Raw genomic sequence first — 57671 nt, 5'->3', positions numbered from 1 at the left:
TTTATCTTGTGAAAACCAGTTTTGTATCAGTAGACTTTTCTTCGTTAATTCTGTATCTTTCGTAATTGAAAGCTTTTACGTCATCCAGTGTTTTTGCATTCGTTTCAGCACAGAATCTTACAACAAGTCCTCTTGCATGTTTCGTATAAACTACAATAGTTTTTAACTTGCCGTCCTTTAATTCATAAAAATCAAAGTCAATTACCTTATGGTTTAATTTTTTTCTGTCGATTACTTTTCCATACTCATTGCTGGCGAGATGAAGAAGAACTTCGCCCTTTTTCATTTCAGAATTCAGCTGTTCTGTAATCTTTTCTCTCCAGAATTCATACAGGTTTTTGTATTGCTCAAATTCAAAATGACGACCCATTTCCAGTCGGTACAGCATTACTTTATCAGATGGTTTTAATAATCCGTATAGTCCGGAAAGCATTCTGTAGTTCTTCTGTAAATAGTCAACAGCATTTTTGTCAAGTGTTTTTGCGTCTAATCCTCTATAGACTTCGCCAGTGAATGCAAACATAGCCGGTGCTGATTCCTTTGCGGTAGGTTTAGATTTCCACTTTTGATTTCTTTCCCAGTTTTCATCAGCCAGTTTAGGCGATATTTCCATTAATTCGGAAAGATATTTTGGAGATTTTTCTTTTAAATAAGAATGTATAAATGCTGCATCTTCAATGAATTTAGGGGTAGTGGACTTCAACAGATCCGTTGAATTTTCTACGTTCATTAATTTTGCAGGAGATGTTATAATTTTCATAATGTTAAAATACAGATAAGTGTTTAAAATCCATAGAATTCATGATCATCAGGGATACCAGATCAAACATAAAGTGGCAAATGATCAGAATTTTAATATTTGAATATTTTTTATAAAACATAGCAAAAACGGCTCCAATAAAGAAAGGCACGATAACCTGACCTATTGTACCGTAGGTACTGTGAAGAATTCCAAAAAGTAATGCAGACACAATAACTCCCAAAAGAGGACTGCTATATATTTTCTCGACTCTGGGCTGTATGTATCCACGCATCAGAAATTCTTCTACAACGCCTGCTGTAAGGCATGTAAAAATAATTAAAAAATAATTATTCTTAAAAATTGAGGTAAGCTGAAGAAGCTTATTACTGATTTTTTCCTGTAACAAGAATTGAAGCAATACATTGATAAATGCACCTCCAATTGTACAAACCAAGTATAAGCCAATAACAGCCTTTATATAGAATCCAATGGAATATTTCTTTTCTTCCTTTAGTAGAAAAGGTCCTTTTTCAATAAAGAAAGAATATAAAAATACGATGAGCAGAACACTCAATATGCCAAGTCGGCTTAGAGAAAAACTACTTGCCGTAATATGTTGTATACCTGTAGCCATTCTGATAACAGGAAAAGCATACAGCATTACAGCAGCTAAAAGTACAAAAGTGAGTAAAATTCCTATAGAATATTTCCCGTTAATCCTCATAATCCTAATTCCGTCTATCGTAAACCTTGAATTCTATACCCTTACACTTTAAACTAAATAATTCCTTTTCCCTGACGGATGATCTCCGGTTCTCCTGAAGTAAGATCCACAATAGTAGAAGCTACATTATCACCATAACCAGAATCAATGACAATATCTACCAAATGGTCATATTTCTCTGCGATAAGCTCAGGATCTGTAGAGTATTCAATAATTTCATCATCATCGTGAATAGAGGTTGATGCAATAGGATGGCCTAATTTTTCAACGATAAGTTGTGGAATGGGGTGGTCCGGAACACGAATACCAATTGTTTTGTGTCCTTTATAAGCCAATGGCAAACTTTTGTTGGCCTCAAGAATAAAAGTAAACGGACCAGGAAGATGACTTTTCAGAAATCTGAAAACAGATGTATCAATAGGTCTTGTAAAGTCGGAAAGATGGCTCAAATCATTACAGATTATAGAGAATTTAGACTTCTCCAGCTTTAATTTTTTCATTTGGGCCAGTTTTTCCATGGCTTTTATATCAAAAATATTACAGCCTAGGGCATAAATTGTATCTGAAGGATAGATAATCAGTCCGCCGTTATTTAATGTTTTAATAACCTCATTCACAAGATTTTCCTGAGGGTTGTCTGGGTAAATTTTCAGTATCTTTGCCATAGAACAAAGATACAAATAATAAAATAGTTTCTGTAAAAGTCCTTTATTTAAAAGAAAAATTAGGATTTGTGAAAAATATTCGTACCTTTGCAATCCAATATCGCGGGATGGAGCAGTAGGTAGCTCGTCGGGCTCATAACCCGAAAGTCATCGGTTCGAGTCCGGTTCCCGCTACTAAGTTAAGTGTCTTCGGTAGACACTCTAAAAAATATACCGCGGGATGGAGCAGTAGGTAGCTCGTCGGGCTCATAACCCGAAGGTCATCGGTTCGAGTCCGGTTCCCGCTACTAAGTTAAGTGTCTTCGGTAGACACTCTAAAAAATATACCGCGGGATGGAGCAGTAGGTAGCTCGTCGGGCTCATAACCCGAAGGTCATCGGTTCGAGTCCGGTTCCCGCTACTAAGTAAGTGCCTTCGGTAGGCACTCTAAAAATACACCGCGGGATGGAGCAGTAGGTAGCTCGTCGGGCTCATAACCCGAAGGTCATCGGTTCGAGTCCGGTTCCCGCTACTAAGTAAGTGCCTTCGGTAGGTACTCTAAAAATACACCGCGGGATGGAGCAGTAGGTAGCTCGTCGGGCTCATAACCCGAAGGTCATCGGTTCGAGTCCGGTTCCCGCTACTAAATGAGAGAAGCAATATCGTATTGCTTCTCTTTTTTTATGGTCTTTTTTTTGTAATGTGCGTTTTCTCACAAAAAATAAAGCCTCCAGTAGATTTTGAGAATAACACAAGTATTTTCAACTGTGAAATTTTGAAAATCTACGGAAGGCTAAGTTTTTCATTGCTTAAAATTGAGTGGAAATTATTTTTTCTTTGTCGCTGTTACTGAATAAACCATAGGGATTTTATTATCCAAATGTTCTATCCTATATTTTTTAGGCTCGAACTCAATGGTTTTATTGAAGCAGTTGTAAGGAGAGTAGTCAAACTCATCTAGACTGTTGATTTCAAGTCCGTTTTTAATCAGGCTATTCATTACTTCACTTAGACCATGATTCCATGTGACATATGATTGGGTAATTTCTGCATTTCTATCAGCATACGTTCCATTTTCTGTTTCAATAATGGCTCCCGAGTTAAAGTATCTATAACCTACTGTTTCAAAATTGTCATCAAACATCCATACAACAGGATGGAACTCCACAAATATAAATTGTCCGTCCGGTTTTAAGAATTGTGAAACAACTTTTGCCCATTTATCCAGATCCGGTAACCACCCAATGGTTCCATAGCTGGTATAAACAATGTCAAATTGTTTGTCCAAATGATTGGGTAGATCATAAATATCACAACAGATAAAATTGGCATTGGACTGGGTTTCATGAGCAAGTTGTCTGGCACTTTCAATGGCCTTGTCTGATAAATCGACGCCTGTAACTTCTGCGCCCAATCTGCCTAGTGAAATTGTATCTTGACCGAAATGACATTGTAAATGCAAAACAGATTTCCCTTGGAGGTCTCCTAAAAGATTCAATTCGATGTCATTTAATGAGGTATTTCCGTTTAAGAATCCTTTAAGGTCATAAAATTCTGACTTTAGGTGGCTTTCTGTTCTGTTATTCCAGGAATTTCGATTGATTTCCAGGTAATTATTCTCTGAATTCATTGTATTAAGTTTTTAAAGGCTTCAATTTACATAAATTATTATTGGGGACCACCTTTTTTGCTGGCTTTCCAGCTTTGATATTGCTCTCTTCTGCAATGTCCACAGGGGCGATAGCCGTTTTGTAGGGCTTCTTTTTCACTAATGAATAGAATCCTGTTTTCCCGCTTCATCCTTTTGCCTGAAGTACAATGGAGTAGGCCATAAATTTTCAGCCTCTTATTTCCTCCGAAACAAATTTCCAGCTTTCGAATTTTACTTCTTAGCTCAGTGTCCGATAATTGAGTGGGCTGTATCATATTTTTGAATTGGAGAGTTGTTTTTAATCTATCAACTGATCGCGTCATGGAAAATAATTCCCAATGCATAGCGTTTTCCTGTTTTTACTTCACTTACGCCGTGCTTCATATTGACTCTATAATATCCTTTGGTTCCTTTTTCAGGTTTAAAATTGGTTGTGAAAATAAGAACATCTCCTTTTTTAGGTTTTAAAACAATAGCTTTAGACTGCGCTCTGGGAACATGCTGAGTAAGTACAAATTCTCCTCCTGTAAAATCTTCATCCGGCTCACTGAGCATTAATACGATTTGAATAGGAAAATAATAATCTCCATATAGATCCTGATGCAAAGTATTGAAACCTCCCTCTTCATATTTTAAGATTAAAACAGTGGCCTTTTGTTGGACTTGAGAATGACATTCTTGCAGAAACGTCTTGTGTTCCAAAGGGAAATGAGTATCTATATTTAAAGCTTTAAACCATGAGTTGGCAATAGGAGCCAGATGGGGGTAGATCTGGGTACGTATTGCTTGAATTAACTCTGGTAAAGGGTAATTGAAGTATTTGTATTCGCCCAGGCCAAAACGATGTCGTGCCATCACAACAGTTTTACGGTAGAGATCTGCCTTGCTGTAAGTGGAAATTAATTCGTCGCATTGGTTATTTGATAGCAATTGGGGAATGATGGCGTACCCACTTTGATGCATTGCCTCTGTGATGTGCTGCCAGTCTGTGTTTTCAATTTTCTGGATTATATCTGTCATTGATTCTATGTTTAGGTAGCAAAGTTCCCAACTTATAAAGATGTATAAAATCCAAAACGTGCGGTCTTTTATCTATTCGTGGTATATCATTGAATGTAAAGCATCATCTTCTGGACTATTTATATAACTTTAATCTGGATGATAATGATGGTCCTATTTAAAGATAATTTTGCACTGTTAAACAAATAAATATAACGATGAATTACACAATTAAAAAAGCAAGCCTTGAGGATCTTAATGAAACGGCAGAACTATTCAACCTCTACAGAATATTTTATAGACAGGAATCAGATTTGGAAAGAGGAAAGGCTTTTCTTAAAGAAAGGTTTTTAAACAGCGAGTCTGATATTTTTCTGGCTTGGGTGGAAGGGAAAGCTGTAGGATTTGTACAACTTTACAAATTGTTCCATTATACTAAGCTGCAAAAACAATGGCTGTTGAGTGACTTATTTGTACATCCAGACTATAGAGGAAAAGGACTTTCTGTGGCCTTAATTGATCGTAGCAAACTGTGGTGTGAAGAAACAGGCGCATGCGGACTGATGCTGGAAACAGAAAAAACAAATGATATTGGAAATGCACTATACCCTCGCTGTGGATTTGAATATGATGGATTGCACAATTACTACCATTGGTGGAAATAGATCAATAGAGGCAAGGAGAAAGGGGATAAAATGAGTGCCGGATAGTCATTTTGTAGAAGCCATTTTTATACAAAACCGATCTTATTTTAAAGTTATTATTTCTTCAACAGCAAATTCCTCTTATTTCCTGCCTCTATATTTACCTGTCGGAAAAGGAAAATAAGTAGTATTACTTCTACAACTGCTATCATTTAATTCTACAATGATTCTTTTACAGGCAGGCTGCATAGCCCTATTTTTGTACAGCTTTACAGGTCATGGGTAGGACAGTTGATCCTGTAAAGCTTTTGCAAAATTATCTCCGCCCTATTTTCTACTTTTTCCCCAGGTTTTATGATTAGTACCACAAAACTGCTTTTGGGCGGAGGTTCTTTTGCTCCAAATAAAAAAGAGAACTGCATTTGCGGTTCTCTTTTTTTTGTGTTTTTGAAAGTATAATGACTTCAATATTATTGAGCTATTTGAGCGTAAGGAGCAAGTTTATTTTCCTCAGACATGGTTTGCTCTAAAAATTCTCTCTTCTGGTCTGTCTTCATTCTTCCTGTAGCATCATTGGCATTAGAATAGGCTTCACTAAGTTTTGTAGCGATATCAGCAGGTTTGAATTCGAATTTTGTATCTCCTTCTACTCCCAAATAGCCATTCTTTCTTGTAAGGTTAGAAATATAGTTACTATAATTTATGAATGTATTTCTAAGGTATTGAGTATGATATTCCATACATTTTTTAGCTTTCTTCGAAGAATTGTTCAAAATACAGTTCTTCATGTTGTTTCTGTAAAGAAACCATTCAGATTCCAAAATGCCATATTCCTTTCCCAGTGCAATTTTTCCGTTGTTAACGATGTTATTGTCACTTTCTTTTGTAGCAATGGTCTGAAGATGTTGAATTACTAATGGAACTGTAGCTTCGATTTTTGATTTTGTATCCTTTAATATACTAAGGTCCGCAGCTGGTGATTTTTTCTTTTGTGCTGTCGTAACGTTAAAAATAAGCAGTAGTAGTACAATCAATAAATTATATCTTTTCATGAGAAATTTTTAAAGCACTAAAATAAATATAATTTCCCGGTTAAAACAAATTCATTTTAATTTTCTTTAATAAAATTTAACAAATCTATAATATAAATTGTTCATTGTTGTATAAATGATGTTTTTAAGCTCTTTTTTGAGGTAATTTTTTTATAAAATTTCTTAATAAGAAATAAAATTCATGATGAAAAACGTTGTAATGAAGACTTTAAAATTGGAAATACCAGATTGTTTGGGGTATAATTTTTACAAAATAGAAGATAATCAGTGAATAATTTTTTTTGTGTATTTCACTGTAGAATATTCTAAAAATAGACTTAGAATGCGGTGATGAATTATTTTTGCCAGTATTTTTTGTCATAATCTTATAGAAATAGGGAGAATGTATAAAATTAGGTTTTGTTCGGTGGATGAATTTTTTCATGCTAACGAAACATAGTAATCTTATGTTTTTAATATTTGTATCTGAATCTAAGTTATTTAAGGATATTTTTTAGTTATATATTAATTATATTTAGAATAATTAAAAATAAAAGAGTCTTTTCCTTTGATGATTCATTGCTAACCTTTAATTTTGCTATTTATAATAATTATAAATAATGAAATTATATCAGCGTATTTTTATCTTTCTCATTTTTGCTCTTTCAATTTCCCTCATCAAAGGACAGGAGGACGATTTTTCGGTTCAGGGAGTTGTACAGAATCACGCAAAAAAGGGCTTAAACGGAGTGAACATTTTTGTTGAAAACACAAAAATTAAAGCAGAAACCGATCAAAACGGAAATTTCAAAATAAGTTACAAGAAAGGAGAGGCTACATTGGTCTTCAGTCTGGATGGCTACAAAAAGCTCCGAAAGAAAATGAACTTCGGTAGCGAAGGATCTCCGGTAAGTATCCAGCTAGTTGAAGATCAGGCGGCTGTAGAAGAAGTTATTGTACACGGAAAAGGTAAGGTGAAAGCACTGCAAGACGGTGCTTTTACTGTTAATGCTATAGATGTTGCGAAACTAGCCAATACAACGGCCGATCTTAATCAGGTTTTAAACAGAACTACAGGGATTAAAGTTCGCCAACAGGGTGGTGTAGGTTCCGATTATAACTTTTCTATCAACGGAATGTCTGGTAAGGCCGTGAAATTCTTCATCGATGGCGTTCCTTTGGAAATGCTGGGGAAAGGGGTAGACATGAGTACCTTGCCTGTAAATATGGCTGATCGTGTAGAGATTTATAAGGGTGTTGTTCCTATTCATCTAAGTACTGATGCTATGGGTGGAGCAGTCAATATTATTACTCCCGGGAGCAGCAAAAATTACCTGGATGCCAGTATAAGTGTGGGATCTTTCAATACACAGCGTATTAATCTGAATGGACAGTTTAAAGATGATAAAACTGGGCTTATCCTACGCATCAACAGTTTTTATAACCATTCGGATAACAACTATCTGATGAAGGATATGAAAATTTGGAACGGTGCCAAAAACGAATATGAGCTAAGAAATGTAAAACGTTTTAACGACAGATATCAATCTGTTTTCGGGATGGCTGAAATTGGATTAGAAAACAAAAGCTGGGCAGATTCTTTTTTTGTAGGAATGTCACAATCAGTTTTCGACAAACAGATACAAACAGGCTCCAACCAGGAAGTAGTATATGGTGGGGTAAAACAAAGTGGAGAAGCACATAATTATTTTATGAAGTATAAAAAAACGAACCTCTTCAATGATCGTTTGGATGTAAATGTTTACGCCGGTTTCTCTAAAAGTGTTCAGAAAGCAACCGATACGCTTATGCGTAAATATAGCTGGGATGGTACTTTCGAGCTTTCTGCTACAAGTGAAAAAGGAGGTAGGAGTATAATAATGCAACATGAAGATCGTCTTTACTCACAGGTAGGAGCTACTTACAGAATCGTTGACCACCACAAGCTTATCTTCAACTATGTACTTGATTATATTAAGAACACGACATTCAATCAGCTTGAAGAGCAGAAAGATGATGTATTTCCGGCGAAGATGACGAAGCAGATCTTATCTATGGCTTATCAACAGGATTTTTTCAATAAGCACTGGACTAACGTTTTCTTTGGTAAATATTATCGTGTAGGACTTCAAAAAATAGTGTTCGATCCGGTGACCAGAACTGATAATCCGGCAAAGGATGAGTTTAGTAACTGGGGGTATGGTTTTGCTACTACGGTAAAAATTATGAGAGGACTGGGGATAAAAGGATCATTTGAACGTTCCTATCGTTTGGTGGAGCCGCAGGAAATCTTCGGGGATGGTGTTGCTGTAACCAGTAATATGAACTTGAAGCCTGAAACCAGTAATAATGTAAACGTAGGCTTTTACTATGATCATCATTGGGGGCAGCATGCTTTCCGTATCGAGGGTGCGGGATACATTCGTGATACAAAGGATTTTATCTATACCGTTCCTAATTTGTACAACAGTACTTTCAAATATGAAAATCTTTCCAATATTTTTACCCGCGGACTGGAGGGAGAGGTGAGTTACCAGTACAAAAGACTCCTTAATGTGCTAATGAATGTGAGCTACAACAAAGCGTATGACAATACGAAATTTGCTAACAACAGTGAAGATGTAGTTTCAGCAACTTACAAGAAAGATGTTCCCAACCAACCCTGGTTATTTGGGAATTTGAATGTAAACATTGGTAAAGATGACTGGTTACAAAAAGACAGCCGTGTAGAACTTTACTACGGACTACAAACGACTGAATGGTTCTACAAAAACTGGAAATCCTATGGAAATCCAGGAAATATTCCATTTATTCCAAGACAAACTCTGCACAATGTTGGTATGAGTTATTCCATGAAGAATGGGAGATATAATCTGGCGTTCGATGTAACCAACCTTAGTGATGCACTGGCATATGACAACTTCAGGCTTCAGAAGCAGGGACGTGCCTTCTATGTAAAATTCAGATACCTATTTAAGTAAAAGATCATGACACAATATTTCAGAAACAGTATATTTTTAATACTTGCATGTTTAACCATCATTGGTTGTGAACGCGAACCAGACTCCGGAAGTTCCGAAAGCGGTGAAAAAGACTATAAATATTTTCTACTTTCCGCATTAGGAAGTTGGCCTAATACCGTACATTATATGACGGCTACCAACGATCTTACAAAAGGAGAAATGGATATTACCAAAGAAGGAGACGAGATTAACTCCAAAGGAACCTACTCCTACATTGTAAAAAATGGTTTAATCTATAACTATAAAACCGATCAGGGTGTCTTTAAAAAGTTTAAATATATACAGGATAGGCTTACCACTGTAAAGGAAGTCCCATTTACCTATATCAGTGATATTTCCAGTTTTGTATGGATAGATGATAATACCTTGGTTATTGTAGGAGAGACAGGCGATGGCCAGCATATACGCTATACTATTTTCAATACTTCAGACCTTAGTATTATCCGTCAGGGTGAGATTGAAGGATTTCAGCCTTTCCCAAATGCTTATAATTTCTATTCGTTGGGAGCCATGACCTATATGGATGGGCAAATCTACTTGCAGTATAGCTTCCGTGATGGCAAATGGCTTACTCCGGAATATTACAACTTCGCTGTAATAGACTATCAAACTTTCAAAGTAAAAAATTCGATAACCGATACTCGAAGTTCGGGAGTAGCAAATGGTTCCCCTTATTTCAAGACCACCTTTACAAAAGATAAAGAAGCCTTTTATTACACCTGTTTCCCACGTGTAGGAGCAGGAACAAGTAGCATTTATCTTTTCAGAGCGCTTAAAGGGGCAACCTCGCCTGATACAGGATATCAAATCAATCTTACCGATCTGGTAGGAGGCAAATCTCTGGAAACAGTAATCGATTATATTGGTAACAATAAAATGGTGGTTCTATACCGCGATCCGGCACTAGGTAATACCTATAATGGTCGCTATGCGATTGTAGATATCGAAACCAAACAATTGGTTCGTGTATTGGACGAGCTACCGGGAGATGAACCCTATGAACAAGGAATGTTTGTTAAGGATAAAAAGTTATACATTGCTATAAACACCAATAAAGGTGGAAATTATGTATGGATCTATGATCTGCAAACTGATAAAATAACTAAAGGAATGAAGCTTCCTGATAAGATTTCGGGCTTTGCCCGCTTCGATAAGTTATATGACTAATCATGGCTTATCCATATCGTAGAAATACGGAATATTTACCTGATTAAAAAAGCTGTTCTCAAAATTATTGAGAACAGCTTTTTTTGTTTCTATTAAACTATTGTAATTCAATTAGTTTTAAAATTTTCCTTTACGATATGACCTAAAAATGGCCAGAAGAAATATCCAGCCACTCTAAACTATCAGATAGCTTTTATTTCTAGGATTTGGTATTCTAAAGCTTGTAATTGAATGACAACGTTACTACACGGCTGTCCAGATTGTATTTTTGTCGGATTGTAGAGCTGAAATTATCTCCCGTTACACGGTAGTTATTTGTTTTTAATAAGTCTGTTACCGCTAGTTTTACTGTTGCTTTATCCTTCCATAATGTTTTAGAAACTCCTAATGTCAGGTCAAAGTAAGCATCACGGATAAATAAGCCAATGTTCGATTTCGAGAAATATTGTGCATTAGCCTCAGCTTTCACCCCTTTTGCAATATTAAAGCTATTTTGAGCATTCAGTGTAAATGCCAGCTGTGAACTGTTTACCGAGTAATTCTGGTAATTTCCCTTATACTCATTGTTGAATATATTAAGCATGGAAGTAAGTGACCAGAAACTGAAAAGCTTTGTAGTTGCCGTTATGTTGGCACCATATACATAAGACTTATTCAGGTTATCCTGAGTCTTTACCAGAATTCCTGTATCCGGCTGGTAGTTGTATACTTCTGTCATTACATCGTTTGTTACACTAAAATAAGCTGAAGCTATAATGTATTTTCCCCATGTATAACCCAATTCTGTTGCGTGGGTGAACTCCGGATTCAGATTCGGGTTTCCTTGCCAATAGTTGAATGGATCATCATAAAAACGGAACGGATTCAGATCGAAGTGACTCGGTCTGTTGATCCTTTTACTGTACGAAGCGTAGAATCCATGCTCATCATCCATTTGATATTTGATGGATGCACTCGGGAATAGGTTGGTATAATCTCTTTTTCGCTGCTCCTGGGAAGTCTTCTGGTTAATGTCCGTGTGCGTCATTTCCGTTCTCAATCCCAGTTGGAATGTCCACTTCGTTAAATTCAGCTTGTAGTTGGCATACAGTGCATGGATTTGCTCTTTGTACACATATTCATTGCTTGCTTTATCATCATTTATCCAGTCTTCAACCTGTTGTATAAAATACTCCGAGGGATTGTTGTTAGACTTTATCGTAGACTTCAGACCTGTTTCAAGGCTGTGCATCTCACTAAAAGGAAGAGTGAAATCGACTTTAGCATTAAAGACTTTCAGGCGGGAAGCAATGCTGCCTCTTCTGTTGTTAAATTTCTCTGTTCCCTGATTCACCAATGCATTTGAAAGCTGATTCTGATGGGAATTAAAGCGTGAAGTTTCATATTCCAGATCCACATCTACCTTATAATCCTTATCATTGAAGATGTGTGTACCCTTTAGATTATAAGTATAGTCATACCAGTTTTCTTTGCTTTTGTTATCCGAAAGTACATGAGCAAACAAATTATCCACAGGTTGAAATATTCTGTTTTCACCACTAGAAAAGTCTTCATATCGTCCTATTTTAGCATCAAATAAAGCACCAATAGTTGTTTTATCACTAAGAGTGTAGTCTGCCCCGAATTTAAAGTTGTTGGAGGTTAAAGGCTCATTGGTTATTGAATTCTGATCTGTTCTCCTCGTCATTTGTTGAGGTTGTTTTTCATCAAAGAAAATCTGGTTAAAGTCTCGCCTTTCTTCCTCGCCACGGAAAGTATAGCTGTAGTCTCCATGAAGAGATAGTTTATTGTGGGCGTAGTTCAGACTCAGTCCTGTATTAATTCTATTTTTACGACCCCTTCCGCCGTTCAGATAATAATTACCACTAAGTCCCTCCGAAGAACTTTTTTTAAGTACAATGTTAATGATACCTGCATTTCCTGCAGCATCGTATTTGGAAGATGGATTAGCAATAATTTCAATATTCTTTACCAGTGTAGAGTTGGTAGAGCGCAATAAGTTGGCCAGTTCCTTAGTAGAAAGAGAACTCAGTTTACCATTAATCATTACACTTACTCCTTTTTTACCACGTAAGGATAGCTCGCCTTCCTGCGAAACCACTACACCCGGTGTTTTGCCCAGTAATTCCAGTACAGTAGTGCCATCAGACAATACACTATTTTCTACATTAAAAATCATTTTATCGGCTTTCTGCTGAAAGACCGCTTTGCTACCTTTTACTACAATACCGCTAATCTCTGATATTTTTTCTGTCTGCAAAGAATCGGTCAGACTTTCCGTCTGTCCATAGGCGTTCAGACTTGCCATTAAAGGTAACCATATATAGTGTTTCTTCATGATAATAGATTTAGGTTGTTGTTTTCTTTTTATTTCTTCGTCCCCACCAGATCATAAATCCGGTTACTGGCAACGAGGCACAGAATAGACTCATTATAAATGCCAGTATTTTTCCCGGCATTCCGAAGAAGGCTCCCACGTGCAAATCATAGGTAGCATCTGTAGCTCTTTCAGCCATAGGTTTGTCTTTATGCGGACGGCTAAATAGAAGCTTTCCTGAATGTTCATCGAAAATCATCATGGAAGACTCAGCATAAGTGAATTCTTTTTCCTTGATCCAGATGCTTAAATTATCGTGTTGGTGATCTGCCTCAGCATGATCTTCCAGATCAATTCCAAAAGAATATGCTTTCGGGTAATGAGTTTTTACCTCTTCTATGATGCGGTCTATAGTTGTTGCTGTTTCAACAGATTCCGGAGCGGTTGTTTTATACTGGCTGTAATCCGGAGTAGCTGAAGAAAAACCATTAAGTAATGCATATAGCCACACTTGGGTGATACGGAACGAATACATGATACCGGTAATCGCTACAATAATGGCAAGAAAGGAGGTATAAAAACCAAGGATGTTGTGTACATCGTAGTTCTTGCGTCGCCAACCTTTTACTTTCTCCCAGCGGAACCATAGGCGCTGGTCACGCATTTTTTTATTCTTTGGCCACCACAGGATAATACCGGTAATGAGCATTATTACAAAGATAATAGTAGATATTCCTACAATAGTGCCTCCGACCTTATTGCTAAGCAGCAATGAGCGATGCAAGGTCATACAGATAAAAAAGGGATTGTTTCTTACATCATATATCGCAAGTACCTTTCCGGTATATTGATTTACATAAACGTTTTTATAGACAATGAAAGTATTGAAGTGGTTCCAGCCATCCCTGTTACTTTTGAGCAACGAGAATTGGTAGGAACGGGCAGGATCTATAGGAATTGTAACTTCCTCTGTTTTTACGATTTCATCTTTTAGTTGGGCATTCACCAAGTCTTTTAACTCACGTATAGGAATAGGCTTCTTATGCTGAATATCCTTTTCTCCATGAAATGTGTGCTCCTTACGCAATGCAGCAGTAATGTCTTCATTGAAAACAAAAAAAGCACCAGATAAAGAAACTATTAATACAATGATCCCGGAAAGCAGTCCGAGCCACAAATGAGCTTTCAGAATATATTTTTTAAGGGTACCCTTGGACTTCTTTTGGCCAATCTTTTGCATTTTATTATTATTTAGTCTTATTAAAAATAAATAAGTTGCAAATATAGTTTTATTTGTAATAATTCTAAACAGTGTGAGGGCTTTATTTTACCTGATAAACCTGATTTTTATTAGGATTTATAAGAGTTGGTGCCATGCCGGAATAAAGAAGAGACTATTAGAAAAAATTGCAACTGTTTATTTTATAGGTAATTGTGGGATACAATTTTTAAAGTTTTTTTTAGAGCAAATAGGACTTTTTCTATTCATTAAACCAGTGATAATTTTACTATTATTAACAAGTTTATATATTAAAATTAATTTTATTATATTGTTAGTCAGTTGATTATACTCAATTCTTTCCTTATCACTAAAAAAATAGTTGTTTGATTCAATTTTATTTCTACATTTGTATAACTAATTTATTAGTGATATGAATTTCATGGATGATATATCACTATAATGATAAATGAATAAGATATGAAACATCAAACTTTAACAAAGGCAGAGGAACAGGTAATGCAGTATTTATGGAAATTGGAGAAAGGATTTCTTAAAGATGTTCTTGATCTTTTTCCGGAACCCAAACCGCATACAAATACCGTTTCTACCATTTTAAAAGTATTGAAAGACAAGGAATTCGTAGATTATGACGTACATGGGAGACAACATGAATATTTTCCGTTGGTTACAAAAGAACAGTACTCTGGAAAAACAATGAAAAGCCTTGTAAAAAACTATTTTAAAGGTTCTTATAAAAGTGCCGTTTCATTCCTGGTAGAAAAAAATGAAATGACAGTAGAGGATCTTGAAATGCTTTTAGACGAACTTAAAAAGAAAAACTAATAATCATGGAAGCAATACTTTTATACTTTGGAAAATTAATTTTATGCTCGGGTGTAATGTTTTTGTACTATCGGTTGTCTTTAAAAGACAAGACATTCCATCACTATAACAGATTTTATCTGCTGGCGGCAATTTTAATATCATTATTACTGCCCCTTATCAAAGTAGAAGATTTTACAATAGAAGTAAATAGTGATATGTATATGCTTCTTGATAAAATTCAGAATTTTAAAACAGAAAAAAAACTTGACAATGGTAACCTTTATTTTAGCATTATTTTTTCAGCTCTGGGACTGGTTTCTCTCTATCTTTTAGGGAAGCTGCTCTATGGAATCCTTAAGATTCAGCAGTTTAAAGCACAGTTTCAGAAAGAAAGTTTTGACGGGATCAATTTTTACCGTACAAACCTCACCGAAGCCCCATTTTCTTACTTTAAAAACCTTTTCTGGAAGAATACCATCACACTGGATTCTGAAATAGGAGAGCAAATTTTAAAGCACGAAATGGTACATATTGAACAGAAGCATTCATTTGATAAGATTCTTATTGAAGTTACTACAGCTATTTTCTGGTTCAATCCGTTCTTTCATATCATTAAAAGAGAAATTAGTTTAATTCATGAATATCTGGCTGATAAAAAAGCCGTAAAGAATTCGGACACCAAAGCATTTGCGCAGATGCTTTTAGCAAGCCACTTTTCCGGAACACAGCTGGCTGTTGCAAGTCCGTTTCTAAGTTCAAACCTTAAAAAAAGACTTAAAATGTTACAAAAACCAAAAACCAAATTTGGGTATGCGCATAGAATCCTAGCGTTACCAGTTTTATTTACAATAGCTTTTGCTTATTTGGTAAATGCTAAAAACAGAGAAATTGAAGAAACAAACCTTTCTATTAAAAAAGCAGTTTCAGAGATTAAGATAGACACGGTAAAAGAAAAAACAGAACAAAAGGAGATTACGGAACCTACAACAAAATCACCTGGTGACAATGAAAGGTTGGCTGAGCTTGAAAGAAAATTAAGTGAAAAGGAAAACGAACTAAGTAATTTGAGTCCAGACAGCGAAGCATTTGATAAAAAAGTTGAGGAAATAGGTACCCTGGCATCAGAGATAGGAGGTATTGCAGCATCTATAGAAGTTGATGAATATTTCAACTCTGCTGAATGGAAGAATCAAATGAAAGAGCTTGAAAACCTGAATCCTCTTGATAAAAAGGAACTTCGTAAAATTAAACGAGAAGCAGCGAAAGCAGGTAGAGAAGCTGCAAAAGCCGCAAAAGAAGCCAGCAAAATTGGAATAGAAGCAGGAAGAATAGGTAGGGAAGCTGCTGAGCAGGCAAGAATTGAAGGAGAAAAAGCCAGAAAAGAAGGAGAGCTTGCAAGAATAGCTGGAGAACAGGCGAGAATAAATGGAGAAGCTGCAAGAAAAGCCGGAGAAGAAGCCCGAAAAATAGGAGCAAAGGCAAGAATTGAAGCTCAGAAAATAGCAGCTGAAGCTGTTGGCAGGGATTTTAAGGAAATTAATTTCACAAAAGCAGGTACTTCACCTAACGTAATGGTTTTGCAGGCTGATTTCATTAAAAAAGACGGAAATGGAAACATTGCCATGAATGGAGTCAAAAGATATAATTTGAATGGTTTTGATGAGGCTAAGTTTTTCGTAGACGGAAGATCGGTTTCCAAAGAGGAGTTTCATTCAATAAAACCTGAAAATATCGCAAGTATGAATGTCATTAAGGAAAATAAAATGAAAGGTACTGAGAGCGAAATAAGAATTCAGACAAAGAAATAAAGTTTAATCAAGCTTTGTCAATACCACTTGGCAAAGCTTTTTTTATTATTATTGATTATGAAAAGTAAAATTCTATTTTTGATGTTCCTGGGTGTATTGGCTAATGCACAAGTCAACAGGTTCTTTTATGAATACAAGTTTATTCCCGATTCTAATAATAAAGAAGAGGTAAAAAAGGAAATGATGCTGTTGGACATTGACAAAGACGGATCAAGCTATTACAGCCATGATAAATTTGTTGCAGATTCTATAAGCAGAGCAGAACTTGAAAATCAACTGAAAGCAGGCGGTGGAAATATAAGCGTGAACAGGAGAGAAAAACCAGGTCAGGTTGCCTATAAAGTAACCAAGCAATATCCTGATTTTAAAACCTATCTTTTCAGAAGTATCTCCATGGATAAATATAAAATAAAGGAAGATAAAAAACCGGAATGGAAAATACTGCCGGAAAAACAAAAAATAGGAGAATACAATGCCCAAAAAGCAATAACCACCTTAGGAGGAAGAGACTGGACAGCCTGGTTTACAACAGATATTCCTTTTCAGGACGGACCTTATATTTTTTATGGACTTCCTGGGCTAATTGTAAAGCTTGAAGATGCTACGGGATCTCATATTATGGTACTGGCAGGAAATAAGACGGTAAAAGCTCAAAGCGCAGAAAAGGAAATTCAGCTTCCTGAGAATGTGAAAGTGCTGGGATTGGGAGGAAAGGAAATTGAAGTAACAAAAGACCAGTTTAAAAAAGCGTGGAAAGCCTATGTAAATGATCCAACAAAGAATATGAGAGAACTGATGATGAAAAGCGGAGGAGAAACAGGAACTAAGTTTGCCTTTAAAGTAAAAACCTCAGACGGAAAAGAAATTTCAGACCCAAGCCAGGTCTTCAGAGAAATGGAGAAAAGAACAAAAGAAGTTCTTCAAAAAGATAACAATCCGATAGAACCGGATCTTGTGAATTAAAATTATTTTATTTTCTACTTAAACAGGATAACTTTAGAAAGGTCCTGTTTTTTTGTTTCTAAATGAGAGATTACGAACTAAATGCAAATGAAAGCTTACCTTAATGATGATAAAAATTTATATTTTTAAGCTATCTTAAACCTTGAATCTAATAATATGACAGAAAAAGAAAAATGTGCAGCCGGGCTTTTATATAACGCCAATTATGATGAACAACTGATTCAGGAGCGTGTTGCTTGCAAGGATTTATGTCTGGAGTATAACGGATTGAAAAATTCTGATGCCGAAAGTAGACAGAATCTGATTAAACAGATTCTTGGCAGTACAAAAGAAAATATATGCATAGAACCATCTTTCTGGTGTGATTACGGATATAATATTGAGGTGGGAGAGAACTTTTATGCTAATCATAATCTTGTCATTTTAGACTGTGCTCCGGTAAAATTCGGGGATAATGTTTTTATTGGTCCTAATTGTAGTTTTTATACGGCAGGGCATCCTCTTGATGCAAAACAGAGAAATGAAGGCCTGGAGTACGCACATCCCATTACAGTGGGAGATAACGTATGGTTAGGAGGAAATGTAGTCATTTTACCAGGAGTTTCCATTGGGAATAATACCGTTATAGGTGCGGGAAGTGTTGTTACTAAAAGCATTCCGGAGAATGTAGTGGCAGTAGGAAATCCTTGCAGGGTAGTTAAAAGTATTCCTGAGGAAAATTAAGAGTAGTAAAAAGAATGTTTAATCAATCCTACGAACTATAAAAATAAAATCCCGAAACAAAGTTTCGGGATTTTTATATCTGAAAGACTTGAAGTCTTATGCTAATTTCTGAGAATCTGCAATAAACTGAGCCAATCCGCTATCCGTTAATGGGTGCTTCAATAAGCTCAAGATTGGAGGCAGTGGAGATGTAATTACATCAGCTCCAATTTTAGCACAGTCAATGATGTGCATAGAGTGACGGATAGAAGCAGCAAGAATTTCAGTTTCAAACATATAGTTGTCGAAAATTAATCTGATCTCCTGAATAAGGTTTAGTCCGTCAGTAGAAATATCATCTAATCTTCCTAGGAATGGAGAAACATAAGTTGCTCCTGCTTTAGCTGCCAAAAGAGCCTGTCCTGCAGAAAAAATTAGAGTACAGTTAGTTCTGATTCCTTTATCAGAAAAATATTTTAAAGCCTTGATACCGTCTTTAATCATTGGGATTTTTACAACGATATTTGGGTGGATTGCAGCCAATTCGTCTCCTTCCTTGATCATTTCTTCATACGTTGTAGAAAGTACTTCAGCAGAAATATCTCCATCTACAAGCTCGCAGATCGCCTTATAATGGTTTTTGATTGCTTCAGCTCCCTGAATACCTTCCTTAGCCATTAATGAAGGGTTGGTAGTTACACCATCTAAGATTCCAAGATCTTTCGCTTCCTTGATTTGCTCTAAATTAGCTGTGTCAATAAAAAATTTCATTTTGTTAAATAGATTTATTGGTGCAAAGATAAGCGATTTAATTGAGTTCTTACATATGAATTTTGTGGGTAAGAGGTTCGGATTTGGATATAAGAATGTTTTAGAGTGATTACTTTTTACATTGTACACTTTCCAAAATCATTTAAATTTGTTACTCATGAAAAGCAACAGTTTTACAACTACCTTGGAAATTATCGGGATCAATCCCTTTGTTTTTATTCCTGAAGAAGTTCTGGAAAGAATTTTTGAGGATTCAGGGCGGAGTAAAAGCCCGATTCCGGTAAAAGGAACAATAAATGGAAAGGAATTTAAGCAAAACCTGATGAAATATTTAGGAGAATGGAGGCTGTATATTAATCTTACCATGCTGAAAAACTCCCCTAAGAGAATTGGAGAAACCATTGAAGTGGTTTTAGAGCATGATGATTCTGACAGAAGTATTTCTATTCATCCTCAACTGGAAGAGGCAATAAAAAGTAGTGTTTTGGCAACTTCTAATTTTGAAAAGCTCATTCCATCAAGGCGTCATGAGCTGATTCGTTATATCAACAATCTGAAAACAGAAGCAAGCATTCAACGGAATATTGAGAAGATCATCCGGCATCTGCATGGTGAAACAGACTTTTTTGGAAAGAAAATTGAATAAGATAAGCTCTCTCAAACCATAAAAAAAATCCGGAAAATTTTTCCGGATTTTATATTTATGAATTTAATGCTTTACTAAGTTTTACAGCATCCTGATTGGTTGGGTCATATTGTATAGACTTAGCAATATGCTCTTTTGCCTTATTAGGATCTGTTTGTTGTTCTGCAAAGGCAACATAGAAGTATGCGTAGGCTAGATTTTTCTTATTTTGTTCCACTTCCTCAGGTTTTACGGTTGCAATATACTTTTCATAAGCAAGCTTTGCATTGGCATCATCCTTGGCAGATTGATACGCATAGGCTTGGCTATAATATGATGGTGCCCAATCCGGTAATAAAGCGGATATTTTCTTCCATGTTTCTACTGCATTGGTCCAGTCTGAAGCATCCTGATAGGCCGCTGCCAGTTTTGCCAATGATTCTGTATCCTTTGGATTGGCTTCAATTTGTTTTTTAAGACCATCAATGGTCGGATTACCTGTTTGAGTGGTTGCAGCTGCATTAGCTGTAGTGTTGGCACTATCTGTTTGGGTAGTTTGTGCATTTACAAAAGTTGCACTTCCTACAAGTATTAAACCTAAAAATAGATTTTTAATATTTACTCTCGTCATTTTCATAATCTAATATTTTAAAATTCTAAATTCTAAAATTCAATAATAATTCCACAAAATGTAAAATTTTAGAAGCTTTAGGATTTTTTAGAAAATATTAACGAATAAAATGTTTTTTTTAGTTTAATTTTTGATTCGTTGATGTTTGCTATCTTTGTTGTTCAACATTATTTCTATAATCAATATAATTCTTGTATGAATATCATATTAGCTTCCACATCCACACTTTTTGGTGGAGAATACTTAGAATACTTAAGAGAAGAACTTATTACACTATATGCCGGAATTGACGAAATTGTCTTTATCCCTTTTGCAAGACCGGGCGGTATTTCTCATGATGACTACACAGCAAAGGCACGTTCTTTCTTTGAATCCATCAATATTAAAGTAAAAGGACTTCACGAATTTGAAGACAAAGCAGAAGCCATACATCAGGCAAAAGGTTATTTTACCGGTGGTGGAAATACTTTTTTATTGGTTAAAACCTTACACGAAGAAGGCTTAATGTCTGTTTTAAAAGAAAATGTAAGCAACGGAAAGGCATATCTTGGATGCAGCGCGGGAAGTAATATCGGAGGACAGAACATGAAAACAACGAATGATATGCCGATTGTTTATCCGCCAAGCTTTGACTGCATGGGATTGGTTCCTTTCAACCTCAATCCACATTATCTTGATCCTAATCCGGATTTGAAGCATAACGGAGAAACAAGAGAAACACGTATCATGGAATTCCTTACTCAGAATGATATCAAGGTAGTAGGGCTTAGAGAAGGAAACTGGATCCGAAGAACTGGAGATACCATTACCGTTGAAGGTAGCGAACTGACAAGAATCTTTGAAAAGAACAAGGAACCTTATGAAATAGAAGCTGGAAGCTCATTGTAATGGGGCAAGAAGAAATAGACAGCTTTATAGAACGTAATCTGAAGAATTTTTCGGTCAACAGTACAGGGTGGAGGGATTTGATCAGACAAATGTTGTTTGAATTTGCCATTGGAGGCTGGAATATTGAAAATGATGTTTTCGGAAAGGAAAAATTCGGAGAACTGCGTTGCAATATTTATTCTGAGAACGAAGAACTCAATGCAACGCTTAAAAATATTACTGACAAATACTCAAAATTATCTGCAAAAACCTGTGAGATCTGTGGAAGCGAGGGTAAAATGAGAACAATAGATTCCTGGCAAACTACTTTATGCCTGAGTCATTTTCTGGAACAACAACCTGTGATTGAAATTGACGCAGAACTTAATATCAAATTAAAAGGTAAAAAAATATTGAACCTTAAAGACGTTACCAACGTGGAGGTTGAATATGATCTTCAGGGTCTATGGTTTACAGGAAATGGATTGGATGAGGAAGAGCAGACCTATTTTTCCTGGCAGCAACCGAATTATTATCTGCTCCTGAAGACTGTTCCATTGCATCTGTTTTCTGAAGAGATACAATATGATGTTTCTGAATTTTTTAATAATCTGCAGGATTGTGAAATCTGTGGTTATAAAGCAATTCATCAAAGAGAATGTCTACGGTGTCATCATGAACCCTGGAGTGATTCAGAATCTTTTATTGAAGATTATGGTGAAAAATCAAGTTATATCAAAGATTGTCAGATAGAGTTTTTTATAGATGAAGATGATTATGAAAAATACTTCAAGTATGACCGTTCATTTGAGAAAGTTCCAGATCACCAGATTCTTTTCAGTCACAACGATCTCAATGAATATGAGAAGCTTTTATTTTAACTATATTTGATTAGAATTTAAATTAAATAAAAATACTCCGGGCACTGCATTTATATATATTGTAAAGGCTTGGAGGCATTAGTAAAGTTTACAACCAAACTACAATGTAATGAAAAAAACACTTGCAGTTCTTACCCTTTCTGTACAGATTTTTTCGGCTCAAAATATAGCCCAGAAATTAGATAAGGTAACCAAGGATCTTATGGATTCTTCAGGAACGGTTTCCTCTAGTTTATCGTTTTATGTATCAGATGAAAACGGGAATTTTATATACGAATATCAAGGAAATAAAGGACTTTCAACAGCTTCTACCCAGAAAATCTTTACAGCAGGCGCTGCATTGGAAACATTAGGGAAGAGCTATACCTATACCACAACGTCAAGCTATTCCGGAAATATCTCTGGAGGCACTTTGAACGGAAATCTTTTCATCAGTTCTAATGGTGATCCTACACTGGGAAGCTGGAGGTATGATGCTTATAAACCTGAAAATTTTAAAAAGAAACTCATTGAAGCTATTAAAAAATCAGGAATTACAAAAATATCAGGTGACCTGATCATTGATGATTCTTATTTTGATCATCAGACAATTCCCGGTGGATGGCCTTGGGATGACCTTGGAAATTACTATGGAGCAGGAGTTTGGGGAATCAACTGGAGAGAAAACCAATTTGATATCAATATCAACGGAACGGATTTTAAAAGTTTTTCCTATCCATTGGAGGGAGTGAAGTGGCTCAATGATTTAAAGGCTAGTGGTAGTTCCGATCAAAGCCTCATCTTTACGGCACCTCATTCCAACGTTGCTTTAATCAACGGAATGCTTCCGGGAGGAAAAACGGTAACAGTTTCCGGATCTACACCCAATCCTCCTTTGCAACTGGCTTCAGAAGTAAAGCTGTGGTTAAAAGAATCGGGAATAGAACTCTCAGGAAAAGCTGTGACCAACTCACAATTGGAAATAGAAGGTAAACAGATTTTGGAGGCTCCTAAAACTAATGTTATTTTGACGTACCAATCTCCAACCCTCGATAAAATTGTTTACTGGTTTTTGAGAAAAAGCGTTAATCTTTACGGAGAAACCCTTATTAAAACGCTGGGAAAAGAGAAAAAAGGAAATCCAAGTTTCAAAAGCGGGGTAGCTTATCTGAGAGAATTCTGGAAATCAAAGGGAATCAATCCAAATATGATCAATTTTGCTGATGGAAGTGGACTTTCTCCCCAGAATTATGTTGCTGCCAAAGCAGAAGTTCAGGCTCTTTTATATGCTAAAAAACAATCGTGGTTTGAATCCTATTATGATGGATTTCCTGTTCAGGATAATGGAATGAAAATGAAAAGCGGAACCATGAGAGATACTAAATCTTTTGCAGGCTACCATACTGCCAAGGATGGGAAAAAGTATGTTTTTTCAATTATTATCAATAATTATCAGGGAAGTGGAAGTGCGGAGCTGCAGAAAATTCTTAATGTTTTAAAATAAAATAGCCTTGAGGAAATCCATTTTAACCAGAATGAATAACTGGATTATTTTTGTTGTGATGACTACCCTGGTGATTGCCATTGTGGTGGCTTCTACATCGCTTATTAATTTTCTCAGGAAGGAGGAAATCAAAAGGATTAGTCTTCTTTCCAAGGCGATAAGAATCCAACAGGAAGTAAAGACTCCCGATACCGATGTTCTTGACCTTCTTCCCGACATACTGAACATTAATAATACCATTCCGTTCATTGTGACGGATAAATATAAAAAACCGATTCTCGATCTGGGGTATTACAGAAACATTCCGGAAAGCACCATAAAGAATCCTGAGAAGCTGCATGATTTAATGGAAAGTATGGAGAAAAATTATGCTCCAATCGAAATCAAGGTTCCGGATGGGAATAACCAGTTTGTGTACTATGATAACTCGCGTCTACTGAATAATCTGCGCTACTCACCTTATATTCTCGGGTTATTTATTCTGTTGTATTTTGGATTTACTTTCTGGTTCTTCAGAACGATCAAAAAAACAGATGAAGGATATCTTTGGGCAGGTCTGGCCAAGGAAACTGCCCACCAAATAGGAACACCCTTGTCCTCAATGATTGGCTGGATGGAGATTATGAAGCTGGATACTCCGGATTCTGAAGGAGTTCATGAAATTGAAAAAGATATTGAGAGACTAAGAACCATCTCCGAACGTTTTTCAAAGATTGGTTCGGTTCCTGAATTGAATGACATGAATTTTAATGAAACCATTCAGGAAAATTATGATTATTTAAAGACCAGAATTTCCAGGAAAGTCAATTTTACCCTTCATCTTCCTACCTATAAAGTTCTGGTTCCTCACAATAAAATTCTGATGAGCTGGGTGATTGAAAACCTTGTGAAAAATGCGGTGGATGCCATGAAAGGCGAGGGGGCTATTACCATGTCAGTTTTTGAGAGAAATAAAAATATTCTGATTGAAGTAAAGGACAACGGAAGCGGTATGACAAAGCAGCAAGCGAGAAATGCTTTTAAACCGGGATATTCTACCAAGAAAAGAGGTTGGGGATTGGGCTTGTCATTAGCCCGAAGAGTGATCCACGAATATCATAACGGAGATATTAAGATTTCCCAAACGGAAGTAGGAAAGGGAACTACCTTTAGAATAACAATTCGAAAAGCGTAAACTTAAGCATAATAAAAGCGGGGATGTTTTCCCCGCTTTTTTGTTTTTATTTTTTACCAGTCAGCCATTGACTTTGTAATTTCAGTTCTGCCGGAGTAGCATTGGCTTTAAACCCAAGCATCTCCATAGACATTTTATCTAAAATAGCCTTTCCTTTAAGGTCCATTTTTTCTTTCTTCCCTCCATTATCTCTCAAAATGGTTACGGTAACATTCTGACCTTCCTTAATGGTTTTAGTATAACCAATAAAGTCCTGAATTTTTTGAATGTCTATTGTTTTCCCATCCAGAGCAAGAATCTGATCTGTAATTTTAAATCCTATGCTTTTAGCGAAAGGTGACAGAGCAGAATTCTCATCAAAGGCAAGAGCTTTGGTTTTATCATCATAACCTGTCTGATTCGGGTCTCTGATAAACCAGAAAATAGGAGGTGTTTCCTGCTTATGTACCTCTACACCTACCGAGCTTAAGTATTCGGCATAAGGTGTTGGCTGGCTTCCTGCAATATATTTATTATAAAAATCCTTTACCTGTGGATATCCGGTTACGGTTACCAGTTCATCAATCAGTTTATCATCCTTGAACGGCTTGTTTTCTCCGAATCTTTGAGATAATTTTCTGATCATATCACGGTAGCCCATTTCTCCATTAGATAATTTTCTCAGTTCAATATCCAGACACATGGCAAGCAATGCTCCCTTCTCATATACATTTCTATACTGATCCTTATAAGCATCCTGCAATACATTTTTACTCATTACCGTAAATGGCATCGTATCATCGTAATTCTTGGAGTTAGCGATTTTTTCTCCAATTCTTTTAAGAAACTCGTCCTTGGTAATTAAACCTTCCTGAATCTGAAATAAATTGGCAAAATATTCCGTTCCACCTTCGTACATCCATAAGTGCTGAGACATTTTAGGATCTGCATAATCGAAGTAGTGAATCTCTTCAGAATGAGTCTTTAAAGGATTAACAGTGTGGAAGAATTCGTGAGAAACTACATCAGTGATTGTTTGATCAATAGCATCTTTGGGCATCATTTCAGGAAGAACTACACTGGTTGATTCGTGATGTTCCAATGCTCCGAAGCCTTTAATTTTTGGTCCGTCACCCCCGGATAGATACAGCATGATTGCATACTTTTTATTGGTATTCATATCCCCAAGGAATTTCTTTTGAGCAACAACCATTTTTTCAAGATTAGCCTTGAAATCTGCAGCCTTATATTTTCCTGTTGGAGAATAAACACCCAATACAAGCTCCATTCCGCCTGCATTAAAAGTGATGAAATCCGGTTTGGTATACATCAGCGGAGAATCCGTTACCTTGGCGTAATTGGCCAGCGTATAGGTGTCTGTAGAGTCAGACTTATCCTGATCTACCAAAGCTGTTGTACCATAGAAGTCAGTGGGTTTTTGTATGATCAATTGATAAGGCACATCTTGCATATTATCAATATACCCCACGAAACCATGGGTGTTTACCATATAGATTTTCCCTTGTTCAATATCAGTTCCTGAAGGAGAAAATACGGCTTTATGCTTTGAAGTGTCCATTTCTTCATCAAAACTGTCATTCACAAGATAAGAGATCTTAGTCAGGTTCTGAGCATTTTTCAATGAATAGGTATTGTCATTTACCTTTGTATAAGTAAGTTCTTTGCCTTTGTTATCATAAAACTTGATTCCCTCTACAAATCTTCCGTAATCATCTACAGAATAAGTACCCGGAACCGTTTTAGGGAAATGAAACTTAACATCTCCGGATTTCATTTTCGGAAATTCCATGGTAACGGCTACTTTATCATCTTTTACATTAACGAGGTCAATAGTGGTTTTTATTGATTGTGCATTGGCTAAAAAAGCGGCAAAAAGGCCTAAGCTAAGTGCTGTTTTTCTCATTAGGTTTAAATTTTATAGTTAAATAGTTGCTTTTTTCTGCAATTTGTTACGAAACGGAGTATTAAACTTTTCTTAAAATTTCATGAGATAAAAAGCAAAACTGTAAAAAGAGTTAATGAACAGAAAAATATATACAATTAAAAAGGGCAAAATAAGCAGTGTTGTTCTGCAATTTTGCCCTTTGTGTTTTGTTTATTGAACACTCTTATAATTAATATAATAATTCTTACTCAATTCAACCGGAGTGCTTTTCTTAAGCTTTACGGTTTGCCATTCCTCAGTAGGGTTTATGGTTTGATCTCCATTGATGATGATAGGAAGTTTAAGATTCTTTACCACATCTGTATATCTGAATTTAAAAGAATCTCCATTTTGAGAATACTCAAGGGTTGGAATCTTTATCGTTCTTAAATACTGATTGAAAACACTTGAAAAATCAATTCCTGATTTGGATGAAATATAATCCTCAATTTGCTTCGTAGTAACCGTCTGATGATAGAAGTCTTTACTTAATCCTCTTAAGATATGTCTGAACTTTTCATCATTATTAATGACCTGTCTAATCGTATGAAGCATATAGGCTCCTTTAGGGTACATATCACCACTGCCTTCATTTCTAACACCGTATTGTCCAATGATAGGGACATCATTCTGAATCTTGTTTCTAAGACCTACCATGTAGATATCAGCAGACTTCTTATCAAGATAGCTTTCTGTAAAAAGAACCTCAGAATACATTGTAAAACTCTCATGAATCCACATATCTGCCTGATCTTTGGCGGTGATATTATTAGCAAACCACTCATGGCCACTTTCATGAATAATAATGTAATCCCACTTTAACCCGACTCCGGTTCCGGAAAGATCTTTTCCACGGTATCCATTTTGATAATCATTTCCATAGGCAACATTACTCTGGTGTTCCATCCCTAAATAAGGTGAATCTACCAATTTATAAGAATCCTCATAGAAAGGATAAGGCCCAAACCAATGTTCAAATGCAGAAAGCATCGGTTTTACCTGTTGGAACTGTTTCTTTGCTTTTTCCAGGTTATAATCAAGAACCCAGTAATCCAAATCAAGTTTTCCTTTTTCTCCATCAAAGGTATCCTTAAAGTTTACGTATTTACCAATATTAGGAATGATAGAGTAGTCATTGATGGGATTTTTCACTTCCCATGTATAAGTAGTCTTGCTGCCGTTGGTCTTTTTGTCGATCAGTCTTCCATTTCCAACTCCTACAAGGTCATTTGGAGTAATAATTTTCATAATGATGCCATTATCCGGTTCATCACTCCATATATCCTTGGTTGGTAACCAAATAGAAGAGCCAATTCCCTGAACAGCCGGGCTCATCCAAGGATTTCCATTTTGATCCTTAGTAAAAACCCATCCTCCGTCCCAAGGGGCATTTTTAGCAATTAATGGATTTCCGGAGTAGGTAACATCGATGGTATATTTCTCGCCTTTTTTAAACTTTTTATTGGTGGTAATAAAAATAAAGTCTCCGTCCTGCTTATAGCTGGCAATTGGAAAGTTTCCGGTAACTTTATCTGCTTTCATGGGTTGTTGAAGATCAATTTGAAAGACAGGGTTGGTGACATTCTTTATAATCTCAAAGCTTATCTTGTTCGTTCCTTTAACGCTTTTTTGTTCAAAATCAGGTTCTACGGAAAAATCATATTTCTTGACATCCCAGAAATCTCTGAATGAAGTATTGGAACCCTTTAACGTATCCTGTTTGGAGTAAACTTTACCCTTTTCAAAGAACTGTCCAAAGGCAATTCCGGAAACAAATAAAAGGGTGTATGACAGCTTTTTCATATAAAATTAAATTAATAATCTTTTCAAAAGTATAAAATTAAATTAACAGCTAAATAAAGATAGGGCGAAAATGCTGAGTAACTTATTTACAAAACGTCTGCGAGGGTTTATTTTAATTGAAAATTCCGTAGTGTATAATTTAGAATCTTTACGGCTTAAAGAAAATATAGAAATAAAGTCCCTGCATCTTTAACAGTTTTACAAAATTCAAAAAGCCCGACTATTGCCGGGTTTTTGATATAGATGATAAATATTTATTTCTTAATTACTTCTGTACAACAGGAAGATTTCCATTGCTCTTTTGTAGCTTTTTATACGTAACCGTACACATCATGATACTGAACTCATATAAAATAAGCAATGGGAATGCAGCCATTAACATACTCAGAACGTCTGCAGGCGTAATAATTGCAGCAACCACCATAATTAATACAATGGCATGACGACGATAGGTCTTCATAAATGTTGGAGTCAGAATCCCAATAGTGGTAAGGAAATAGATCAAAATAGGGAAAAGAAAGATCACACCCATTCCTAATACAACCTGCAAAAATAGCGTAGTGTAATCACTCAGGTCATAAAGCGGAACAATAATGTCTGAAATCTTAAAAATCACTCCAAAATTAACTGCAAAAGGCAGGATTAAAAAGTAACCACATAGAACTCCTGTCATGAAAAGCATCCATACTGCATTAATAATATAAATGGAATTCTTTCTTTCTCTTGGATGCAAAGCTGGACCAATAAAACGCCACAATTCCCACACAATATAAGGAAACGCAGCTACTAGTCCACCAAAAATGGAAACGGACATCATTACATTAAACTGCTGATACAACCTCTGTACACGCACAGGAAAGTCCTTTGGAAGATGAATACTGTCTTCTCCTAAGATCATTCTTGAAAAATGATTAACAACCTTGAATGTAGGAAAATCATTTCTGGTAGGTCCAAAAAAGACGTGGTCCATAATCCAATTAATATTGAAACCAACCGCAAAGGCTGCAATGATGATAGCAATAATTGAACGGACCAAATGTCCTCTTAATTCTCCAATGTGCCCAAGAAAGGACATGTCTTTTTTATTGTCCATATAGTAGAATCTTTCAAAATACTAACCCTGTGAGGCAAGCAGTTTAAGTCTGCGAAATTATGAAATAATAATCAGTATTTAGAATTTATTGCCAATGATTTTGTTCAAGTTTATGTTACAGACAGTTGATGTATTCTTAAAGATACTTTCGGATATAATAATTTGCAGTCCAAAATAATTATTTTGAACTGCAAGCTGTTTTTAATTTCTAGTTCTAAGGCTTATTTTTCTAAAATTTCCAATACTTTGTCTGCTACAGCACTTCCCGATTGAGGATTTTGTCCTGTAACAAGTCTTCCATCAGAAACAGCAAAAGGAGTAAAATCCTGATCTGCTTTTACATAATGTGCTCCTTTACTTTTCAGTACGTCTTCTGTTAGGTAAGGCATGTGATCAGCCAATTCTGCAGCAATTTCCTCTGAGTTTGAAAACCCGGTAACTGTTTTTCCATTAATCAGACGTTCTCCATTGGACAGCTTTATATTAAAAAGTCCTACAGCTCCGTGGCATACTGACGATACAATGCCCCCATCTTCATAAATACTACGGGCAATTTCCTGTAATGCATTATTATCAGGAAAATCCCATACAACACCATGACCTCCTGCGTAATAAATAACCTCATAATCTTTAGGATTGATCTCTTCTGGTTTTAAAGTATTCGCCATTTTTTCTCTGAAAATAGTATCAGCATAATATTTCCAGTCTACAGGTTGTACAGACATTTGAAGAGAAATAGGATCTAGTGGAGTATAGCCTCCTTTTGGACTTACAAAATCAATCTCATAGCCTTTCTCATCTAACTTTTCATAAAAATGAACTGCTTCACCCAGCCAAAGGCCTGTTGCTCTTTCCATATTAGGATATTTTTCCACACTTGTTACTACAATTAATGCTTTCTTTTTCATTGGTATTTATATTAAAATGATAATACAAAGATTGGATTTTTAACCTTATCATGATAAGGACCTACCTCAAAAAAAAGATGTGACCTAGGTCACATCTTAAGAATATAGTCGGCTTAATGTTTCTCTGGAAACTCCCAGATAGCTTGCAATAAGCTGTTTGGGGATATGGTCTATAAAACCTGGATATTGTTGTATAAAATCTTCATAACGTTCTTTGGCAGATTTACTCATTAACGAAAGAATTCTCTGCTGTAGGGCTACATACCCGAAATTGGACTTTATTCTGAAAAAGCGTTCCATGGTTGGCATTTTTGAACAAAGGATATTCAAATCTTCATAAGATACAGCATACACTTCAGAATCTTCAATACATTCCACAGCCAGTGATGAGGTTTCCTGCTTAAAAAATCCGGCAAAGTCTGAAATCCACCAGTTGGGTGCCGCGAACTGAAGAATATGCTCTTTTCCTGTGTCATCTATAATACTGCTTTTAAGAATACCTTTCTCTATCAGAAAAATTTCATGTACAGGTTGATGTTCCTGTATCAGAAATTGTCTTTTCCGGAATCTTTTTTTTGTAAAAAAACCTTGTAAAATCTCAAATTCATCATCTGTAAGGTCAATGATTTCCCGGATATGTGCGTGTAGAAAATGGCTCATATCATCAGCATTAATTTATTCCTTCATCCAGTAACTTATGCAGATCAATGATCCCGAAATACTTTCCGTTTTCAGTCACTACAAGCTGGCCAATATTATTTTCCTTCAAAGTTTTCATGGCTTCTTTGGCTCTGGCATCCTTTTCAATGGTTCTTGGATGAGCAGACATGATGTCCTTAGCAAATACCTTACTGATATCTTCTCCTTTCATTAACATTCTTCTCAAGTCACCATCTGTAATTACTCCTACAATCTGATCACCGTTGGTAACCACAGTAATCCCGTGGCTTGAAGCACTGATGGAAATAATGACATCTCTTATAGTAGCATCTTCAGAAACCTGAGGTTTTTGTGAGGACAGGAATTGTTCAACCTTAGAAGTCAGGTTTTTTCCTAAACTTCCTCCAGGGTGAAACTTAGCAAAATCATTCGCCTTGAAATCATTAAGTTCCATTAAAGCTACAGCAAGCGCATCTCCTAACGCCATTTGGATCGTTGTTGAGCTTGTAGGTGCCAGTTTATTAGGACAAGCTTCAACATCCACGTGGGTATCAAGGATAATTTCAGAGAATTCTGCCAATTTACTTTTTTTATTACCGGTCATTCCTATCAATGCAGAAGAATAATCTTTCAGATAAGGAACAAGATTGGCAATTTCAGGAGAATTTCCGGAATTGGAGATGCATAGCACTACATCCTGCTTTTGAATTACTCCAAGGTCACCATGAATAGCCTCCGAAGCATGCAGGAATTGTGACGGAGTTCCTGTAGAGTTCAGTGTAGCAACGATTTTATTGCCTACATGAGCCGATTTTCCAATACCTACTACAATCAGTTTTCCCTTTGCAGAATGAATAATTTCTACTGCCTGGGCAAATTGATCATCAATTCTGTTTTTTAATTTTTCAAGTTCTGAAATTTCTATTTCTAAAGTAGTTTTAGCTATTGATATTATGTTGGTTCTATCCATTTTATGACAATAAGGTATACAAAAAAGTTTTTAAAAAATGTTATATTTTAAAAACAAAATTTAATATAAATTTTATTTTTTATAAATTCGTTCGCTTTTATTTTAAGCAGAATTTTTATAACTTTGGGTTAGATGCAAATTTAGCAATAGAAAATTAGATGAGCGCAAAAAAAGCCAATTTATCGGGCGAATTGAAAAAGTATTTTGGGTTTTCTACATTTAAGGGACAACAGGAACAAATCATAGAAAACCTATTGAATGGGAAGGATATATTTGTTTTGATGCCTACAGGTGGTGGTAAATCATTATGTTATCAGCTTCCGGCACTTATTTCGGAAGGTACGGCAATAGTTGTATCACCTTTAATCGCGTTAATGAAAAATCAGGTAGATGCCGTAAACGGGCTTTCATCTGAGAATGGGGTAGCGCATGTATTAAATTCATCATTAAACAAGACACAGACAAAACAAGTTTTTGACGACATAAAAAGCGGAAAAACCAAACTTTTGTATGTAGCTCCTGAATCATTGATTAAGGATGATTATCTGGACTTTTTGAAAGAAGTTAAGATTTCTTTCTTTGCTATTGATGAAGCACACTGTATTTCAGAGTGGGGACATGATTTCAGACCTGAATACAGGAACTTGAAACAGATTATTGATAAGATTGCCAATGTACCGGTGATCGCCTTAACGGCAACAGCAACGCCAAAGGTTCAGGATGATATCCAAAAGACGTTGGGTATGACGAATGCCTTGGTCTTTAAAGAGAGTTTTAACCGTCCTAATCTATATTATGAGGTATGCCCTAAAATAAATATAGATAGGGAGATTGTTAAATTTATCAATCAGCATAAAGGGAAATCTGGAATCGTATATTGCCTGAGCAGAAGAAAAGTGGAAGAATTTGCCCAGCTTTTGCAGGTAAACGGAATCAATGCTCTTCCTTATCACGCTGGTCTTGATCAAAAGGTAAGGGTTGCCAATCAGGATAAATTCCTGATGGAGGAAGTGGATGTTATTGTTGCAACCATTGCATTTGGGATGGGAATTGACAAGCCGGATGTTCGTTTCGTGATTCATTATGATTTCCCGAAATCTCTGGAAAGTTATTATCAGGAAACCGGAAGAGCGGGAAGAGACGGTGGTGAAGGTCATTGTTTGGCATTCTACGATCCCAAGGATATTGAAAAACTTGAGAAATTCCTGGCACAAAAACCTGTTTCTGAAAGAGAAATCGGATTGCAGCTTTTGAACGAAGTAGTAGGTTATGCCGAAACTTCAATGAGTAGAAGACAATATATCCTGTATTATTTTGGAGAAATCTTTGACCCTGTGAATGGAGACGGAGCGAAGATGTGTGATAACTCATTCAATCCTCCAAAATTAAAGGATGCTACTGCAGATCTAAAAAAAGTGCTTGAACTGATTAATGATACCGGAGAAAAATTCAAGTCAAAAGATTTGATTTCTGTTATCGTTGGAAAGGAAACAGCTGTTACAAAATCTTATAAACTGGAGCAGAATCCTCATTTTAGCTTCGGAAAAGATGAAAAGGAGAACTATTGGAAAACAATTCTGAGACAGGCTACCGTTCAGAATTATCTGCAAAAAGATATTGAAACATACGGTGTTCTAAAGATTTCAGAAAAAGGGCGAGAGGTTTTAAGTGGTAAATCCAAGGATACTTTCTTAATTACAGAAGATAGAGAGTTTGATCTTACACAAGCTAAGGCAGACAGTGATCAGGTACAACAGCAGGCTGCCGGAGGCTTAGATCAAAACCTGTTCAATCTACTAAAAGAATTAAGGAAAAAAGTAGCTAAAAAGTATGGTATTCCACCTTATACAGTCTTTATGGATCCAAGTTTGGAAGATATGACTGTACAGTATCCTATTACTGTAGATGAAATCACTAAGATTTATGGTGTAGGAGAGGGAAAAGCCAAAAAATATGGTAAGGAATTCGCTGACTATATCAAAACCTATGTTGAAGATAACAATATAGAGCGTACACAGGATATGGTTTTGAAACAGGTTGCCAATAAATCCAGCCACAAGGTTTTTATTATTCAGAGTACCGATAAGAAAATTGACCTTGAAGATATAGCAAGAGCCAAGAATCTTTCTATGGACGAACTGTTGAAAGAAATGGAACGAATTGTCTACCAGGGAACAAAACTGAATATTGATTATTATATCGAAGATAACTTTGATGAAGATATTGTTGATGGTTTTATGGAATTTATGAACGAATCAGAGAGTGATAGTATGAAAGTATTGCTTGATGAATTCGGAGATGAATTATCTGATGAGGAAGTGAGAATGCTGAGAATCAAATTTATCAGCGACGTTGCAAATTAAAGGTTTCAACATAATTAAAAGAAATAAATTAAGCTCTTCGATCGAAGAGCTTAATTTATTTTTGTCCTTGTTTTGTTTTAAGAATAAATATAAAATTTACTCCTGTTTTAAAGCTTAGTTAATTTCTGTTAATTAGTATTGATACAACCTATCTACACTTTAAACATAACCAAACTTTTTAGTAACTTTAACTGATGAAAAAAATATCTGTCATATTTATTCTGCCGGATTTAGAAACCGGAGGTGCAGAAAGAATTGTTACCACCATTGCAAATCATCTCTCCAGGGATCGTTTTGAACCCAAGATTTTGCTTTTACGGAAACAAGGCGGATATCTTAATTTTCTGAAAAAAGATGTTGAAATCATAGACATTAATACAGAACGAATCAGACATTCATTAAAGCCTATTTTAGGTGAAATTTATAGAAGAAAACCTGATATTGTATTTTCCGGTTTTGGTGAAGTGAATGCTTATTTATCATTATTTATAAAGCTTTTCCCAAGAACAAAGTTTATTGCCAGAGAAACAAATGTGGTGACGCAGCATGTTACCAGAAAGGAAATCAAATTTTTCTATAATTTTTATAATAACTATCAGAAAATCATTGCTCAAAGTGATGATATGATGAAAGATCTGGTAGATAATTTTAAGATTAAAAAGAAAAAGATTGTCAAGATCAATAACCCTGTGGATTTTGATTTTATTGATGAAAAACTGGCAATTTCTTCTAAACCCGAATGCTTCAAATACAATTATAAACACGTAGTAGCTATTGGGAATTTATCTTCCAGAAAAGGTTTCGACAACCTGTTGAAAGTTTTTTCAAGGCTTAAAAGTGAAAATATCCAGCTTCACATCTTAGGAGATGGAAAAGATAAGGATGTATTGCTCCAGATGAAGGAATTTCTGGGACTTAAGAACGTTATTTTTCATGGCCGCCAGGAGAATCCTTATCAATTTTTAAAATATGCAGACTTATTTATCCTTTCTTCAAGATATGAGGGTTTTCCTAATGTACTTTTGGAAGCAGGTGCCTGTGGAACGTATTCCTTGGCCAATAACTGCCCCGGAGGAATCAATGAGATTATTCAGCATAATATTAACGGGGAAGTTGGTAATATTGAAAATTATGAGGATTTTGCACAGAAAATAATATCCGCGATGCAGCAAAATTATAATCGTGATGCTATAAAGAATTCCATTAAGTCCAGATTTTCAAAAAATATTATCATGAGTAAATACGAAAAGGTTTTGCTGGATTTGGTGAAATAGTATTACCCTATCACTTGTCTTATGGAGGTTTATTTTCTTAGATTTGGGATCTGATAAAATAGATGTCAATGAATAAAGTTTCCCAAATAGGATGCGCTTGTGAAAAACCCGGCTCCAATTATACTGAATATAGAAGCTCTGAATTAGGTATAGATCATAGTAACGGAAGATATGGAGAAGTAACGATTCAACAGTGTAAGTTGTGCCAAAGAATATGGATTCATTATTTTGTGGAATATGAAAGTTTTTCCAAATCCGGAAGATGGTATAAAGGAATTGTTTCGAAAAAAGACCGTACACTCATAACCCCTGAAAATGCAGTGGAGTATCTGGAAAGCCTTGAGTGGTATGTATATGGAGGTTCTTTTTTTGAAAGCACAGGTACATTTGGACAAGGAAAATTGAATGTGGATTAATGAGTTCTTCAAAATAAATAAAATAAAAAACTACTTTCCCAATTAATCACATTTTTTAACCATGAATGAAGATTTAAAAAGAGAAATATTCAACAAGTATAAAAAATTTCTGGCCGAAAATTACAGTGAAAAATATATTTATCGATTAATAATTCAGGAAGGCTACAATCAGGAAGATGTAGATGAAGTAATGAAAGGCATCCATGCTGATAAACAGGAGATATTAAAGGAAAAAAATAAATACCGTACTATTGTCAGCATCTTATTATATATAGCAGGGTTTATTGTTATTATTGCTGGATTAATATTGATGGTTTCAGGAGGAATTAAAATTGGAATGGCTTTGATATTTTTTGCAGTAATTATCTGGATAAATGCCAACCGGTAATAGCTCCTTTTTTAAGCCTAAAATTCAATAAATTTGATAAATCTCACTTTCTCACGTGGTAATTTATACGTAAATTTGTAAGAATTAAGTTAGATAATAATAAACAAATTCATAAAATAACATGAGTCAATTCGATGTTACCGTAATAGGTTCTGGTCCTGGTGGTTATGTAGCTGCGATCCGTGCAGCACAGTTAGGTTTCAAAACAGCAATTATTGAAAAATATTCAACTTTAGGCGGAACTTGTCTTAACGTTGGATGTATTCCGTCAAAAGCGCTTCTTGATAGCTCTGAGCATTTCGAGAATGCAAAACATAATTTTGCAAGCCACGGAATTATTATCAATGAGCCAAAAGCAGATATTGCAAGAATCATTGAGCGTAAAAACGAAGTGGTAGACCAAACAACTAAGGGAATCAACTTTTTGATGGACAAAAACAAAATCACTGTTTTTGAAGGATTAGGAAGTTTTGAATCTGCTACTCAAATTAAAATCACTAAAAACGACGGTTCTTCTGAAACGATCGAATCTAAATATACAATCATTGCAACAGGTTCTAAGCCGTCTTCACTTCCTTTTATCTCTCTAGATAAAGAAAGAGTGATCACTTCTACTGAAGCATTAAACCTTAAAGAAATTCCTAAGCACCTTGTAGTAATCGGAGGTGGAGTTATTGGTCTTGAATTAGGTTCTGTATACTTAAGATTAGGTGCTCAGGTAACAGTAGTTGAATTCATGGATAAAATTATCCCTGGAATGGATGGCGCTTTAAGTAAGGAATTAACTAAGGTTCTTAAAAAGCAAGGTATGAAGTTTATGCTTTCTACTGCGGTTTCTGCAGTGGAAAGAAACGGAGATACTGTAAAGATCACTGCTAAAGATAAAAAAGGAGAAGAAGTAGTTGTAGAAGGAGATTACTGTTTAGTTTCTGTGGGAAGAAAACCTTATACAGATGGTCTTGGTCTTGAAAAGGCCGGTGTAGAGCTAGACGAAAGAGGAAGAGTAAAAACAAACGATCACCTGCAGACTAATGTTGCAAACATTTACGCAATTGGAGACGTTATCAAAGGAGCTATGCTTGCTCACAAAGCAGAGGAAGAAGGAGTTCTTGTTGCTGAAATATTAGCAGGTCAAAAACCTCACATCAACTATAATCTGATCCCAGGTGTTGTATATACTTGGCCGGAAGTTGCAGGAGTAGGTAAAACCGAAGAGCAATTGAAAGAGGAAGGAGTAGCTTACAAAGTAGGTTCTTTCCCAATGAGAGCATTAGGAAGAAGCCGTGCAAGTGGTGATACTGATGGTCTTGTGAAGATTATTGCAGACGAAAAAACTGATGAGATCTTAGGAATGCACATCATTGGAGCAAGAGCTGCTGACCTTATTGCTGAAGGAGTAATTGCTATGGAATTCCGTGCAAGTGCTGAAGATATTGCAAGAAGTTCTCACGCTCACCCAACCTATGCAGAAGCTATTAAAGAAGCTGCATTGGATGCTACTGCAAAAAGATCAATTCATATGTAATATTTCATTAAGAAATTAATCATTTCAATATAAAAGGGGAAATCAACTGATTTCCCCTTTTTTGGCATAAAAATGGAAATTGATTTTGAAAGAAATAAGGAATGAAGAAAATTTTTATAAGTTCAATGCTTTTGATAGGCATCAGTTCATTTGCCCAGGAAGCAGGAAAAGTTGGGGAACTGCTAAGAAATGAAGCGCCTACCACAGAAATGCAGGCTCCAAAAGGTATGAATGCAAGAAATAAAACTTTTGAACGCAATTCAGACCGTCCCAATAATAAGATAAAAAGCCCCAATTATCAATGGAATAAAAACTATGGATATGCAGAGGTTTTTCTGCGAATTCCTGAACAAGGCTTTTTTACCGTTGAGGTGGGAGACCAGATGATAGCAAATGGCTCAGGAAAATATCGCTTCTTTGATTTACAATCAGGGAGAGTACCTATCTCTATTTATGAAAATGGGTTTTTAATATACAGAACTACTTTAATGCTTCGCAATAATGGTAGAATGGTTCTGGACTTTTTCACAAATGAGGGGTTGTATCTTTTAGATTCATATCCTGTTCAGGGGCAATACGGATTTAATGATTGGAATGATTTATGGAATAATCCTTACGGTAATAACTCCGGAAATTGGAATAATGCAGGAAATGTTATGGATAATGCAACTTTCCGTCAGTTTTTTGAAATGTTGAAAAGAAATGAGAGCTTTGATGATGGTAAAGTTACAATGATTAATCAACAGATGCGAAACACCATGTTTACAGCTATACAGGTAAGAGACTTGGTAAAGTCGCTCAGTTTTGATAAGAATAAACTGGCTTTAGCGAAATCTATGTATCATAATTGTGCTGATAAGAACAAATATTTTGTAGTGTATGATGCATTTGATTTTGAAAACAGCAAAAGGGAACTGATGGATTATATTTCCAGATTATAGTACACACAGAGAGAAGTTTTTTGGCTTCTCTTTTTTGTGTAAAAGAGCTTAGTATATTTTAATCGTATAAAAATCTGCGAAATCAGTCAGATCTGCGAGAGAAAATTTAGTTGATACAATTATCTGGATAAATTTACATGATTTTCATTTTGTCATAAAACTTCGAGTTATTGGGAGCAATATTGAACTGGACTCCAAAGGTAATTCCTTTAAAATATTTGTCCTTATGAATGGGAAAGGCATACCCGGTATTAAGGAATAGCATATTGAACAATGAGATTCCAATCCTAGGTTCCAATGAGTATTGGTTTATTGAAACTCCATAAAGCTGCCCATTATTAGTGTAATAAACATGGGCTTCCGGAAGAAATTTATCGGTTTGATTAGTGCGTGTATAAAGCATGGAGGGACCAAGAATTACAGATTGATAGCGAGAATCACCAAATCTGAACTCTAAGCCGGCCTGTAAAATATTTCGTCCCATATATCGATAAGCTACATTAATGGCTGTTTTTTCCAGTAACTGTGCATTTACAATAATTGTAGAAATAAAAAAAGCTAGAACGAAATATTTTTTCATGTTTTCTGGTATTTTCATTCAAATGTAGCGGTTTTAAAGGCCATTGGAAAGATAAAATAATTCTTAAAAGCATTCAGTAGGATAAAATCTTCAAATTTCCGTACCTTTGTCAGCTAATTTATCATCAATGCAACTCGGAAAAACTCAGAATTTAGAAATTTTAGATAAAAATAATTCAGGATGGATCTTAACGGACGAATCCGGTGAAAAGGCTTTTCTTCCTAAAATTTTCACTCGTGAAGATCAGGAAATAGGAGAGTATGTTGAGGTTTTTGTTTATCAGGATGATGATAAATTGAAAGCTACCACTGAGATTCCATTGGCAGAAGTAGGTGAATTTGCAGTGATGAGCTGTGTGCAGAGTCTTCCTAGTGGAGCATTTATGGACTGGGGAATCATTAAGGATCTTTTTATTCCTTACAAACAGCAGAAAACTAAGATCATTGAGGGAAAAAGATACTTGGTCTATATTTATGTAGACGAAGATATGCAACTGATCACAGGAACTACAAAATTCAAAAGAAATCCACAATATCAGGATCTTCCATTCAAAAAGGGAGATAAAGTAGATCTTATCATGATGAATGAAAGTGAACTGGGCTGGAATGTGGTAATCAATAAACAATATATAGGTTTAATTTATGCATCGGATGTTTTCAAAAAACTATATCCTTTGTCTGAAGAGAAAGGTTATATCAAGGTTATTCGTGAAGATGGTAAAATTGATGTTTCCCTACAATCTGATGGTTTTGAAAACATTGATGAATTCAAACAAAAGATTTTGGATAAACTGGAAGAAAACTATGGGCTTCTATATGTTTCGGATAAATCTTCCCCTGAGGAGATCAAGGATGAACTTCAGATGAGTAAAAAGAATTTTAAGAAAGCAATCGGAGGACTTTATAAAGATAAGATCATCGATATTACAGAAGACAAAATCAAATTATTATAAAACAAAAAAGAGCAGATAATTCTGCTCTTTTTTTATTCTCTATTTTTAATTAATAGCCATCCGCTATAATTTCTCCCATCAGAAACCTGTATCGTGTACCAATAGCTTCCTGTAGGAATAGGTTGTTGGTCGTATTTCCCATTCCACTGGAAAGAAGATTTCTTTATTACTTCCTTAAAAATAAGCATTCCTCTTCTGTCGTACAGGATAACTTCAGTTCCGGGATAATTTTCTAATCCTGCTATTCTCCAGGTATCATTGATGCCATCTCCGTTAGGTGTGATTACATTTGGAATATTGAAAATGGAGAATTTTTTCTGCCCAATAGTACAGCCAGCTTTTGTTCTTACATATACTGTATATTCTCCCATACTTAGATTCGTAAAGATATTGGAATCCTGCCATGTGGAATTATCCAGAGAGTATTCAAAGCTGCCAGTTTCAGAAAGAATAACTGTAGCTGTAGTATTTGTAATATTTATTGATACAATAGAAGGTAAAACAGTGTGGGTAACTTGGGTGGAAGCTGTATTCTCACATCCGAAATTGTTGGTTACCTTCACAGAATAATTTCCAGGGTTGGATACTGTAATGGTTTGAGTGGTGGCTCCTGTGCTCCACAAATAAGATTTAAATCCTGGCCCAGGATCCAGAATTGCAGATTTGCCTGCGCAAAAATCCAACTTTGCAGGAAGAGTAACAACAGGTTTAGGATTTAAAGTTAAACTTAATCTCACTAATTTAAAACATCCTGCTGCAGTTGACACTTTCACACGAATAACTGTTGTTCCAATATTTAAAACATAAGCTGAAGGGTTAGCAATAGGATTTCCTGCTGTATCTGTATAAGTAAAAATATAACCACCAGGATTATTAATGATACTGGCCTCATAAGAATGAAGGTTTACAGTCATTGTATTTCCTGTATTATTGTTACATAATGTCTCAGAATAGTCTTTAGCAGGAACATTATCCTGAGTAAGCGTTACAGAAATAGCTAACTTTTCAGATTCACAGTTGTTTAATGTCTGAGTTACGTAGTAAGTTTGTCCATGTACAAGAGGTGTTGTAATGGGTAATACATTTCCGGCTGCATTATAGAAAATCAATGACGTTCCCGTTACGATCAACTTATCTAGTGCTGGATTTGCTGATTCACAGAACTCCTGATTCACATTAGCCGTTGGCTTAGGAGTGGTGTTTACTGTTACCTGAATGGCTCTTTTGCTACTTTCACAGCCATTAATGGTTTGAGTTACGTAATAAGTTTGTCCGTTTACAAGAGGTGTTGTTATTGGTAAAATACCTCCTGCTGCATCATACCACTTTATATTTTGACCTGTGATCTGAATGTCTGAAATTTTCGGATTGTTTTTCGCACAAAAGATCAATGATGTACTTGCGCTCATAGGAGTTGCTATAGGACTAACAATTACATTTTGATTTTGGGTAGCTGTATTTCCATGGCCATCATTGTAAGTCCAGTGAATAACATAGTTTCCTGGAATGGAGTATGATAATGGATCTGTTGTAGTTGCAGTAATTGCCCCAGCACAGTTGTCTGTAGCAGTAGGGAAAGTAGTGATTACTGTATTGCAATCCCCTGTAATATCAGGTAGGTTAATAATATCAGGAACTGGTAGTACACTATCACCAACAGTAATATCTATTGTGAAAACGCCATCGCAAGATGATCCGGTAACCTGGCAGAAATAGATGCCCTCATTTGTAGCATTAGCATTAGGAATGGTAGGATTTTGTAGTGTGGAAGTAAATCCGTTTGGGCCGGTCCATTTGTATGTTGTTCCTCCATTAGCATTAAGTTGAAGGGTTGAATTAGGACAGACTGGAGAATTGGACGTTAATGTCGTTGTAGATTTACAATCTTTAAATTTAGCAATAAAAATATCATTAGAAGGATGACCTCCCTGTTGTTGAAAAGTCCCGGGAGTAGCAATTCCTGTCGTATTGTTGCTAGACATTCCTGTTAAATAAATAAAGCCATCACTGTCTTTTGTAATACGACCCAATTGAGTACCCCCATTACCTCCATAAAATGTACCCCATTCTCTATTGTTATTGATGTCATACTTTATCATTGAGGTCTTTATGTATGGGCCGGTAGATGTCATATAGCCATCAGAAGTAGCTATGTCGGTTTGGCCTACATTGGATAGTGCACTGAAAAATACATTACTTTCAGAATCAATATAAGCCGTAAGCTGAGTCGTATAATGAAAAGGCAGAGTAGCTTTGGTGATAACATTGGTAGCCAGATCTACCCTCCAAATTCCTGCTGGGCCATATATTGGCCCATTTAGATTAGGAAACTCACCTGCAAGTATTAAAATATTATTTACGATTCTTGCCTCCCATACAAATTCCTGACTGGAATATCCATAGTAGCTGGATCTTAATAATGTTCCTGTTTTTGAGAACTTTAAGTACAATCCGTCTGATACACCTCCAAAAGTTGGTTGAAAAGGATTTACCATTGGGATTAATGGTGATTGAGTAGCTCCAATAATTTCTAAATCCCCTGAAGAAGAGAATACTTTAAAAATAGCAGTTGAGTGATCCGAAGCTCCAAAAAATGAAGACCATATCATATTACCGGTTAACGCATCTAGAGCGGCCAGATAAGCATCAGCGTAACCATTTGGGCTTAATTTTGTTGGTTGATATGCATTTAATACAGGAAAGTTAGTACTCATTGTTTGGCCACCTAAAAAAACCTGTCCATTATTATAAGCTACAGTATATAGTTCATCTGGTGAGTTACCAATAAAATTTTTTTCGTAGACTAGACCTCCATTATTGTCGAACTTTACCAGTGTAGCGTCTGTATTGCTTCCTGATCTATACGTTTTTCCTCCTGCATATACATTGAAATTTCCATCAAAATCAACATCCTCAAAGGAGTCATTAAGCGGTGTTCCATAATAAGTACCCCATAGCTTTTGTCCATCTTTGGTTATTTTTGTTAAAAAAGCATCAAAAGTTCCTATTATAGTTTGTTGGTAAGTCCCAGAAGTTGCCAGGTTGGTTGTGCTATTGGTAGAGCCAAACAAATAGGCATTATTTTTACTATCTGTTTCTATTCTTCCATATTCTTCGCCATACCCTCCGGCATAGCTTCCCCAGACTCTTGTAGGGACAGGATCAATAACAAGGATGTTTTTATAGGTGTCATTCGGAGAGTTGAATCCAAAAGTTTGATTTCCCAGATCATTAAAGGAAATGTTTATATTTTCCTTTTTATCAGCAAGGATCCAGCTATTAGGAATATTTTCATGAATTTCTCCAAAACGTACATTCATAGTAAGTTTGCCATTTTTAATGGACGTAGGTGCTCCATTGAACTTCATTTTTATATCCGAAACCTTTCCACCTGGATTGATAATGAAATTGTATTCAATCGGTTTTATAGTATCGTTAGGTTTGAAGAATATAAGATCAATGTTGGGATAGATGTTCTTATATCGAATTTTTTGGAAACGATGGACATTTGTAATGCCTTTAGAATTATTGGGAATATTGAAATAGTTATCATAATCAGAAGACTTTCCTTCTGCAGTAATGCTTGGATTTCTATTAGAATTTATAAACTCAATATCAATTCTATGAATCAGTTTTTCATAGATGAATTCATCAATATCATAATGTTTGGGATTGGGAATAAGTTTGTCTGACTTTTTTGAAAAATTAGGATTTGCTGTTTTTTTTGTTTCATAAATATCATAAGAAAACCCATTAGAATGCAACTGTACATTTAATCCCTTAGAGTGAAATAGAAATTTCACATCCTTATTTTCTTTTCCATCCTGATCAATGATTTGACCCCTATTTTCGTAAAAATAATAAGAATTGTTTTCTGATATCTTTTTTTGAGAAAAAATAAATATCCCACTCAGAAATGAGAGGAGAAATAAAATTTTTGGCATCGGTTATTAATTTTTACAGTAAAGATATGAAAATCCGCTTTTGATTGAGCATTAAATAATGAATGACTGAATTTTATTTTTTTTAAACATGATGAATATCATGACAATTTTGTTTAATTTTTTTGTTTAACAATTTTGTCAAAAATAAATTTTAATATAAATTTGCACAAATTTGTTTAACAAAAATGTCAAATCAAGCAAAAAAAGACCAAACACAGGAATTGATCAAGGAGACAGCGAAGAATTTGTTCTTTGTGAAAGGAAAATTTGATGCTACTACGCAGGAAATAGCTGATGAAGCGGGAGTAAACAGAACCCTTATTAACTATTATTTCAGATCAAGGGATAAACTGATTCAGATCATTTTTGATGAAGCTCAAAAAGTAGAGCAGGAAAAATCAAAGATCATCCAGAATTCAGATCTTCCTTTCAAGGAAAAGATCAGCGAATTTATAGAAAGTTGCCTTTCTACCAGCCTTCAGTATCCCTATCTGGAAAGTTATATCGTTTCCCAGATCAATAAGGGAACCTGCCATCAAAGAGAAATAGAAGAAGATATCCTACAAAAAATGTACAGCGATATCGAGAAAGAAATGGAATTGGGAAATATTGAAACAATGGACCCTGTACAGTTTATACTGAATATGGTTTCACTATTGGTTTTTCCAAGTGCAATTAGACCTCTTTTTATGGAGAATCTAATGATTAGTGATGAAGATTATGATAAGATTATTTCAGCACGAAAAGAAATCATTATCAATATGTTATTTAAAAACTAAAAAAATATAAAGTATTTCTAAAAATGATTCGTCATTTAGAAAGAAAATAATAACAAGTGTATAAAAAAATAAACGAAGTATAAAATTATGAACAGAAAACGTATAACTGCTAGAAAGCTAAAAATAGGGATAGCTGCAGCATTTATGATTTTCGGCTTTTCATCGGTGTCTGCCCAGCAGCAGGTTTCTCTGCAGGAGGCAATTAAGCAGGCTCTTCAAAATAAAGCAGAGGCTAAGAAAGCAGCTTTACAGATAAAAAAAGCCGAATATAAGATTGATGAGGCCAGAGCCGGTGCTCTTCCGCAGATCAGTGCAACAGCCGGACTTACATATAATCCGGTTATTCAGGAATCTTTGCTTGAATTTGGTGGAGAGAGAATCAAAGCTCAGTTGGGGCAGCCTTGGAGCTCCAGTGCTGTTGTTCAGCTTCAGCAGGCTTTGTTTGACCAAAGAGTTTTCACAGGGCTTAAGGCAGCAAAATCTACAAGAGAGTTTTACGTACTAAATGCTGAATTGACCAATGAGCAGATCATTGAGAATGTAGCAACAGCTTATTATCAGGTGTTTGTACAGGAAGAAAACCTTAAAACAGTAAAAGCTAGTTATGCCAATACTGAGAAAGTAAGAAACGTTATTAAAAGTTTGGTAGATAATGGTCTTGCAAAAAGTATAGACTTAGATCGTACCAATGTACAGCTTACGAATATCGGTTCAAACAAGCAGCAGTTGATTAACTCTGTTGAGCTTTCAAAAAATGCTCTGAAATTTTATATGGGAGTTCCTATCAGTACAGATATCGAGCTTGAAGAAAAAACGATTGAGCCTAAACCTGAATTGATAGCAAGTAATGTAAATCTTGATAACCGTACGGAAATCAGAGTTTTAAATAAAAATAGGGAGCTTCTTCAGTTTAACAAAAAAGCTACAGAAGCCTATCTTTATCCTACAGTTAACCTTACAGCAAACTATGGTTGGGCCGGAATGGGGAAAAAATTTCCTTTAACCAATGGGCTTAATAATGGAGTGCTTTGGAGTGATTATTCAGCAATCGGTTTGAATGTTAGTATTCCTATTTTCACAGGTGGGGCTACAAAAGCTAAAATTCAGCAGGCAGAAATTGATCTTCAGGATTTAGATCAGGATATCCAAAAAACACAGCTGAGTTTGGATCTGGATTATAAAAACTCCATCACCAATATGGAAAATGCAATCATTAACATCCAGAGCATGAAGGATAACGTAGATCTTGCAGAAAGAGTACAGAAAAATACCCAATCCAATTATCAGTATGGCTTAGCAACACTTACAGAAGTCTTGGATTCTGAAAATGCTTTAACACAGGCAAAACAGAACTATTCTAATGCATTGTTGGATTACAAGCAAGCCGAGATCAAGCTAATAAAAGCTAAGGGTGAATTGAACACACTACAAAACTTATAATAAACTAAAATGAAAAAAACTTTAATATATATCATCGTAGCAGCTGTACTTGTAGGGTTGGCCGCATATAAGATTGCAGGTAACAAAGAAAAGCAGACTCAGGAAGTAAAGGAGGTTGCCAAGCAGGTAGATAAAATCAATGTAAACATTGTAACGGTTACAAGAGAAAATATAGATACAGACTATTCTGCAAACGGAACATTTCTTCCTAAACAGGAGATGAATCAGTCTTCTGAAATTTCAGGACGTATTGTAAGCGTTTTGGTAAAAGAAGGTTCTAGAGTAGGTGCAGGTCAGGTTTTAGCAACAATAAAAAGAGATGCTATCGAAGTTGACGTTACACAGGCTCAAAATAACCTACAGAATGCTATTATCGATAATCAGCGTTACGAAAATGCCTTTAAAACAGGAGGTGTTACAAAACAGCAGGTAGATAATTCAAGACTGCAGCTGAAAAATGCACAGGCAGCTGTGAAAGCACAGGGAGTACGAGTAAATGATACAAGTATCCGTGCAGGTATCAGTGGTACAATCAATAAAAAAATGGTTGAACCGGGTACTGTTGTTTCTGTAGGAACTTCTATGTTTGAAATCGTTAATATCAACAGTCTGAAGCTTTCTGTATTGGTAGACGAAAGCCAGATCGGTAAAATTCAGCTAGGGCAGGAAGTTCCAATTAAGGTTAACGTTTTACCTGAGGATTCTTTTGTAGGGAGAATTACATTTATTGCTCCAAAAAGTGATGCTTCTTTGAATTTCCCTGTTGAAATTGAAGTTCAGAACAGAGGAAACCTAAAAGCAGGTATGTATGCAACTGCTAAGTTTAGTACAAACAACGGTGCAGAAACTCAGAATATGCTGACAGTTCCTGCTGAAGCGTTTGTAAATGGTGTAAGTTCAGGACAGTTATTCGTTGTTCAGAATGGTGTTGCTAAATTAATTAAAGTAACCATTGGAAAAGTTTACGGGGACAAAGTACAGGTATTAAGCGGATTGAACGGAGGTGAGCAAGTGGTAACCAGCGGACAGATCAACCTGGACAACGGATCTAAAGTAAACATTATAAAGTAAACGATATATGAAGTTAGCAGAAATATCGATTAAAAGACCCTCGTTGGTAATTGTATTATTTACAATTCTGACGTTGGGAGGTATCCTGAGTTATACGCTCATGGGATACGAATTGATTCCGAAGTTTGAAACCAACATGGTAACTATTTCTACGGTGTATCCGGGAGCTTCACCGGCAGAGGTGGAGACGTCCGTCACCCGAAAGATTGAGGATGCCGTAGGTTCTTTGGAAAACGTAAAAAAAGTAGAATCTTCTTCATACGAAAGTTTATCCGTTATCATGGTTCAGCTGAACGATGGTGCAGATGTTGACTATGCTTTGAATGATGCTCAGAGAAAGGTAAATGCTATTTTGGCAGACCTTCCGGATGATGTAAAAGCACCGTCATTGAATAAATTCTCCTTAGATGATTTACCAATTATTACAATGAGTATTTCATCTGATAAATTAAACAGTAAGGACCTTTACGACTTATTAGATAAAAAGATAGAACCCATTTTCTCCCGTGTAAACGGTGTCGCTCAGGTTGATCTTGTGGGTGGGCAGGAAAGAGAAATTCAGGTGAATCTGGATGAGAAAAAATTACAAGGGTACGGACTTTCAATAGGAGATGTACAGCAGTCAATTCTTTCCTCAAACCTTGACTTCCCTACGGGTAGTTTGAAAACAAGGACTTCAAAATCTACGATCAGATTATCAGGGAAATATAAGTCTATTGAAGAAATGAACAACCTTGTTGTTTCCAACAAAAATGGTGCACAGGTTCGTTTATCTGATATTGCAACAGTTTTTGACTCTCAGAAAGATGCTGAAAAAGTAGCGAGATTCAACCAGTCTTCTACCATTTTGATGCAGGTGAAAAAGCAGTCTGATGCAAATGCGGTGGCTGTATCTGAAAGTGTTCAGAAAACCATTAAAACAGTAGAAGAAGCTTATAAAATTCAGGGAGTAAAAGTGAAAATTGTAAACGATACAACAGAATTTACCCTGGAATCTGCAAACCACGTTATTTTCGACTTATTCTTAGCGATTATTCTTGTGGCAATTGTAATGCTATTGTTCCTTCACAGTATCAGAAACGCATTTATCGTAATGGTTTCTATCCCTGCTTCATTGGTGGCAGCATTCATCGGAATGAACCTAATGGGATATACTTTGAACTTGATGAGTTTACTAGGGTTGTCCCTTGTGGTAGGTATCCTTGTGGATGATGCAATTGTTGTACTTGAGAACATCTACCGTCACATGGAGATGGGGAAAAGCAAGATTAGAGCAGCCTATGACGGAGCCTCAGAAATCGGGTTTACCGTTGCAGCGATTACATTGGTAATTGTAGTGGTATTCTTACCAATTGCAATGAGTTCTGGTCTTGTAGCAAACATCCTGGCTCAGTTCTGCGTCACGGTTGTTATTGCAACATTGCTATCATTGTTGGCTTCATTTACCATCATTCCTTGGTTGTCATCAAGATTTGGTAAATTAGAGCATTTAACAGGTAAAAACTGGTTTGAGAAATTCATCCTTTGGTTTGAAGGGTTAATTGATAAATTTACTCACTGGATCACAGGAATTCTTGAATGGTGTCTGAAAACAACGTTGAGAAGAATTTCTACCGTGATTATTACATTTATTGTTTTGATCAGTTCATTCATGCTGGTAGCATTTGGTTTCATTGGAGGAGAATTCTTCCCACCAATTGACCGTGGCCAGTTCTTGGTACAGATGGAACTTTCAAAAGATGCAACCGTTGAAAAAACAAACCAATTAACATTAGATGTTGAAAAGTTCCTAAGAAATGATAAAGATGTTGTAGACCTTATTACAACAGTAGGACAGCAGTCTACAGGTTTTGGTGGTGCTCAGGCAACAACATACCAATCTGAGGTTCAGGTAAACTTAACAGACAAATCTGAACGTTCTGAAAGTACCAACATCAAAGCTGCAAAAATAAAAAGAGAGCTAGAAGAGAAATTCACAGGAGTTGAATTCAAAACTGCTCCAATCGGTATTATGGGTGCTGAAAATGCTCCAATCGAAATGGTAGTAACAGCTCCGGATAATGCAATGGCTGTAAAAGAAGCAACAAGAATTTTAGAATTATTGAAAAAAGTTCCTGGAGCAGTAGATGCAGAATTATCCACAGACTCAGGTAACCCTGAAGTACAGGTGTCTATTGACAGAGATAAAATGGCTTCTTTAGGATTGAACCTTTCAAGTGTAGGACAATCGATGCAGACTGCATTCAACGGAAATACAGACGGGAAATTCAGAGCCGGAGAATATGAATACGATATTAATATCCGTTTTGGAGATGTAAACAGACAATCCATTGATGATGTTAAAAATCTTATGTTTACAAACCCTCAGGGACAGCAAATTCGTTTGAGCCAGTTTGCAGATGTAAAGATGGGTTCAGGACCAAGTTTGCTTGAGCGTAGAGATAAATCTCCATCTGTAAAAGTAAGAGCAAAAGCAGTGGGTAGACCAGTTGGTGATGTTGCCAATGAATGGGCAAAACAGTTTATGGATAGTAAGCAAAAACCTATCGGTGTAGATTACATCTGGAGTGGTGATATGGAGAACCAGCAGGAAGGTTTCGGTACTTTAGGGATTGCATTATTAGCAGCTATCGTATTGGTATACCTGGTAATGGTTTCACTATATGACAGTTTTGTATATCCTTTCGTGGTATTGTTCTCTATTCCATTGGCGATGATCGGGGTAATGGTTATCCTGGCCTTGACAGCTAATTCATTGAACATCTTTACCATGCTGGGTATGATCATGTTGATTGGTCTTGTTGCGAAGAATGCAATCCTTATCGTTGACTTTACGAATGCAAGAAAAGCAGCAGGAGCTAATACACACGATGCTTTGGTACAGGCCAACCATGCACGTCTTCGTCCGATCTTGATGACAACCATTGCGATGATCTTCGGTATGTTACCGATTGCATTGGCAACAGGAGCAGGAGCAGAGATGAACAAGGGGCTTGCATGGGTAGTAATTGGTGGTTTAACATCATCACTATTCCTTACCTTGATCATTGTACCGGTAGTATACTCTTTATTTGACTCTGTTCTAAGAAGAATGGGTAAAGATACTAAAGTAGACTATGAAGCTGAAATGAAAGCTGAATACGAACACAGAGAACTAAATGAGGACGGATTTACTCCTAAGCATTTAGATAAATAAATCAAGCCTTTAATTAACCGAAAGCGCCTCAGAATTTCTGAGGCGCTTTTTTATGATCAACAATAACTTAAAAATAATTAGTTAAACTCCGAATACAGATTTTTATTCAACTTAAAATAAATAAGCTGATTCTTAAAATCAATAATGGTATTGAATCTTTTTAAAAAGCCATTTCCGAAAAATCCCGCCATTTTTTCTGAGGCATCAATCCCTTCAGTAGAGCCGGAAAGTGTGATAGGAATATTATAAAGGTATTTCTGTGCAAATTGAATGGATGGACAAAGTACAACAGGCATTTCATAAACAGATCCATCAGAACCTTGTGCTGTGGCCTTTCCGATAGTTTTCATGGTGCTGCTAAAGGCATTCTTTTTAGCATAGGGAGAAGCTATAGTTAAAGCATCGTCCGCTCCGGTGTCAAGACCGAAAAATCCTGAGTATTGCTTATCATTTACAGTGATAATACTCTCTACGGCGGGATAGTTGTCAATCATGTGAAGCTTCATTTTTTCATATCCTGAATAATCAATAGAGGTATCATTTTCATCATAAAACCGGATTACGTTTTTGTGATAATCGATCTCAATGATTTTCCCTTTCATCATATCTGTACCGAAGACTCCATCAAAATTTACGATGCCATAAGGAATCATGGTGAAAGTAATATTGTCTTTCTGAATGTTTCCGAATTGTAAAATATTGTGGCTGCTGTAATCAACAGTATTTACACCATTTGAACCTCTGTTTTCTGACCTGCCATTAATTTTAAGATTTATTTTTTTCTTTGAATTGATATTGATGACAGAACCATCTGCTCCCGTGTCAAATAAAAACTTGATGCTATCCGTTTTATTTACTTTACATTGTAGATAAACAGAATTGTTCTCCAGAGAAAAGGGAATAATTGCAGGCCCCTTTTGTGCCGAAACTGCCATGCTGATAAATGCCGTAAAAAAAAGATAAATAAAATCCATATGGGTACTATTTTCCAGCGAAAATAAATCTATTTATAGCCAAGGCAAAGAAATAGAATGTCATTAACCTTTCCTTAACTGTTCTTTAACCCAGAACTTTCATTCATAGGATTTTAAATAAAAAAACAGTACCCAAAATGAGTACTGTTGTATAATATTTAAATTCTTAATTTTTTATGGTTCATCGCAATTTCTTTTCAGCTTTGTAAAGATTTTGTCAAAACTTTTATAAACCGTTCCTTCATCATCACGCTTCTGTCTGAAACTGCTGTTGGCACAGTTATGAAAACTAAGACCAATCAAATCTATAAGAGCATAATCTTCTTTTTGAGGATCATCCATTTTAGCATTGAATCGGTTCATCACCCCTTGCGGATCAGCATTATTTTTACTTTTAAGCTCAGTATACATCTTCCATGAGGCAAACATTTTCTCTCTGTCAGGAGAAGATATGGCATCAATGGGTTCCTTGCAGGTGGCATAGAACTTACTGTTTTTAAGAGTAGTGGGATCAGAAAAAGCCAGAATTTCTTCCTTGTTCAGTTCGTATTCATTTTCAAAGGTCTGTATTGCCTCTTCATACAAATTTTGCCATACAGGCAGATTGATTACCTTAAGGCTGTAAAGCTCCTTTTTCTTTTCCTGATATTGTTTTTCCAGATTTTCTAAATGGATATCTTTATTTTTACGAACATCTTCAAGGCTCGAAAGCTTAAAGATAGGATTAGTATCAAAATGAACCCCGTTGAATTTATATAGAAGTTTGTTAACCCCGTCTATTTCTTCTTTTTCATATTTGGTGGCATCAAAATATCCCTTGTTATCACAATTGAATGTCTGATAGCTGTATAGTGTCAGATTGTTTGTTTTTGTGGGGCCTTTTTGTCCCCAAACAGGAGCAGATAAGGCTATGGAAAGCCCAATCATCATATTTTTCATGCGCATAGTTGTAGAAAGAATCCGAATTTTCTAAAATTTCAGTGCAAAATTAAGGCTTTAAATTTGAAAATTAAAGAATTAGATCAATTTTATCTATCGATTTTTGTAATTTAATGTGAATTTTGATTTTTTGCTTTAAACAGGCGGGTTTATGGCTCGTCGCAATCCCTTTTCAGTTTTACAAAAACCTTTTCGAAAGCCTTAAATAAAGTACCCTCCTCATCTATCTTAGTTCTGAAACTGTGATTAGCGCAATTACTGAAAGCATTAATGAGATCTATGAGTGCAAAATCATCTTTTCGTTGATCGTTCCATTTAGCATTAAAGGCGTCCTTTGTACCGGAATAAGTTTCTTCATTATTTTTTTGCTCAAACAAGCCTTTCCATACCGAATACATTTTTTGCTTATCATTGGTGGTGATGGCATCAATATGTTCTTTACAGGTATTATAAAATTTACTGTTTTTAAGAGACTGAGGATCAGAATAGGCCATAAGAAGCTCTTTTCTGAGTTGATATTCGTTTTCCAAAAGCTTCATAGCCTCTTCTTGCTGTTTTTTCCAAATAGGAAGATCCATTGTTTTAAGGTCCAAAAGCTCTTTTTTTCTCTTCAGATAGTCTTTTTCAGCTTGTTGTAAAAGGTGGTTGCTGTTACTGCGAATATCATCAAATTTTGAGGGGCTAAAAACAATAAGAGAAGAAAACGGAGACCAGTCTAAAGGATATAAAAGTTTGTAAGTACCATCTATTTCCTCCTTTTTATATTTTGAAGGATCAAAATATCCCTTGTTGTCACAACCAAAAGTTTGATAGCTGTAAAGTACCAGTTTATTACTCTGAGCAGGCTTTTTTTGTCCCCAAGAAGCAACAGATAGAACCAGGGAAAAACCTATCATCATTTTTTTCATATACATAATGCCCGAATTTTCTGAATTTTGGGTTTAAAAATACTCATTTAAACCCAAAACTTAAAGAATTAAACCTGTTTTTATTGAATGCCTTTCCTTATTTTATAAGCTTTGGCATTTGTTTTTCACTTTGTTTTTTATATTTTGCATAGAATATAAAGAACGTGCAGAATTTATCTGGGCGTGCAGCAAATGAAATGATAGAATTATTAGAACAAAATATTAATAATGTATAATAAATTAGAGCAGCTGTTTTATCAGGGAGACCTGGAACAGTGTATTGCAGAGGGAGAACAATATTTATTGTCTAATCCTGAGGATGAAGAGGTATTATTCTTAATGGCAGTAGCCTACCATGACAGGGTTTACTATGAGGGGCATGAAGAAGCCTACAATGCTATTCATGACAAGGTAATCCCTTATCTACGCAGGATCCTAAATGTGAATCCCAACAACATAAGAGCACTTTATAATATCCTGAATTATCCTTTAAGCAACGAATATACACTCATGCAGATAGGCAGGGTGAAAAAACATATTACTGAGGAAAATAAAGCTGAATTTATAGGCTATGCAGAGCGTTTACTGGACGATTCTGAAAATGAAGTGTATGGCTACGATTTTTTAGTCAAAATATATGAATCTCTGGGTGAGAATAAACCTCTTTTGAATAGTCTTGAAGCGGGGATGTACTATTTCCAGAGAGAATTTGCAGATAATCGTGAACTTAGAGATAAGAACAGGTCACTGTTTTGGATCAAAAAGATCTATCTGCTGGACCGTGAAAAGATGATCTCAGGGGAAGAACTTACCGCTCTTATTGATCGGGAACATTCCACATTTGTAAGCAGAGAGGATTCTGACTTTATAAACCTTGCAGATATTGCTTATGAAAATAATGCGCCGGATCTTTCATTGAAGATGATGTTGAAAGCCATTAAAGGGAGTAACAGTGCCATGTTTATACAGGAAAAGCTGGTAGAATGGCATCACCGTTTTGCAGAATTGATTCAAAACGGATTCAATAATCCTGATGTTTTCTATTACCAGCTGATCATTGAACGGAATTATGCTGATATGCTTAAAATTCCAGCCGATTTTTACAAACAACATGCCCTTGAGGTTATCAATGCCCATCCGCAAATTTTCTCAGGCTATCACTTTGCAGGAACTTATTTCTATGATGCAATGCAATATTCAGAAGCAATTCCTTTACTGGAACAGGCTGTAGAACGATCTTCCAATGCAACAGCATGGAGACGAAAAGTAGAATCAGAATATCACTTACATAAAATCATACCCTCTGAAATTCCGGCTTTCACAGATTTGCCTACTGATATTTATAACGAAGGGGTTTATCTTAATGAATTTATAGAGGAAATAGAGGATGAGGAAGACAAAATCAAATGGACTGAAGTTAATACTATGGTTTACCAAAAGGCTTATGAAGCTTTTCAAAGATATTATGAGGCAGAACAGTTTGAAAGCAATTATTACAACGATATGCACACCAGAGCGATGTGCTGTAATAATCTGGCCATTAAGCATTCTTTACTGGGTGATCATCTTTCTGCAATAAAGGTTGCCTCTGAAGGGTTGAAATACTCAGAATTCAGAGAGCTTCATCTTGTGTTGATTGATGCATTGCTATTTGAAGAAAATTATGAGAAAGCAGAAGAGGCACTGAATAATTACTTCGGTTTATATGATGATGAGGATGAAGATTATCTCTATAAAAACCTGTACTATAGAGCACGCCAGATAGAAGTACTAGGGTTGCAGGGCTCTCCTGAAGTGTATTCTGATGCTGAAGAAGCCCTTAATTACTTCTACCAGCACACAATGGATAATCCTGAGATCAGTGATTATGACTACAGGGATCTGGAAGCAGGTAAAAATGTTTTGGAGGGAATCCTTTATCCACGCCTGGAAAGTGAAGATCACGACACCAGATTATCTTATTATAACGATCTGGCAGAACGTTTTCCTCAGGAGCCTAATCCGCAGTATGCATTGATGCAGATCTATAATGAAGAAGAAAACTACAAAAATGTAGCGAAAGCAGCCAAAAACTATCTGGAAAATAAAAAAGACTTCCTGTTAAATGATTTTGATAAGGCCAAAACAATTTATATGATCGTTAAAAGTAATTTTCTTCAGGGTGATTATACAGAAGCAGCTTCAATTTTCAGTCAATATGATGCTGAAAATGACGACGCCATGGACCCGGAAGACTATGTACTTTGGTTAAGCTACGGAATCCGAATCTATGAAAAACTAAATAATAAGGATCAGACTTTAATGCTTGCAGAAAGATTCAACAAAATCTATAATGATGAAGAATGGGGGTATGATGATCTTACGGAAAGTGTAGAATTGGCAAAAGCTGTTGTATTGTATCAGGGTGGGAATCTTAAAGAAGCTCATGCTCTATTGGACCACGTGCGATCATTTCCTGAGTATGACTCTATTGCAGATGAATATAAGGCTTCATGGAAAAAGCCGGGATTGTTTTCTAAGTTTGGATTCTAACTGTTGAAATATAAAATATATGGCACACCGTATTTATTTATATAATTTTGATTCGAAGACCAAAGAGGTATATCCATATTACCTTGGAGAATGGAACTATGAAATTCCTGAGCTGTTCATGCCTTTATTTGGCGGAAATCCCAGATCGAAAGGGAAAGGACTTTTTTTTGATAAAATAGAGGGTGTTTCAAGATTAAAACGCTTCTATCAGCTGTTGGCAGACCATTATCAGCTCCATTATAAGAAAGCATATTACGAGCCGGTAAACAAAATGTTTGAATTTCTGGATGCACTTCCTTATGATACCTTTTCAATGAATGCAACAGATGTATTCAACATGAATGAAGAAAGCCATACAGATCAGGCCAAAGACTGGGTATTGGAAATCACGGAAAAGAATAAACTCTATGAGAAAGCAATGCGAAATCAGAATCTTACCGCGCTGGAAAAGGAAATTTTCGCAAGACATGGTTATGATACCTTTTTAGAATTGCTGGAAACAGATTGGATAGAATATGGACTGGGATACTGGAATGATGAATTGTATAAAAACCCAACAGAACCTTTTGAAGAAAACGCACTTTGGGGGCTGAAGGATATTAAAGGGAATATAGTAATACCTCCCGTTTATGATGAAATTTTTGCATTCAATACTGAAGGTATTGCCGTAGCACAAAAAAACGGTAAGTTTGGATATCTGAGAAATGATGGAAAGGTCCTCATTGAATGCATTTATGACGATGCTATTGACACTTTTCCTATAGATGAAAAAAATTATGGAAATGTAGAAATTAATGATAAATGGGGAATGATTGACATTGGTTCCGGGGAACTTATCATTCCTTGTGAATACGAAGAACTGGATATTCTTTGGTACAGCGGACTTTTTAATGCAAAAAAAGATGGAAACTACCGTGTGATTAATCTATCCAACAAACAAGTTATTGCAGATCTTTCTGAAACCCCTTTTGAGTATGATTATAATGATTTGATCTTTAGTAAAAAGACAGGAACCTCCAAGAGATCTTATTATACAATGAATGGAGTTTGCTTCGGAGAACATCCTGAAGATTCACTAGTTCATATCTCAAATGGATATTACAGAGTCAATCCTAATAAGTTTCAGAAAAAGACCAGCGTTATAAAACCTGATGGAAGCCTTTTGGATTCGGAAATAGATGTAATGATGGTTTTGGG

Annotated in this window: 48 protein-coding genes and 5 tRNA genes (2 of these 53 only partly in view); 30 read left to right on the top strand and 23 right to left on the bottom strand. The window is 35.8% G+C overall.

The window, feature by feature from the left end; translation table 11 throughout:
- The 4 genes in view from prmC to EG359_RS04605 are tightly spaced (at most 53 nt apart) and all read right to left on the bottom strand, a layout consistent with a single transcriptional unit that may run on beyond the window.
- Position 1, bottom strand: a 1-nt sliver of a protein-coding gene (gene prmC / locus EG359_RS04620) for a peptide chain release factor N(5)-glutamine methyltransferase (protein ID WP_076351511.1). The gene continues 848 nt to the left of window position 1, outside the view; only 1 of the gene's 849 nt is visible here; only part of the start codon is in view: it crosses the left edge, with 1 base visible at position 1; its stop codon lies off the left edge, out of view.
- Entirely contained in the window at positions 2–760 is a 759-nt protein-coding gene (yaaA, locus tag EG359_RS04615) for a peroxide stress protein YaaA (RefSeq protein ID WP_076351513.1), read from the bottom strand. It abuts the gene before it with no gap.
- Positions 761–764: 4 nt separating this feature from the next.
- Entirely contained in the window at positions 765–1466 is a 702-nt protein-coding gene (locus EG359_RS04610; protein ID WP_076351515.1) for a CPBP family intramembrane glutamic endopeptidase, read from the bottom strand.
- Positions 1467–1519: 53 nt separating this feature from the next.
- Positions 1520–2131, bottom strand: a complete 612-nt coding sequence (locus EG359_RS04605; protein ID WP_076351517.1) for an L-threonylcarbamoyladenylate synthase — start codon at positions 2129–2131, stop codon at positions 1520–1522.
- Between the two features lie 101 nt (positions 2132–2232).
- Here EG359_RS04605 and EG359_RS04600 point away from each other — a divergent pair.
- The 5 genes from EG359_RS04600 (at position 2233) to EG359_RS04580 (ending at position 2753) form a co-directional block, all read left to right on the top strand.
- Positions 2233–2305, top strand: a tRNA-Met gene (locus EG359_RS04600).
- A 40-nt stretch (positions 2306–2345) separates the two neighbouring features.
- Positions 2346–2418, top strand: a tRNA-Met gene (locus EG359_RS04595).
- 40 nt (positions 2419–2458) lie between these two features.
- Positions 2459–2531, top strand: a tRNA-Met gene (locus tag EG359_RS04590).
- Between the two features lie 38 nt (positions 2532–2569).
- A tRNA-Met gene (locus tag EG359_RS04585) sits at positions 2570–2642 on the top strand.
- A 38-nt stretch (positions 2643–2680) separates the two neighbouring features.
- Positions 2681–2753 (top strand) — tRNA-Met (locus EG359_RS04580).
- Between the two features lie 183 nt (positions 2754–2936).
- On the opposite strand, the gene EG359_RS04575 is transcribed toward EG359_RS04580, so the two are convergent.
- Genes EG359_RS04575 through EG359_RS04565 form a run of 3 tightly spaced genes read right to left on the bottom strand, consistent with a single transcriptional unit; the run spans position 2937 to position 4781 of the window.
- Entirely contained in the window at positions 2937–3740 is an 804-nt protein-coding gene (locus EG359_RS04575) for a class I SAM-dependent methyltransferase (protein ID WP_076351519.1), read from the bottom strand.
- A gap of 38 nt (positions 3741–3778) precedes the next feature.
- The gene (locus EG359_RS04570) at positions 3779–4036 is read right to left on the bottom strand and encodes an Ada metal-binding domain-containing protein (protein ID WP_076352077.1); all 258 of its coding nucleotides are present in this window, start codon (positions 4034–4036) and stop codon (positions 3779–3781) included.
- A 31-nt stretch (positions 4037–4067) separates the two neighbouring features.
- Positions 4068–4781, bottom strand: a complete 714-nt coding sequence (locus tag EG359_RS04565) for a 2OG-Fe(II) oxygenase (protein ID WP_084180277.1) — start codon at positions 4779–4781, stop codon at positions 4068–4070.
- Positions 4782–4978: 197 nt separating this feature from the next.
- On the opposite strand from EG359_RS04565, the gene EG359_RS04560 reads away from it, so the two are divergent.
- Positions 4979–5425 carry a GNAT family N-acetyltransferase gene (locus EG359_RS04560; protein ID WP_076351521.1) on the top strand — a complete coding sequence of 149 codons (447 nt, stop codon included), beginning with the start codon at positions 4979–4981 and terminating at the stop codon, positions 5423–5425.
- 449 nt (positions 5426–5874) lie between these two features.
- Here the strand turns inward: EG359_RS04560 and EG359_RS04555 are convergent, their stop codons facing one another.
- Complete coding sequence (locus tag EG359_RS04555; protein ID WP_076351523.1) at positions 5875–6456, bottom strand: hypothetical protein; 582 nt, start codon at positions 6454–6456, stop codon at positions 5875–5877.
- A gap of 599 nt (positions 6457–7055) precedes the next feature.
- Here EG359_RS04555 and EG359_RS04550 point away from each other — a divergent pair.
- The gene (locus EG359_RS04550; protein WP_076351525.1) at positions 7056–9416 is read left to right on the top strand and encodes a TonB-dependent receptor; all 2361 of its coding nucleotides are present in this window, start codon (positions 7056–7058) and stop codon (positions 9414–9416) included.
- A gap of 6 nt (positions 9417–9422) precedes the next feature.
- On the top strand, positions 9423–10625 hold the full coding sequence (locus tag EG359_RS04545) for a YncE family protein (protein ID WP_076351527.1): 1203 nt from the start codon (positions 9423–9425) through the stop codon (positions 10623–10625).
- A gap of 214 nt (positions 10626–10839) precedes the next feature.
- Here the strand turns inward: EG359_RS04545 and EG359_RS04540 are convergent, their stop codons facing one another.
- Together EG359_RS04540 and EG359_RS04535 are read right to left on the bottom strand one after the other, a co-directional pair.
- Positions 10840–12963: a TonB-dependent receptor domain-containing protein gene (locus tag EG359_RS04540; RefSeq protein WP_076351529.1), complete on the bottom strand. Its 2124-nt coding sequence runs from the start codon at positions 12961–12963 to the stop codon at positions 10840–10842.
- Positions 12964–12973: 10 nt separating this feature from the next.
- A complete protein-coding gene (locus EG359_RS04535) occupies positions 12974–14182 on the bottom strand; it encodes a PepSY-associated TM helix domain-containing protein (RefSeq protein WP_076351531.1) in 1209 nt (402 codons plus the stop codon).
- A gap of 459 nt (positions 14183–14641) precedes the next feature.
- On the opposite strand from EG359_RS04535, the gene EG359_RS04530 reads away from it, so the two are divergent.
- From EG359_RS04530 to EG359_RS04515, 4 genes are all read left to right on the top strand, one after another.
- A complete protein-coding gene (locus EG359_RS04530) occupies positions 14642–15007 on the top strand; it encodes a BlaI/MecI/CopY family transcriptional regulator (protein ID WP_076351535.1) in 366 nt (121 codons plus the stop codon).
- A gap of 5 nt (positions 15008–15012) precedes the next feature.
- Complete coding sequence (locus EG359_RS04525; protein ID WP_076351537.1) at positions 15013–16797, top strand: M56 family metallopeptidase; 1785 nt, start codon at positions 15013–15015, stop codon at positions 16795–16797.
- A 57-nt stretch (positions 16798–16854) separates the two neighbouring features.
- Positions 16855–17760: a GLPGLI family protein gene (locus tag EG359_RS04520; protein ID WP_076351539.1), complete on the top strand. Its 906-nt coding sequence runs from the start codon at positions 16855–16857 to the stop codon at positions 17758–17760.
- Between the two features lie 156 nt (positions 17761–17916).
- On the top strand, positions 17917–18483 hold the full coding sequence (locus EG359_RS04515) for a sugar O-acetyltransferase (protein WP_076351541.1): 567 nt from the start codon (positions 17917–17919) through the stop codon (positions 18481–18483).
- Between the two features lie 96 nt (positions 18484–18579).
- Here the strand turns inward: EG359_RS04515 and fsa are convergent, their stop codons facing one another.
- A complete protein-coding gene (fsa, locus tag EG359_RS04510; protein ID WP_076351543.1) occupies positions 18580–19233 on the bottom strand; it encodes a fructose-6-phosphate aldolase in 654 nt (217 codons plus the stop codon).
- A gap of 157 nt (positions 19234–19390) precedes the next feature.
- Here fsa and EG359_RS04505 point away from each other — a divergent pair, with 157 nt between their 5' ends.
- Positions 19391–19879 (top strand): DUF1905 domain-containing protein, encoded by a 489-nt coding sequence (locus EG359_RS04505; RefSeq protein ID WP_076351545.1) that lies wholly within the window; start codon positions 19391–19393, stop codon positions 19877–19879.
- Between the two features lie 55 nt (positions 19880–19934).
- Here EG359_RS04505 and EG359_RS04500 read toward each other — a convergent pair whose 3' ends face one another.
- Positions 19935–20495, bottom strand: coding sequence for a tetratricopeptide repeat protein (locus EG359_RS04500; protein ID WP_076351547.1), 561 nt, complete (start codon positions 20493–20495; stop codon positions 19935–19937).
- Positions 20496–20684: 189 nt separating this feature from the next.
- On the opposite strand from EG359_RS04500, the gene pepE reads away from it, so the two are divergent.
- From pepE to EG359_RS04480, 4 genes are all read left to right on the top strand, one after another.
- A complete protein-coding gene (gene pepE / locus EG359_RS04495) occupies positions 20685–21377 on the top strand; it encodes a dipeptidase PepE (protein WP_076352079.1) in 693 nt (230 codons plus the stop codon).
- The gene (locus tag EG359_RS04490) at positions 21377–22237 is read left to right on the top strand and encodes a hypothetical protein (RefSeq protein ID WP_076351549.1); all 861 of its coding nucleotides are present in this window, start codon (positions 21377–21379) and stop codon (positions 22235–22237) included. The genes pepE and EG359_RS04490 overlap by 1 nt, the downstream gene beginning before the upstream one ends.
- Positions 22238–22346: 109 nt before the next feature.
- The gene (dacB, locus tag EG359_RS04485; RefSeq protein WP_076351551.1) at positions 22347–23720 is read left to right on the top strand and encodes a D-alanyl-D-alanine carboxypeptidase/D-alanyl-D-alanine endopeptidase; all 1374 of its coding nucleotides are present in this window, start codon (positions 22347–22349) and stop codon (positions 23718–23720) included.
- Positions 23721–23727: 7 nt separating this feature from the next.
- Entirely contained in the window at positions 23728–24894 is a 1167-nt protein-coding gene (locus EG359_RS04480; RefSeq protein WP_076351553.1) for a sensor histidine kinase, read from the top strand.
- A gap of 46 nt (positions 24895–24940) precedes the next feature.
- Here EG359_RS04480 and EG359_RS04475 read toward each other — a convergent pair whose 3' ends face one another.
- From EG359_RS04475 to EG359_RS04450, 6 genes are all read right to left on the bottom strand, one after another.
- Positions 24941–26797: a M61 family metallopeptidase gene (locus EG359_RS04475; RefSeq protein WP_076351555.1), complete on the bottom strand. Its 1857-nt coding sequence runs from the start codon at positions 26795–26797 to the stop codon at positions 24941–24943.
- Between the two features lie 192 nt (positions 26798–26989).
- Positions 26990–28621 carry a M1 family metallopeptidase gene (locus EG359_RS04470; protein ID WP_076351557.1) on the bottom strand — a complete coding sequence of 544 codons (1632 nt, stop codon included), beginning with the start codon at positions 28619–28621 and terminating at the stop codon, positions 26990–26992.
- 265 nt (positions 28622–28886) lie between these two features.
- Positions 28887–29714 carry a twin-arginine translocase subunit TatC gene (gene tatC / locus EG359_RS04465; RefSeq protein ID WP_076351559.1) on the bottom strand — a complete coding sequence of 276 codons (828 nt, stop codon included), beginning with the start codon at positions 29712–29714 and terminating at the stop codon, positions 28887–28889.
- Between the two features lie 221 nt (positions 29715–29935).
- The gene (locus tag EG359_RS04460) at positions 29936–30622 is read right to left on the bottom strand and encodes a type 1 glutamine amidotransferase domain-containing protein (protein ID WP_076351561.1); all 687 of its coding nucleotides are present in this window, start codon (positions 30620–30622) and stop codon (positions 29936–29938) included.
- A gap of 96 nt (positions 30623–30718) precedes the next feature.
- On the bottom strand, positions 30719–31282 hold the full coding sequence (locus EG359_RS04455) for a Crp/Fnr family transcriptional regulator (RefSeq protein WP_076351563.1): 564 nt from the start codon (positions 31280–31282) through the stop codon (positions 30719–30721).
- A gap of 10 nt (positions 31283–31292) precedes the next feature.
- Positions 31293–32252 carry a KpsF/GutQ family sugar-phosphate isomerase gene (locus EG359_RS04450; RefSeq protein ID WP_076351565.1) on the bottom strand — a complete coding sequence of 320 codons (960 nt, stop codon included), beginning with the start codon at positions 32250–32252 and terminating at the stop codon, positions 31293–31295.
- A gap of 158 nt (positions 32253–32410) precedes the next feature.
- On the opposite strand from EG359_RS04450, the gene recQ reads away from it, so the two are divergent.
- From recQ to EG359_RS04420, 6 genes are all read left to right on the top strand, one after another.
- Positions 32411–34615, top strand: coding sequence for a DNA helicase RecQ (gene recQ, locus EG359_RS04445; RefSeq protein ID WP_076351567.1), 2205 nt, complete (start codon positions 32411–32413; stop codon positions 34613–34615).
- A 194-nt stretch (positions 34616–34809) separates the two neighbouring features.
- Positions 34810–35889: a glycosyltransferase gene (locus EG359_RS04440; RefSeq protein ID WP_076351569.1), complete on the top strand. Its 1080-nt coding sequence runs from the start codon at positions 34810–34812 to the stop codon at positions 35887–35889.
- Between the two features lie 68 nt (positions 35890–35957).
- A complete protein-coding gene (locus EG359_RS04435; protein WP_076351571.1) occupies positions 35958–36305 on the top strand; it encodes a hypothetical protein in 348 nt (115 codons plus the stop codon).
- A gap of 61 nt (positions 36306–36366) precedes the next feature.
- Positions 36367–36693: a hypothetical protein gene (locus EG359_RS04430; protein ID WP_076351573.1), complete on the top strand. Its 327-nt coding sequence runs from the start codon at positions 36367–36369 to the stop codon at positions 36691–36693.
- A gap of 121 nt (positions 36694–36814) precedes the next feature.
- On the top strand, positions 36815–38218 hold the full coding sequence (gene lpdA / locus EG359_RS04425) for a dihydrolipoyl dehydrogenase (protein ID WP_076351575.1): 1404 nt from the start codon (positions 36815–36817) through the stop codon (positions 38216–38218).
- A gap of 101 nt (positions 38219–38319) precedes the next feature.
- Positions 38320–39159 carry a DUF4476 domain-containing protein gene (locus EG359_RS04420; RefSeq protein ID WP_076351577.1) on the top strand — a complete coding sequence of 280 codons (840 nt, stop codon included), beginning with the start codon at positions 38320–38322 and terminating at the stop codon, positions 39157–39159.
- A 133-nt stretch (positions 39160–39292) separates the two neighbouring features.
- Here EG359_RS04420 and EG359_RS04415 read toward each other — a convergent pair whose 3' ends face one another.
- On the bottom strand, positions 39293–39757 hold the full coding sequence (locus EG359_RS04415) for a hypothetical protein (RefSeq protein ID WP_228450479.1): 465 nt from the start codon (positions 39755–39757) through the stop codon (positions 39293–39295).
- A 109-nt stretch (positions 39758–39866) separates the two neighbouring features.
- Between EG359_RS04415 and EG359_RS04410 the strand changes: the two genes are divergently transcribed.
- Complete coding sequence (locus EG359_RS04410) at positions 39867–40691, top strand: CvfB family protein (RefSeq protein WP_076351581.1); 825 nt, start codon at positions 39867–39869, stop codon at positions 40689–40691.
- A 32-nt stretch (positions 40692–40723) separates the two neighbouring features.
- Here the strand turns inward: EG359_RS04410 and EG359_RS04405 are convergent, their stop codons facing one another.
- Positions 40724–44494, bottom strand: a complete 3771-nt coding sequence (locus EG359_RS04405; RefSeq protein WP_164463040.1) for a DUF7948 domain-containing protein — start codon at positions 44492–44494, stop codon at positions 40724–40726.
- Between the two features lie 326 nt (positions 44495–44820).
- Between EG359_RS04405 and EG359_RS04400 the strand changes: the two genes are divergently transcribed.
- From EG359_RS04400 to EG359_RS04385, 4 genes are all read left to right on the top strand, one after another.
- The gene (locus EG359_RS04400; RefSeq protein ID WP_076351585.1) at positions 44821–45414 is read left to right on the top strand and encodes a TetR/AcrR family transcriptional regulator; all 594 of its coding nucleotides are present in this window, start codon (positions 44821–44823) and stop codon (positions 45412–45414) included.
- 87 nt (positions 45415–45501) lie between these two features.
- Positions 45502–46854 carry a TolC family protein gene (locus tag EG359_RS04395; RefSeq protein WP_076351587.1) on the top strand — a complete coding sequence of 451 codons (1353 nt, stop codon included), beginning with the start codon at positions 45502–45504 and terminating at the stop codon, positions 46852–46854.
- A gap of 9 nt (positions 46855–46863) precedes the next feature.
- A complete protein-coding gene (locus EG359_RS04390; protein ID WP_076351589.1) occupies positions 46864–47925 on the top strand; it encodes an efflux RND transporter periplasmic adaptor subunit in 1062 nt (353 codons plus the stop codon).
- A 7-nt stretch (positions 47926–47932) separates the two neighbouring features.
- Positions 47933–51121, top strand: a complete 3189-nt coding sequence (locus EG359_RS04385; RefSeq protein WP_076351591.1) for an efflux RND transporter permease subunit — start codon at positions 47933–47935, stop codon at positions 51119–51121.
- Positions 51122–51198: 77 nt separating this feature from the next.
- Here the strand turns inward: EG359_RS04385 and EG359_RS04380 are convergent, their stop codons facing one another.
- The 3 genes from EG359_RS04380 to EG359_RS04370 all read right to left on the bottom strand — a co-directional run bounded on the left by EG359_RS04380 (position 51199) and on the right by EG359_RS04370 (position 53948).
- The gene (locus EG359_RS04380; RefSeq protein ID WP_076351593.1) at positions 51199–52095 is read right to left on the bottom strand and encodes a retropepsin-like aspartic protease; all 897 of its coding nucleotides are present in this window, start codon (positions 52093–52095) and stop codon (positions 51199–51201) included.
- 174 nt (positions 52096–52269) lie between these two features.
- Positions 52270–53034 (bottom strand): hypothetical protein, encoded by a 765-nt coding sequence (locus tag EG359_RS04375; RefSeq protein ID WP_076351595.1) that lies wholly within the window; start codon positions 53032–53034, stop codon positions 52270–52272.
- Positions 53035–53183: 149 nt separating this feature from the next.
- Entirely contained in the window at positions 53184–53948 is a 765-nt protein-coding gene (locus EG359_RS04370; protein WP_228434881.1) for a hypothetical protein, read from the bottom strand.
- Between the two features lie 222 nt (positions 53949–54170).
- Between EG359_RS04370 and EG359_RS04365 the strand changes: the two genes are divergently transcribed.
- Both EG359_RS04365 and EG359_RS04360 read left to right on the top strand, forming a co-directional pair.
- Positions 54171–56474 carry a tetratricopeptide repeat protein gene (locus EG359_RS04365; RefSeq protein ID WP_076351597.1) on the top strand — a complete coding sequence of 768 codons (2304 nt, stop codon included), beginning with the start codon at positions 54171–54173 and terminating at the stop codon, positions 56472–56474.
- Between the two features lie 19 nt (positions 56475–56493).
- Positions 56494–57671, top strand: partial view of an SEL1-like repeat protein gene (locus EG359_RS04360; RefSeq protein WP_076351599.1) — the 5' end (the start) only. The gene runs 1291 nt beyond the window's last position; 1178 of the gene's 2469 nt are visible here — the first part of the coding sequence; the start codon lies at positions 56494–56496; its stop codon lies off the right edge, out of view.

It is taken from the genome of Chryseobacterium joostei, from assembly GCF_003815775.1.
GTDB lineage: Bacteria > Bacteroidota > Bacteroidia > Flavobacteriales > Weeksellaceae > Chryseobacterium > Chryseobacterium joostei.
Note: the sequence above shows the minus strand (reverse complement) of the source record. Positions and strands in the feature narration are given on the sequence as shown.

Bases quoted from the DNA above. Each gene is read 5' to 3' on its own strand.
- yaaA (WP_076351513.1), bottom strand. From the start codon at position 760: ATGAAAATTATAACATCTCCTGCAAAATTAATGAACGTAGAAAATTCA.
- EG359_RS04610 (WP_076351515.1), bottom strand. From the start codon at position 1,466: ATGAGGATTAACGGGAAATATTCTATAGGAATTTTACTCACTTTTGTA.
- EG359_RS04605 (WP_076351517.1), bottom strand. From the start codon at position 2,131: ATGGCAAAGATACTGAAAATTTACCCAGACAACCCTCAGGAAAATCTT.
- EG359_RS04575 (WP_076351519.1), bottom strand. From the start codon at position 3,740: ATGAATTCAGAGAATAATTACCTGGAAATCAATCGAAATTCCTGGAAT.
- EG359_RS04570 (WP_076352077.1), bottom strand. From the start codon at position 4,036: ATGATACAGCCCACTCAATTATCGGACACTGAGCTAAGAAGTAAAATT.
- EG359_RS04565 (WP_084180277.1), bottom strand. From the start codon at position 4,781: ATGACAGATATAATCCAGAAAATTGAAAACACAGACTGGCAGCACATC.
- EG359_RS04560 (WP_076351521.1), top strand. From the start codon at position 4,979: ATGAATTACACAATTAAAAAAGCAAGCCTTGAGGATCTTAATGAAACG.
- EG359_RS04555 (WP_076351523.1), bottom strand. From the start codon at position 6,456: ATGAAAAGATATAATTTATTGATTGTACTACTACTGCTTATTTTTAAC.
- EG359_RS04550 (WP_076351525.1), top strand. From the start codon at position 7,056: ATGAAATTATATCAGCGTATTTTTATCTTTCTCATTTTTGCTCTTTCA.
- EG359_RS04545 (WP_076351527.1), top strand. From the start codon at position 9,423: ATGACACAATATTTCAGAAACAGTATATTTTTAATACTTGCATGTTTA.
- EG359_RS04540 (WP_076351529.1), bottom strand. From the start codon at position 12,963: ATGAAGAAACACTATATATGGTTACCTTTAATGGCAAGTCTGAACGCC.
- EG359_RS04535 (WP_076351531.1), bottom strand. From the start codon at position 14,182: ATGCAAAAGATTGGCCAAAAGAAGTCCAAGGGTACCCTTAAAAAATAT.
- EG359_RS04530 (WP_076351535.1), top strand. From the start codon at position 14,642: ATGAAACATCAAACTTTAACAAAGGCAGAGGAACAGGTAATGCAGTAT.
- EG359_RS04525 (WP_076351537.1), top strand. From the start codon at position 15,013: ATGGAAGCAATACTTTTATACTTTGGAAAATTAATTTTATGCTCGGGT.
- EG359_RS04520 (WP_076351539.1), top strand. From the start codon at position 16,855: ATGAAAAGTAAAATTCTATTTTTGATGTTCCTGGGTGTATTGGCTAAT.
- EG359_RS04515 (WP_076351541.1), top strand. From the start codon at position 17,917: ATGACAGAAAAAGAAAAATGTGCAGCCGGGCTTTTATATAACGCCAAT.
- fsa (WP_076351543.1), bottom strand. From the start codon at position 19,233: ATGAAATTTTTTATTGACACAGCTAATTTAGAGCAAATCAAGGAAGCG.
- EG359_RS04505 (WP_076351545.1), top strand. From the start codon at position 19,391: ATGAAAAGCAACAGTTTTACAACTACCTTGGAAATTATCGGGATCAAT.
- EG359_RS04500 (WP_076351547.1), bottom strand. From the start codon at position 20,495: ATGAAAATGACGAGAGTAAATATTAAAAATCTATTTTTAGGTTTAATA.
- pepE (WP_076352079.1), top strand. From the start codon at position 20,685: ATGAATATCATATTAGCTTCCACATCCACACTTTTTGGTGGAGAATAC.
- EG359_RS04490 (WP_076351549.1), top strand. From the start codon at position 21,377: ATGGGGCAAGAAGAAATAGACAGCTTTATAGAACGTAATCTGAAGAAT.
- dacB (WP_076351551.1), top strand. From the start codon at position 22,347: ATGAAAAAAACACTTGCAGTTCTTACCCTTTCTGTACAGATTTTTTCG.
- EG359_RS04475 (WP_076351555.1), bottom strand. From the start codon at position 26,797: ATGAGAAAAACAGCACTTAGCTTAGGCCTTTTTGCCGCTTTTTTAGCC.
- EG359_RS04470 (WP_076351557.1), bottom strand. From the start codon at position 28,621: ATGAAAAAGCTGTCATACACCCTTTTATTTGTTTCCGGAATTGCCTTT.
- tatC (WP_076351559.1), bottom strand. From the start codon at position 29,714: ATGGACAATAAAAAAGACATGTCCTTTCTTGGGCACATTGGAGAATTA.
- EG359_RS04460 (WP_076351561.1), bottom strand. From the start codon at position 30,622: ATGAAAAAGAAAGCATTAATTGTAGTAACAAGTGTGGAAAAATATCCT.
- EG359_RS04455 (WP_076351563.1), bottom strand. From the start codon at position 31,282: ATGAGCCATTTTCTACACGCACATATCCGGGAAATCATTGACCTTACA.
- EG359_RS04450 (WP_076351565.1), bottom strand. From the start codon at position 32,252: ATGGATAGAACCAACATAATATCAATAGCTAAAACTACTTTAGAAATA.
- recQ (WP_076351567.1), top strand. From the start codon at position 32,411: ATGAGCGCAAAAAAAGCCAATTTATCGGGCGAATTGAAAAAGTATTTT.
- EG359_RS04440 (WP_076351569.1), top strand. From the start codon at position 34,810: ATGAAAAAAATATCTGTCATATTTATTCTGCCGGATTTAGAAACCGGA.
- EG359_RS04435 (WP_076351571.1), top strand. From the start codon at position 35,958: ATGAATAAAGTTTCCCAAATAGGATGCGCTTGTGAAAAACCCGGCTCC.
- EG359_RS04430 (WP_076351573.1), top strand. From the start codon at position 36,367: ATGAATGAAGATTTAAAAAGAGAAATATTCAACAAGTATAAAAAATTT.
- lpdA (WP_076351575.1), top strand. From the start codon at position 36,815: ATGAGTCAATTCGATGTTACCGTAATAGGTTCTGGTCCTGGTGGTTAT.
- EG359_RS04420 (WP_076351577.1), top strand. From the start codon at position 38,320: ATGAAGAAAATTTTTATAAGTTCAATGCTTTTGATAGGCATCAGTTCA.
- EG359_RS04415 (WP_228450479.1), bottom strand. From the start codon at position 39,757: ATGAAAATACCAGAAAACATGAAAAAATATTTCGTTCTAGCTTTTTTT.
- EG359_RS04410 (WP_076351581.1), top strand. From the start codon at position 39,867: ATGCAACTCGGAAAAACTCAGAATTTAGAAATTTTAGATAAAAATAAT.
- EG359_RS04400 (WP_076351585.1), top strand. From the start codon at position 44,821: ATGTCAAATCAAGCAAAAAAAGACCAAACACAGGAATTGATCAAGGAG.
- EG359_RS04395 (WP_076351587.1), top strand. From the start codon at position 45,502: ATGAACAGAAAACGTATAACTGCTAGAAAGCTAAAAATAGGGATAGCT.
- EG359_RS04390 (WP_076351589.1), top strand. From the start codon at position 46,864: ATGAAAAAAACTTTAATATATATCATCGTAGCAGCTGTACTTGTAGGG.
- EG359_RS04385 (WP_076351591.1), top strand. From the start codon at position 47,933: ATGAAGTTAGCAGAAATATCGATTAAAAGACCCTCGTTGGTAATTGTA.
- EG359_RS04380 (WP_076351593.1), bottom strand. From the start codon at position 52,095: ATGGATTTTATTTATCTTTTTTTTACGGCATTTATCAGCATGGCAGTT.
- EG359_RS04375 (WP_076351595.1), bottom strand. From the start codon at position 53,034: ATGAAAAATATGATGATTGGGCTTTCCATAGCCTTATCTGCTCCTGTT.
- EG359_RS04370 (WP_228434881.1), bottom strand. From the start codon at position 53,948: ATGTATATGAAAAAAATGATGATAGGTTTTTCCCTGGTTCTATCTGTT.
- EG359_RS04365 (WP_076351597.1), top strand. From the start codon at position 54,171: ATGTATAATAAATTAGAGCAGCTGTTTTATCAGGGAGACCTGGAACAG.